Genomic DNA, 57399 nt, shown 5'->3' with positions numbered 1-57399 from the left:
GCGCGGGCCAACGCCGCCGCCGACGCGGTCCCGCCGCTGGACGCCGCCACCCTGGCCGCCGTCCGGGACGTCTACGACGAGCTCATCCGCCCGCAGGTCCACGACCGCTGGTAGGAGCATGCGTCAAGCGTCCCGCCCGGAACAGCAGAGGCACCGTCAACCGGCGGCAGGTCTGGTGACCTCATCGGCCACCGCCACCCATCTCGCTGTCCGGGCGGGACAACCCGCCGGAGAATCCACTCCGGGCGGTCCAGACGCTCATGCGCGGATGCGTACCTCCACCATCTGCCCCTGAACGTGCTCAGGCAAGGGCCCGGCGTCATCCAGGGCCCGTCGAGCCGGGCGGACACAGGTAGGCCCCCCGGATCTACCCATCCGAGGGGCCCGAGAACGACCGCCACATGTGAGTGCCGGCGGCTTTTAAGGGAACGGGTCAGCCCTTACGACGCGCGCTCTGCCATTGAGCCACCGCCGCATGGTGAGAGCGGCGGGCCGGATTCGAACCGGCACCTCAACATCCACAGCCCGTCCCGATCGATCCGGCACTCGACGATCAATGCTGAATCTAGAGCGAGAATCTGAAATTGAGACGGCCGCCTCTGCCAGTTGGGCTACCGGGGCGCGGATGCCCCGGGAAGGACTCGAACCTTCACTGTCACCGTCATGTCAGCCTCAGGCCTCAGCCTCAGCTTGCGCTCTTCGCGCACCCTCGCACGGGGCGAGGGAGTCCTCAGCGTAGTTCACCGGACGCCGGCGGCGAGCCGGCTCAGGCGAAGAGGTAGGCGAACACTCTCTCGCCGACCTTCCTGTCCACGACTTCGGCGCCGTTCGCCTCCTCACGGGCGTACTTCACCGCGTCCTGCAGCTTCTGCACGCGCACCAGCAGCTCGTTGACCCGCCGCTGCGGCAGCGCCCCAGAGAAGTTGACCTTCGTCCAGTAACCGACGACGACGTCCTCGTTGTAGACCTGCACCTGCGCGGGGTGCTTGTCGGTCGCCTCCGCCAGCACGTGGTTGCGCGGCACCTTCTTGGTGCGCGTGGTCTTGACGGGATCGGTCCGCCAGGTGTCGGTGGCCTCGTCCCGCGACCACGTCTCGGCCGGGTCCAGCGTGGGCAGCTTGGAGACCAGCGTGTAGACGTCGGTGAGCTGCTTCTCCAGGAAGAGCAGGTACGTCACCGGCACGTCCTCCAGCAGCACCGTGCCGTCGACGGCGACGCTGGCCTTTGCCTCGCAGTTGGCCCAGTCCTTCGTGGCGGTCACGTCGAACAGCCGCGCCAGCGCGGTTCCGACGCCCTTGAGCACCTCGTCGGCCTGCACCTGCACGCGCGTGGACTCGGGCGGCAGTTGCTCGCCCTCGTCGTCGATCGGCTGGTACGTCCGGGAGATGCCGGAGAGCAGGGGTGTCTTCTGGATCTGGTGGTAGGCGTCCGTCACCTTGCGCTGGACGTCCGACTTCACACCCTTCTCGACCGCGAGGATCTGGTTGAGCTTGGTCACGATCGAAACCCTAGAGCCAACCCGGACCACCTCACACCCGATTATTTCCCCCTTAGTTGATACAGGCGCGAAAGTAAAGCCTTGGCAAGCGCTTTCCCTGCCCGCTAAAAACGTTCTAATCTCGGATCACTCGGCAGGAGTACACCTGTGAGGCTCGCTCTCATCGCCGCCGCGCTCACGTTATCCATCACGGCTACCCCCGCCGTCGCAGCGCCGCCGGACCCGGCCACCGGGCTCAAGTTCGACTTCGGCTCCACCACCAGCCCCCTGGCCGACGGCTACACGCGCGTCGCGCACAACACCCTCTACACCGCCGACCTCGGCTACGGCCTGGACCGCGCCGTGGGCAACCGCGACCGCGGCACCGCCGACCCGGTGACGCGGGACTTCACGGTCGCCGCCTCCTACGGCTTCGCCGTGGACGTCCCGAACGGCGAGTACGAGCTGAAGGTGATCTCCGGCGACGCCATCGCCCCGAACACCACCACCCTCGCCGTCGAAGGCGAGGCCCGCGCCACGATCACCGCGAGCACCGGCGCGTACGGCGACTACACCGGCACCGCCCGCATCACCGACGGGCAGCTCAACCTGGGCTTCGGCCAGGACGGCCGGGTGAACGCGATCCTCATCGGCCCGGCCACCGCCCCCACCGGCCTCGCGGCCACCGCCATCCAGGCCACCGCCACTCCCGCGGTCACGCTCACCTGGAACGCCGCGGGCTCGTCCGGCTACGAGGTCCACCGGGCCGCGACGGCCACCGGCCCCTGGTCCAAGCTGGGCGACAGCACGGCGGCCACGTTCACCGACAGCACCCCCGAGCTGGGCCTGACCTACTCCTACGCGGTCAAGACCCCCGGCGGCACCCTCGGCGCGCCCCTCACCGTCACCGTCAAGGACGCCGCGAGCCCCGCCCCCGCCACCCCCGAGGGCCTGAGCCTCGTCACCGCCACCACCAAGAAGATCACCCTGCGCTGGCGGCCGGTCGAGAACGCCCTCCTGTACCACCTCTACCGCGACGACGAGCGGATCGGCGTCGTCACGGACGGCAGGACGTCCTACAGCGACGAGATCGTCCCCGGCGACCGGCACGCCTACCGCGTGGTGGCCGCGGGCCCCGGCGGCCTGTCGGCGCCGTCGGCCGCGCTCACCTCGCCGGTCACCGCGTACCCGCTGCGCCGGATGCCCGAGCTGGACCGGGGCCTGGTGGCCGTACCGACCGGGCAGGGCACGCTGGTGAGCTGGCGGATGCTCGGCACCGACCCGTCCGGCGTGCGCTTCAGGCTCTACCGGGACGGCAAGCCCCTCACCACCACCGACCGGACCAACCACCTGGACGCCGCCGGCACCGGCGCCTACACCGTCGCCGCGATCCTGGACGGCAGGGAAGGGCGCCGCTCGGCCCCCGCACGCCCGTGGACGGCCGCGTACCTGGACATCCCGCTCGACAAGCCCGCCGGCGGCGTCACCCCCGCCGGGAACGCCTACGACTACCGCGCCAACGACGCCGCCGCCGCCGACCTGGACGGTGACGGGCAGTACGAGATCGTGCTCAAGTGGGACCCGTCCAACAGCAAGGACAACTCCCAGGGCGGCTACACCGGCCCGGCCGTCTTCGACGCCTACGAGCTGGACGGCACCCGCCTGTGGCGCGTGGACCTGGGCCGCAACGTGCGCGCCGGCGCGCACTACAGCCCGTTCCTGGTGGACGACTTCGACGGGGACGGCCGCGCCGAGTTCGTGGTCAAGACCGCCGACGGGACGGTGGACGGCGCGGGCACGGTGATCGGCGACCCGGCCGCCGACCACAACACCGGCGGCCGCATCCTCAGCGGCCCCGAATACCTGACCGTGTTCGACGGCCGCACCGGCAAGGCCCTGGCCACCGTGGACTACGAGCCGGCCCGCGGCAACCTGGCCGACTGGGGCGACAGCAGCGCCAACCGCTCCGACCGCTTCCTGGCCGCCTCCGCCTACCTCGACGGCGCCCTGCCCAGCATCGTGATGACCCGCGGCTACTACGCCAAGAGCATGCTGGTCGCCTACGACTGGCGCGATGGCGAACTCACCAAGCGGTGGACGTTCTCCAGCTCCGGCAACCCGGGCTACGGCGGCCAGGGCAACCACAACCTGTCCGTCGCCGACGTGGACGGCGACGGCAGGGACGAGATCGCCTACGGCGCGATGACCCTGGACGACGACGGCACCGGCCTCTACACCACCAAGCTGGAGCACGGCGACGCCATGCACCTCGGCGACCTCGACCCGGCCCGCCCCGGCCTGGAGATCGTCGGCGTGCACGAGCACACGAACATGCCGTGCGGCCTGGAGATGCACGACGCCGCCACCGGCGAGATCCTCTGGTGCGTCAAGACCGGCCAGGACACCGGCCGCGGCCTCACCGGCGACATCGACCCCTCCCACCAGGGCGAGGAGGCCTGGGCCTCCAACGGCGCCGGCCTGCACACCGCCACCGGCGACCTCATCTCCGCCGACAGGACCCCGGCGATCAGCAACACCATCTGGTGGGACGGCGACCTGTCACGCGAGATCCTCGACCACGACTACTCCGCCGACAAACTGGCCGGCGTCCCCACCATCGGCAAATGGAACCCCTCCCCCCAGACCACCACCAACCTCCTCACCGCGACCGGCACCTACTCCAACAACACCACCAAGGGCAACCCCTCCCTCCAGGCGGACCTCCTCGGCGACTGGCGCGAAGAACTGCTCGTCCGCACCGAGGACTCCACCGCCCTGCGCCTGTACACCACGCCGTACGCGACGGAGCACCGCTTCCCGACGCTCACCCACGACCCCGTCTACCAGTCGGGCGTCACCTGGCAGAACGTCGGCTACAACCAGCCCCCGCACACCGGCTTCTTCCTCGGCACCGGCATGACCACCCCGCCCGCCCCGTACCTGACCACTGGCGCGCCGCTTCCTGCCCGCGTCCAGCTCCACAAGGACCAGCTCCAGGTGAAGGTCTCCGGGACGCGCGCTGACGTCCTGCCCACCACGGTACGGGCGGTCGCCGACGGCAAGATCGTTCCTTTGTCCGCCGTTCCGCTCCGTCACGATCGGTTCCGGATCGATGCCACCGGCGTCGAGCAGGCCCTCTCCGGCTACACCGGCACGGTCACCGTCACCGTCAGCGGCCATCTGTCCGACGGTCGCACGTTCACCGGTGAGGTGAAGCTCCGCACGTGATCGTCAGTGCTGGGCCCCGTTCGCTTGGACGGGGCCCTGCCTTGACGTCGTCAACGTCGGATGCTGAGCGTCAGGCGCGGCCCTGCTCCTGCGGGCAGCCGTCCTCACGAACCGCGTCCCCTCGTGATCATCGCATGTAGCTCCGCGATGTTGACGGTGATACTGTCCTCGCCCCGCCTCCGGACGATCCCGATGAAGGCACCTTCCACCTTGTCGCCCACGATGACACCGTTCACCAGAAACGGCTTCAGCTCGTCCTTCTGCGCCGGCACCTCGACGACCACCACAGACCCGCGCCCCCGCCGATCCTCCATCTCCAGATGGTGCACACGCAGCCCCGCGATCGGCGGGTAGACCACCGAATCCAGAATCTTCCTTCTCCGGTCCTCGCTGATGCCGTCGCGAATCAGGTGCAGGCCCTTGATCCGGGAGCCCTTGCCGTCCTTCTTCTCATCCACGCCGAGAACGAGCAGCCCGCCGTTCTCCGAGTTCGCGAACCGCGCCACGTCCTGCCCGAACTCGATGTCGCCTCTCGGCCCCGGCGAATAGTCCTGGCGCTTCACCTCGACCCACGAGTTCTCGTACTGGTACAAGGAGTCGATCTCCCCAGCCGCCAGCGCGGCCAGCACGAGTTCCGCGTCCGGATGCCCGACCTCCAGCCGGCGGACGGCGGTCAGGAAGTCGATGCCGAGCCGCCGCAGGCTTCCCACCGATAGAGCTCTGCACGAGGGGATGTCAAGCTCCGCGACCAGCCCGTCCACCTCGTCCGAGCCGAGAAAACCCAGCCGCGCCCCGCGACGAGCGGCCCATTCCCCCAGGATGGGCATGAACGAGCGGCTGCCGGCGTCCGCGGCGAAGAACATCTGCCCCAGAAGCACTTGCACCTGGAACAGGCCCGTCCGCATCAGCCGTAACCGCACCGGATCCATCGACACCTGTTCGAGGTCGGGATCCCGCTCCTCCTCCCACCGCAGGCGCACGAAGTCGACGGTGACCAGCCACGGCTGGAGCAGCGCTTTCGCCGCCGCCCATCCGGACCGCACCGGGCGGCGTTCTTCCCGTCGCCACTCCTCGATGTCGGCCTCGCCGACACCCAGCCCGCGCAGAAGCGCGTTTCTCAGCGAAGTCGCCGAGGCCTGCTCCGCCATCTCGTGCGGCAGGAGCAGAACACTCGGCGCAGGCCAGGGCACTCGCCCGGTGCCGGACACCGAGATGCCTCTCGGCCTGCTGCACAGCCGGACCCGGCGAAGCATTCCTCACGACTCCAACACTTGGTGCCCGTTCACCCGTGAGCCCGATGCGCAAGCACCTGTTCGGCGAAATCCGCCGCTAGCGCTCCTTGAGGCGCTGCGCCTCCTTGCGCGTCTCGGCCTGCACGGACCGCTCGTGCTCCAGCCACTCCGGATTCTCCGCCTTCAACGCCTCGATCTCGGCAGTGGTGAGCGGCTCGGTGACCCCGCCCCTGATCAGCCCGGAGACGGAAACCCTCAGCTTCGCGGCCACGACCTGCTTGGGGTGCGGCCCGTTGCGCCGCAGCTCGACCAGCCACGCGGGCGGCTTGGCCTGCAGCTCGTTCAGCTCGTCCCTGGAGACGACGCCCTCACGGAACTCGGCGGGAGTGGCCGACAGGAGCACACCCAGCTTCTTGGCCGCGGTCTCGGGCTTCATCGTCTGGACGGACTTCGGTTTGGACGAGCTCATGAGGCCAAGCGTAGTCAGTCGGAAGGGGTTTTCTGACATCGGTACCCTGAGGCGGTGACTGATGGTGAGACGTTCCGGCTGGCGTACGTGCCCGGGGTGACCCCCGCGAAATGGGCGGGCATCTGGGCCGAGAGGCTGCCCGACATACCGCTCACCCTGGTCACGGTGCCCGCCGCCGAGGTGGTGGACCTGCTGAGGGGCGGCGGCGCCGACGCCGCCTTCGTCCGGCTGCCGATCGACCGCGACGCGCTCAGCGTGATCCCCCTGTACGTGGAGACCACCGTCGTCGTGGTGCCCAAGGACCACGCAGTGGCCGCCGCCGACGAGATCGTCCTCGCCGACCTGGCCGACGACGAGGTGCTCCGCGCCCTGGACGACACCATCGAGTGGCCGGTCAGACCGGGGCTCCCCGCGTTCACCGACCCCGCCACCACGGCCGAGGCGGTCGAACTGGTGGCGTCCGGAGCGGGGCTGCTGGTGGTGCCGCAGTCACTGGCCCGCCTGCACCACCGCAAGGACCTCACCTACCGGCCGGTGACGGACGCGCCGCAGTCGCAGGTCGCGCTGGCCTGGCCCACGGACGCGACCACCGACCTGGTGGAGGACTTCATCGGCATCGTCCGCGGCCGGACCGTGAACAGCACCCGCGGCCGTAACGCCGCCCCTCCGCCCGCGGAGAAGCCGGCCCGCCGACAGGCTCAGAAACCGGCACAGAACAGCTCCGGCCGCCGAGCCACGCGCTCCACCAGCCGCCGGGGCAAGGGCCACCGGCCCCGGTAACTCCAGCCTGACGGCGAAGCGTGGCCCTTCGGCGCGTTCTATCTCCCGACCGCAGGAGGGGCACGTCGCCCAAGCGCTTCGCTCTCGCCGTCCTCACCACCGCCGCGGCGGAGCAGAAGACGCTGCCGGACGTGGCCGGCATGAACCTCCAAGAGGGCCAGGACACCGTACGCCAAGAAGATCGGCGAGTAGCGCGGGCCCCTTGGCCGGTCTACAGGTCCTTGCACCACATCCACTTGCCGTCGATGTAGCACTTGTGCCAGCCGTCGTCCGCGGGGTTCCACGCGTGGGCGGGACTGCTCGTCACCCCGATCGTCAGTACGGTGGTGATGGACAGCAGGACCAGAGCGATCGCCCGGCGCACGCCACGGGCCGCAATCAGGTTTCTCATGGCGCCATGCAACATGGCGCCACTTGGACCGCTCTTGGACCTGGCTGCAACCCACACCCGCCGCTGCTCAGCGTACGAACCCGTTGACGACGAGAGGCAGCGACGCGTCCAGACCGGCCACGTTCAGGACACCCTCGTCCTTCGGATCACCGATCGAGTACCCGGCGGCGGTCATCGCGGCGACGACGACCCGCGCGTCCGGGTTGACGGTGCGCCGGTAGGCGTCGAGCGCCTGCGTCGGATGCGACCGGCCGGCCCACGTCTCGTTGTCGGTGAAGACCACGATCCCGTCCACCTCCATCCGCTTCCTGCGCGCCCACGTGAACGGCAGCGACAGATCCGTGCCGCCGCCGGACGGCTGCCAGGAGGCGATCTCGCGCAGGTTCGTGCGCGGCGTCACCTTCGACGCGTGTACGGACGTGTCGACGTCGATGACGTGCACGTTGCCGCCCTCGATGCGGGCGAGCATGACGGCCATCGCGTTGCCGACCTCGTACGGCGAGCCGATCGGCGACCCGCCGACGCGAACGCCGCCGCCCCACGACATCGAACCGGACGAGTCCACCGCGACGAGCAGCCGCCTGCCCGAAGGCTCGACCGTGCCGAACGCGGCCTCGTACGTCTCCTCCAGCGCGTCCAGGATCGCCGGCACCGGATGCCACACCTGCCGGTCGGCGCGCGGGTTCGGCTGCGCCACGCCCGACTTGTAGACGCGCATGGCCAGCCACGCGTCCATCGGATGGATGCGGGCGCGCGCGATCGCCTCCCGGTTCGTGAGCCGCGACACCGCCCGCGAGGTCGCGTCCGCCATCGGCGTGAGGGTGCCCAGCCGGGTCATGCGCGCCAGGTTGCGGAGGAGAGCGGTCATGCCGATCGTCCCGATCAGCGCCTCCCACACGGACGGGTCCTTGAGCACCGAGTCCGGGAGGAACTCCCACGGCACCTTCGCCGTGGTCACCACATCGACGGCCTGCGCCGGCGTGGTGACGGCCTTCGCGGTCAGGAACCGGTCCACGGCGGGCAGGGCCTCGCGCGCCCTGTCGTCGCCGACGTTCCCGGCGATCCAGCCGAACAGGATCTTGCGCTGCTCGTCGTCCGCGGCCGGGTGGGCGATGCGCAGCACGTCCCGCAGGTCGAAGCTCTCGCCCTGCGGCGTCCTGCGCTGGCGGGCCTTGCACGCCTTGAACGCGACGTCGTCCGCCGTCCCGGTCAGGAACCACGACCCGAGCGCCGTACGCAGCGAACGGCCGGCCACAGGCGCGACGCCCCGGGCGGTCGGCTTGCCCCCGAGGTTCTTGTAGTAGCCGAAGAACTGGGCGAGATGATCCGTGGTGCGGGCGACCTTCGCGAGCGCCGCCTTCGCCGCCTGCCGGGTGTCTGCGTCACCCTTCGCGTACGCCGCCGCGAGCGCGAACAGGGCGGGCCGCTGCTTCGGCGCCCGCGGCGGGCGAGCCGTCGAGATCGCGGTCAGCAGCTCGACGACGCGCGGGCCGTCCTCGGCGATGGCCTGGAACAGCACGCCGGCGTTCTCCGCGGTCAGCTTGTCCTCGCCCACGTAGTAGGTGCCGCCCGTGGTGCCCAGGATGAGGAAGTCCTCCAGCTTGGCCCACACGTCCTTGGCGAACACGTAGCCGCCGGCGGCGTTCCTCACCTGGCCGGCGCGGCCGGGGAGCGGCTGGGACTGCGGGGTCGCGATCGCCGACACCGCGGCGAGAGGGTCACGTGCCATGGTGGCGCTCCTTCCGTTGGAGTCGAGCTCAGCCCACTCCCGTCCGGCGCTCGTCAGCCTTGCCAGTGGCACGGATGTGGCAGGCCCCTACCGGCGTAAAGGCGTCCTGGGCCGCTGGACTACGGGCCGACGTTCGGCCGGCCCGGCAGGATTCGAACCTGCGTCACCCGCTCCTGAGGCGATAACCGATAGAGATTCGACCCGTGCCCCTGGCAAAACTGACGAGCGATCAGGTCTGGAGCCGGCGCGGATATGGGGGCGCCCACCGGTGTTCAGGTGCTCTATCCAGCTGAGCTACCGAAGCCGAAGCTCCGGGCAGGACTCGAACCTGCGACCACCCCGTTATGAGCGGATAACCGACAGGACTTCGACCCGTGCCGACACCAGGCCTGACCAGCTCACTCGCCTCAGAGAAAGCGCGGATATGTGATGCGGGCACCGGATGATTCTTTGTTGCAGAAAGATAACCGACACCCATTCGACCCGCGCCTTTCCTGGTCTCGTTGAGCTGTCCTCAACGTTAGCGATCGACGCGACGCGTCACACCCCATTTTCGGCGGTTCCAGAAATGTCGACACATGACCGCGTGCGATGGACCGCTCGCTCACATGCCCTTCGGGGGATATGTCTCCGACCTGATCTTCTGGCCTGAAGAGGCTGGGCTCACGGCGGAACAAGTCGTTGATCAGGCGTTGGGTCGCCGTCCGATCGCGCTTTGGCGCAGAGCAGGCGATGGACCTTACGGAGTGCTCGCCCACGTGACCCGACGGCACGTTGATGGCACGACAGCGCCGCAGCATGATCGCTGCGGGCTTTCTGATGCAGGTGGGCGGTACTGGGTTCGAACCAGTGACCCCTCGCTTGTAAGGCGAGTGCTCTACCGCTGAGCTAACCGCCCCTGATCGGCACTACACCTTACGACACCAACGGCCCCGATCGCACATCCACCGCCCACCCGGGCCCCAGCTCAGGTCGCCCCGCCGCGCGCCAGCCCAGCAGGGACGCGCCGAGCATGCCGGCGTCCACGCCCAGGGCGGCCGGGACGAGCGGGGGTGCTTCGCGGAAGGCGAGGCGGTTGATGAGGCGGGTGCGTACGGGGTCGAAGAGGGCAGGGCCGGCTTCGGCGAGGCCGCCGCCGAGGACGATGACCGACGGGTCGAGCAGCAGTGTGTACGTGGCCAGGGCCAGCGAGAGCGCTTCCACGGCTTCGTCCCAGACCTCTATGGCGATGGGGTCGTCCGAGGCGACGACCTGCTCGGCCTTGACGCCCTCCACGCCGGCGCGCTGGCTGTAGCGGCGGCCCACCGAGGCGGCCGAGGCGTACGTCTCCAGGCAGCCGAACTGACCGCACGCGCACTGCTCGCCGTCCGGGAAGACCGGGGTATGGCCGATCTCGCCGGCCCAGCCCGAGGAGCCGCCGTACGGTTCGCCGCGGATGATGGAGGCGCCGGCGATGCCTGTGCCGATGGGGAGGAAGAGGAAGTCCGTGAGGCCGCGGCCGGCGCCGAGGGTGCTCTCCGCCAGGCCGCCCGTGCGGACGTCGTGGCCGAGCATGACCGGGATGTCCAGGGTGGTGAAGCTGGAGGCCGGGACGTCGCGCCAGCCGAGGTTCGCCGCGTAGACGGCGGCGCTGTCCGTCACCAGACCGGGGACGGCGAGGCCGACGCCGGCCGGGTTGCCGTCGCCTGAGGCGGCCAGGTGGCTGATGAAGTCGGAGATCGCCGCCACGACCGCTTCCGGGCCCTCGGCTCGGGGGGTCGGGCGCCGCTCGCTCAGCAGCACCGCGCCGGACTCGCTGACCAGGCCGCCCTTCATGGACGTGCCACCGACATCGAGCGCGACGACGAACGAACTCATAGCGGACACGGAAGGAGACGATAGCGCAGCTCAGTAAATGTGTGGAAAGGGGTGGGGACGTCTGGAGCGTGGGGATGGTGGGTGGCTGTGCCGCCTTGATGTGCCGTGTGTGGTGGTTGTGTGGGGTCGCATCGACGCCTGGACACCTGGGCGCTGAGAGCCGAGGGCTGGCCGCCTAGCCGCCTGGGCGCTGAGGGCCGGGGGTGCAGGCCGGGGGCTGAGGGCTGGGGGTGCAGGCCGGGGGCTGAGGGCTGGGGGTGCAGGCCGGGGGCTGAGGGCTGGGGGTGCAGGCCGGGGGCTGAGGGCTGGCCGCCTGGGCACCAAAGGCTGGGGGCCTGGGACTGGGCGCTGAGGGCGCGCTGGGGGGCTGGGTGCTGAGGGCTGGGAGCCTGGCCGCTTGGGCGCTGAGAGCTGGGGGCTGGTGCCTGGGGATCGCGCCCTCTCCCTGTGTTCCCGCGCCGGCGCTTCTCGATGCCCGTATCGGCGTCTCGTGGCACTGCCGTGAGTCGGCGTCTCGTGCGCCGCGTCGATCACGTCCCACGCCGTCTGCGACGGCTCGGGTCCAGACCTGCTGCAGGGCCGGTCCAGGCCCGCTCTCGACCAGATCCCGTACGGTCCAAGACTCGATCCAGATTCGGCGCACGACTGGTCCAGAGTCGGTGCACAGCCGGTCCAGAGTCGGCGCCCGGCAGGTCCAAATTCAGTCCGGATCCAGTCCAGGGCCGATCCAGGACAGGCATGAACGACGGCGCCCCAAGCGCTCACACGCCCCCAGACCCTCCGTGAGAACCCGGGGGCAGGGTGGAGACCCCGATGGAACCCACGAGCCCCGCCTCAGCCTCACAGAGCTACTCAGGCCCGTCCCAGCACCCGGTTGAGCGCTGCCTCGACCTCAGCCGACAGCCCCGGCGGCGGCGCCACCGGAGCCGGGTCCAGGGTCTCGGACGAGCGCGCCAGCCACACCGCCCCGCAGGACCGGCACTCCACCTCGCCCAGCCGGCAGATGAGCGCCGTGGACCCGCAGGTGGAGCAGGAGTCGAGGTCGAGGTCGTGCAGCCGTTGACAGTCCGGGCAGATCAGCACCTGGGATTCGTTGCGCACCCCGCGCTGCCACGGGCTGGCACCGCGCACCGGGTCCGTCTGCCGGGCCCCGCAGCGGTAGCAGGGCATCCTTCCCTCCGAAAGTCACGAAGCCACGAAGTCATGAAATATCGGCGAGCGCCTTGATGTAGTCGGCGACGTCGCGTGCGGAGGAGATCGGATTGACCACCGACCACCGGATCACGCCCTCGCCGTCGATGATGAAGGTCCCCCGCTGAGCGAGCCCCTTCGCCTCATCGAACACACCGTACGCCTGCGCGACCTGTCCGTGTGGCCAGAAGTCAGAGAGCAGGGAGAACGTGTAACCCTCGCGATCCGCCCACGCACGGTGCGTGAAGACGGAGTCGACGGAGACGGTCAGCAGCCGCGCGCCCTCGATCGGTTGATCGCGCAGGGCGGACAGCTCGCTGGAACAGGTCCCGCTGAACGCCAGCGGGTAGAAGACCAGCACGACCTTCTCGCCCCGGAGCCGTGACAGGCTCACCGGGGTGCCGTGCTGGTCCTGCAGCTCGAAATCCGGAGCCAGGGCGCCGACCTCGGCAGGATGTGCGTTCACAGCCATCATCCTGCCCTACGGCAGGCGCTCAGGCTCCCTACCTCTTGCCCTTCGGCGGGACGAGCCTGGTCCCGGACCAGTCGGGTGCGGCCGAGATGCTGCTCGTCTGCGAGAGGCCTGCCGTCGTGGAGTCCTCCCCGATGTCGCTCGGCTCCACGTGGCCCTCGCGCCCCGCTTTGGGAGTCAGCAGCCAGATCTGGCCGCCATCGGCGAGTGCTCGCATGGCGTTGGTGAGAGCGTCGAAGAGGTCCCCGTCGCCGTCGCGCCACCACAGCAGCACGACGTCCACGACGTCGTAACTGTCCTCGTCCAGCAGCTCGTTGCCGGTCAGGTCCTCGATGGACTCGCGAAGCTCGTCGTCGACGTCCTCGTCCCAACCGATCTCCTGCACCACCTGACCCGACTTGAGGCCGAGTCGTTCGGCCAGGCCGCGCTCGCCCTGCGCCTGACCCGCGGTCGCGCTCACGTTTATCCCTCCTGCTTGAGTGGCCCCGCTTATGCGGTTTATCGCTTCGGCACAGTCCACACGCTGTGACCCTCAGTCGTCAACGGTCGCCACGGGTACGGCCGTAGTCGGTCAGAATCAATCAGACAAAAACGACAGGCGAACCTGGCGTTGCCGGTTGTCGACGTTCAGATCGATCAACGCGACCGACTGCCACGTGCCCAGCGCCATTCGCCCGCCCAGTACGGGGATGGTCGCGTACGGCGGGATCAGCGCGGGCATCACGTGTGACCTGCCGTGCCCCTTCGATCCGTGGGCATGACGCCAGCGGTCGTCGGCCGGCAGCAGGTCGCCCAGAGCCGCCAGCAGGTCGTCGTCGCTGCCCGACCCCAGCTCGAGCAGCGCGATGCCCGCCGTCGCATGCGGCACGAAGACGTGCAGCAACCCGTCCTCACCCTGGGTGCGGACGAAATCGGCGCATTCGGCCGTGATGTCGTGCACCGTCTCTCGCGAACCCGTGGTCACGGAGATGATTTCAGATCTCACACGGAAATCCTACTTAGGCACGACCACGGCATCGGGGCCAGGAAACACCAGACCAGTGTGGCCGTCGTCGAACCGCACCACGTACGGAGGCCCGCCGTTCGTGCCCTGCACCTCCGTGATTACGCCGCCCCGGTCCCTTTCGCCAACGGTATTCCCGTGCATCAGGAGCCGGTCGCCAACCGTCGCATTCATACCTCCCACATTGGTACGCGGATAGCCGGACGAAAAGAGCGATTCCGAAGTTTTGCCGCGGGCGCTGGCGGAGCTCAAATGATGACCAGATCGTTACCCGACACGGAGGCGGGGACCCGCGCCGCAGCATCCCACAGGGACGCCCCGCCACCACGCGGCAACGCTGGGTGAGGGCGCGGCCCGGCGCTGAAGGGGGGACGCGACGTAACAAAGGAACGCGAGAACGATCAGTACACGAGGTGCGGGCTGACGTGTCATCGGTGACGTGTTACCCGACCGTCCGGGCCCCGCGACGCGCCCGCTCCAGGCCCGCACCACTCCCCCTCCACCCACGACGGCTAGACTCGCCCGCCGCGAGTGACACGCCTCCCTCCGGGGAGGCTAGGAGCTACAGAAGGAGGCATCCCGGGCGCATCATGGATTCGAGCGAAATTTCGTCCGTTTTCCTGTCTTGTTAAATTGCTCCCGCGATGTAACCTTTGGTACCGATTCGTCCTACCATCGGTGGTCTAGGCCATCGTAGATGGCCCTGCCAGCAGGGACACTCTGGTTACCGGCCAGTAGAGATGCGTTTTCTACGGCTAGCGACCAGGATGGAAGGCGACCCAGACCAGACATCAGTCCATCTCGGAAGGCGAGACCCAGTGGCTTCCGGACGCCAGCGATTCTCGATCATCAGCGACGGCCTACCCAGCCAGCTGCCTGATGTCGACCCCAGCGAGACCAACGAGTGGCTCGAGTCTCTCGACAACGTCGTCAAGACCGAAGGCCGCACCAGAGCCCGCTACCTCATGCTCCGCATGCTCGAGCGCGCCCGCGAGCACCAGGTCGGCGTGCCGGGCCTGCGCAGCACCGACTACATCAACACGATCCCGCCGGAGCGCGAGCCCTGGTTCCCGGGCGACGAGCACGTCGAGCGCCGCATCCGCGCCTATATCCGCTGGAACGCGGCCGTCATGGTGTCCAGGGCCAACGCCCGCACCAACGTGGGCGGTCACATCGCCACCTACGCCTCGGCCGCCTCCCTGTACGAGGTGGGATTCAACCACTTCTTCCGCGGCAAGGACCACGGCGAGTCGGGCGACCAGGTCTTCTTCCAGGGGCACGCGGCGCCGGGCATCTACGCCCGCGCCTTCCTCGAGGGCCGGCTCAACGAGGCGCAGCTCGACGCGTTCCGCCAGGAGCTGTCGCACGGCTTCCACGGCCTGCCCTCCTACCCGCACCCGCGCCTGATGCCGGACTTCTGGGAGTTCCCGACGGTCTCGATGGGCCTGGGCCCGATCGGCGCGATCTACCAGGCGCGGTTCAACCGCTACCTGCTCAACCGCGAGATCAAGGACACCAGCCGCAGCCACGTCTGGGCGTTCCTGGGCGACGGCGAGATGGACGAGCCCGAGTCGCTCGGCGCGATCGGCCTGGCCGCGCGCGAGGAGCTCGACAACCTCACGTTCGTGATCAACTGCAACCTGCAGCGGCTCGACGGTCCGGTACGCGGCAACGGCAAGATCATCCAGGAGCTGGAGTCGTACTTCCGCGGCGCCGGCTGGAACGTGATCAAGGTCGTCTGGGGCCGCGACTGGGACCCGCTGCTGGCGGCCGACGTCGACGGCGTGCTGGTCAACCAGATGAACACCACGCCCGACGGCCAGTTCCAGACCTACTCGGTCGAGTCCGGCGGCTACATCCGCGACAACTTCTTCGGCTCCGACCCGCGCCTGCGCAAGATGGTCGAGCACCTGAACGACGACGACATCCGCAAGCTGTCGCGCGGCGGCCACGACTACCGCAAGGTGTACGCGGCGTTCAAGGCGGCCCGCGAGCACGTCGGCCAGCCGACGGTGATCCTCGCCCAGACCATCAAGGGCTGGACGCTGGGCAAGGACTTCGAGGCGCGCAACGCCACCCACCAGATGAAGAAGCTCACCAAGGCCGAGCTGAAGGAGTTCAGGGACCGGCTCTACCTGCCGATCCCCGACTCGGCCCTGGAGGGCGACCTGCCCCCGTACTTCCACCCGGGCGAGAACGACCCCGAGATCCAGTACATGAAGGAGCGCCGCGCGGCGCTCGGCGGCGTGCTGCCCAAGCGCGTGGTGCGCGCCAAGCCGCTGCAGCTTCCGGGCGACGAGGTCTACAAGCAGTTCTCCAAGGGCTCGGGCAAGCAGCAGGTGGCCACCACCATGGCCTTCGTCCGGCTGCTGAAGGACCTCATGCGCGACAAGGAGATCGGCAAGCGGTTCGTGCCGATCATCCCCGACGAGGCCAGGACGTTCGGCATGGACGCCATGTTCCCGAGCGCGAAGATCTACTCGCCGCACGGCCAGACGTACGAGGCCGTCGACCGCGAGCTGCTGCTGTCGTACAAGGAGTCGACCGTCGGTCAGATCCTGCACGAGGGCATCAACGAGGCCGGGTCGATGGCCTCCACGACCGCGGCCGGCACGTCGTACGCCACGCACGGCGAGCACATGATCCCGATCTACATCTTCTACTCGATGTTCGGCTGGCAGCGCACCGGCGACCAGATGTGGCAGATGGCCGACCAGATGACGCGCGGCTTCCTGCTGGGCGCCACGGCCGGCCGCACCACGCTGAACGGCGAGGGCCTGCAGCACGAGGACGGCCACACGCCGCTCATCGCCTCGACGAACCCGGCCGCCGTCTCCTACGACCCGTCCTGGGCCTACGAGACCGCCTACATCGTCAAGGACGGCCTGCGCCGCATGTACGGCGAGGAGCAGGAGAACGTCTTCTACTACCTCACCGTCTACAACGAGCCCTACGTCCAGCCCGCCGAGCCGGCCAACCTCGACGTGCAGGGCCTGCTCAAGGGCCTGTACAAGTTCGCCGACGGCCCGCAGGCGCAGGGCCCGAAGGCCAACATCCTGTCCTCCGGCGTGGCGGGCCCGTGGGCGATCGAGGCGCAGCGGCTGCTGGCCGAAGACTGGGGCGTGTCGGCCGACGTGTGGTCGGCGACGTCGTGGTCGGAGCTGCGCCGCGACGCGCTGGCGTGCGAGGAGCACAACCTGCTCAACCCGGACGCCGAGCAGCGCGTCCCCTACGTCACCCAGGTCCTCTCGCAGGCCCAGGGCCCGTTCGTGGGCGTCAGCGACTACATGAAGGCCGTCCAGGACCAGATCGCGCAGTGGGTGCCGGGTGACTGGTCCTCGCTGGGCACCGACGGGTTCGGCCTGTCCGACACCCGCTCGGCGCTGCGCCGCCACTTCCACGTGGACGCCGCCTCGATCACGCTGGCCGTGCTGACCAGCCTGGTCAAGCGGGGCGAGCTCGACGGCGAGGTGCTGCGCGAGGCGATCGCCAGGTACCACCTGAAGAACGGCGTCACCGAGGCCGGCGGCGCGGAGAGCAACGACACCCAGTCCATGGGCGTCTGAGGCATCCAGCAAGGGCGCTCCCGCGAAGAAATATTCGCGGGAGCGCCGTCATATCCGGCCGTCCGCGCCGTTTGGCCTGGTGAGGCGGCACGTTCAGGAGGGGTACGTGCCGCCTCACCCTGGTTTGGTGCACGGTCACGTATTGTGGGCACTACTTCCCCCTGAGATATGTGAGGGGAAGTTCGTCATGCGTCGCGTCACAGCCGCCGCCCTGCTCCTGGTGGCCGCCGGTTGCTCCACAGTGCCCGCCGAGCCCGCTTCGGGGCCCTCGGCCGAGTCCACCGCCGCTTCCGACAAGATCGCCTGGGGTGCCTGCACGGACATCAAGCGCCCTGACGGCGAGCCGCCCGCCCGGCAGGACGCCTCGGTGCGGTGCGGCAAGCTCGCGGTGCCCCTCGACTACGCCAAGCCCGACGGCGGGAAACTGGACCTGGCGCTGATCAAGCTGCCCGCCACGGGCCAGAACAAGCTGGGCTCCGTGGTGTTCAACTTCGGCGGCCCAGGCGCGTCCGGCGTCGACACGCTCGACCAGGCCGCCAAGGCGCTCACCGCGCTGCGCGCCCGCTACGACCTGATCAGCTTCGACCCGCGCGGCGTCGAGCGCAGCTCCGGCGTGCGCTGCGGCGACGGCGCCCAGATGGACACGTTCGTCGCGCTGGACACGCTGCCGCCGGACGACGAGACGGACAGGCAGGTCGCGGCGGCCAACAAGCGCTTCGCCGCGCTCTGCCAGCAGAACTCCGGCAAGGTCCTGCCGTACGTCGGCACCGTGAACGCCGCCCGCGACATGGACCGCATCCGCGACGCCGTGGGCGACCCCAAGCTCAACTACGTCGGCATGTCGTACGGCACCCAGCTCGGCGGCGTCTACGCCACCCTGTTCCCCAAGAACGTGGGCCGCATGGTGCTCGACGCGCCGCTCGACCCGACGGTCACGTTCGAGCAGCGCACGCTGGCGCAGACCCGCGGCTTCCAGAAGGCGTACGAGAGCTTCCTGCGCGCCTGCGTGAAGGAGACCTGCGCGATCGGCAAGGACCAGGCCACCGCCAACACCAACGTCGAGAACCTGCTCAACCAGCTCACCGCGCAGCCGCTGAAGGTCGGCAACCGCCAGCTCACCCAGGGCCTGGCCTCCACGGGCGTGGCCGCCGCGCTGTACTCGGAGCTGACCTGGCCGTTCCTGGAGGAGGCGCTGGGCGCGGCGCTGAAGGGCGACGGCGAGGCGCTGCTGTACCTGGCCGACTCCTACACCGGGCGCAGCCCCGACGGCTCCTACTCCACGCAGATGACCAGCTTCCCGGCCATCACCTGCGTCGACACCGCCGAACGGCCCGACGAGGCGACGCTGCGGCGCACCGAGGAGGCCGCGCTGAAGATCTCGCCGCTGTTCGGCAGCGAGGGCTCGGGCGGGCTGTGCCGGGTGTGGCCGGCCAAGGGCAGCGACGAGGCGCGGCACGTGAACGCCACCGGCTCCGCGCCGATCGTGGTGGTGGGTGGCAAGGGCGACCCCGCCACGCCGTACGAGTGGGCGCCGAAGCTGACGGCCCAGCTCAAGACCGCGACGCTGGTCACCTACGAGGGTGAGGGGCACGGCGCGTACCTGTCGGGCAGCAAGTGCGTCCAGGGGCTCGTGGACGCCTACCTGCTCGACGGCAAGGTGCCCGGCAAGGGCGCGAGCTGCCCGGCGGCCTAGTCTGAGCCGGGTGACGGATTTCCAGGACTACCACTCGCGGATCGCTCAGATCGAGACGGAGGCCGCCCGGCTGGCGGCCCTGGCGGGCGACCTGTCCGTCCCGGTGCCGACGTGCCCGGGATGGACGCTCGCCGAGCTGATCACCCACGTCGGCCGGACGCACCGATGGACCACGCACATGCTGCGCAACCGCGTCCAGGAGCGCGTCTGGTCGCGGCAGGTGCCCGACGGGCTGGCCGAGGGGCGCAGCGGCGACGTGGCCTGGCTGGCGGCGGGGGCCGCCGAGATGGCCGAGGTGCTGCGGGCGACCGACCCGTCCATGCAGGTGTGGACGTGGGGCCCCGACAGGCGGGCGGCGTGGTGGCCGCGCCGGATGCTCTTCGAGCTGGTGGTGCACCGGGCCGACGCCGAGCTCGCGCTCGGCGCCGGCCCGGAGATCCCGGCGGAGACCGCGATCGACGGGGTCGAGGAGTTCCTGCACAACCTGCCGTCGGCCGTGTGGGTCACCAGGTCCCTGGCCGAGCTCGGCGCGGAGGGGGCCACGATCCACCTCCACGCCACCGACGCCGATGGCGAGTGGACCATCACGCAGGGTCCCGCCGGGAGGATCGAGTGGGCGCGCGGGCACGCCAAGGGCGACGTCGCGGTGCGCGGGCCGGTGAGCGACCTGCTGCTCCTGCTGTACGGGCGGCGCTCGCCCGACACCTTCGCCGTGTTCGGCGACCGGGCGCTGCTGGAGCGCTGGCTGCCCGCCGCCGCCTTCTGAAAGAGAACGCGCCTTCCGGAAGAGGGCCCGGCGCGCTTGCGAGAAAGGCCCTGGACGCGCCGCCGCTCGGCGATCGGCGGCGTGTCCAGGGCGAGGGGTGAACCGCTCCCGGAGGGGGACGCGGTCCGCTCGCTGCCGGGTCGTCGCGGGGAAGGCGCGCCCCCGGCGGCAGAGCGGATCATCACCTGCGGTGGAAGACTCCGAAGACGCTGCCCGAGGTGTCACGCAGATAGGCGAAGTCGGTGCCGGCGCCGTCGTCGATCACCTTCATGACCACCTTGCCGCCCAGCGACTCGCTCTTGGCGCAGGTCTCCTCGACGTCGGCCACCTGCACGTGGAAGACGGCGTGGGCGGGGAACTCGCCCTTGGTGCCGAACAGCCCGCCCGCCGGCTGCCCGCCGCCCGGAAATCCGATCATCCGGTAGTCGATCGGGCCCTCTCCGGCGCTGAACGCCCACCCGAACAGCCCGCCGTAGAACCGTTCGGCGCCTTCCGGGTCGTCGGTCGCGACCTCGAACCAGGTCACCGTGTTATCCATCGCCATCTCCTCTGTTTCTCGAACAAGACAACGATCTAACGTGTTGGCGACAACCCTATGTCGGTGTTTTCTATTGACTAATCGAGCAGAGTGCCGTGCACGACCATCTCGGGCACGTCGGTGGCGAAGCCTTCGAGCGGCCGGTCGGGACAGCGCTCGGCGGTGACGGTGGCGGCGGCGATGCGGTCGAGGCGGAAGACGCGCACGTCGTCGCGGAGCCGGCACCACGCGACGAGATACCAGAACCCGCCGCGCCCGCCCAAGAAGACCCCGGGCTCCACGTCGCGTGAGGTGATGGCGCCCTTGGCGTCGGCGTACTCGAGGCGCAGCACGCGCCGCCGCAGCAGCGCCTCCTCGATGGCCCTGGAGATGCCCTCGGCGCCGAGCGGCTGGATCTCGCCCTGCTCGGGCGGCAGGTGGACGAGCTGCACCCGCCGCGCCAGCTCTCTGGCCAGGTCGCCCTCGGGCCCCGGCATGGCCGCCACCACCTTGCGTAAGGCGCTGCGCGCCTGGCGCCCGAACGGCTGGTCGCCGGCCTGGCTGAGCGCCACGGCGATGGCCACGGCCTCGGCCGGGGTGAAGTTGAGCGGGGGCAGCGACATCTTCTTGTCGATGGCGTAACCGCCCTTGCGGCCCGGCTCCGCGTAGATCGGCACGCCCGACTCCTGCAACGCGGTGATGTCGCGCTCGATCGTGCGCACGCTCACCTCGAACCGCTGGGACAGCTCACGGGCGGAGCGGCAGCGGGGGGCGATGGCGCGCAGGTCCTCGACGAGCGCGTAGAGCCGGTCGGTACGGTTCACAGCCGGAACGCTACGCCCCGCCACCGACAATCGCGGGACGCTCGGCAGCCCCGGGCACACTCCCATAACCGCCGGGCCACAGGAGTCTCACGCCTGGGCCACTGCCCCAGGCCTCTCTCCGCGAGAGTACGCCCGAACCGGGTTTCCCGCCACGCAACGACCCGCCGATTTTTCCTCCCCCGCACGGGTCCAGGCCATCACCCCGCACGGGTCCAGGCCATCACGCCTCGCGGGTCCAGGCCGTCACGCCTCGCGGGTCCAGGCGATCAGCCGGTCGAGCGGCCAGGTGTTGACGATCCGCTCCGCCTCGATCCCGCACCGGGCGGCGCGCTCGCACCCGTACCGCTGCCAGTCGAGCTGCCCCGGCGCATGCGCGTCGGAGTCGATCGAGAACACGCACCCCATCTCGTACGCCAGCCGCATCAGCCGCTTCGGCGGGTCGAGCCGATCGGGCCTGGAGTTGATCTCGACCGCGACCCCGAACCGGCGGCACGCCTCGAAGACCAGCTCCGCCTCGAACTCCGACTCGGGCCGCTTCACCCCGCGCTTCCCGCCGGCCTGCACGACGCGCCCCGTGCAGTGGCCGAGCACGTCCACGAGCGGGTTGGCGATGGCGGTGACCATGCGGCGGGTCATCTCCTCGCCGCCCATCCGCAGCTTGGAGTGCACGCTGGCGACCACCACGTCGAGCCGTTCCAGCAGCTCGGGCTCCTGGTCGAGCGAGCCGTCGAGGTTCACGTCCACCTCGATGCCGGTCAGGATCCTGAACGGCGCCAGCCGCTCGTTCAGCTTGGCCACCACGTCGAGCTGCCGCTCCAGCCGCTCGGCCGACAGCCCCTTGGCCACGGTCAGGCGCGGCGAGTGGTCGGTCAGCGCCCAGTACTCGTGCCCGAGCGCGACGGCCGCCTCGGCCATCTCCTCGATCGGCGAGCCGCCGTCGGACCAGTCGGAGTGGCTGTGCAGGTCGCCCTTGAGCGCGTTGCGCAGCTCGGCCGTCTCGTCGTCGAGCTCGATCCCGGCGGTCGCCCGCATCCTGCGCAAGTAGGTCGGAACCTGCCCATCGAGGCTTTCGTTTATCACGAGGGCGGTGACTTTCCCAATTCCGGGCAAGTCGCCGAGCGCACCGCTGTGGGCCAGGTGGGCGAGCTGATCGGGGGACAGCTCGTCCACGACCGCGGCGGCGCGGCGGAAGGCACGCACGCGGTACGTGGGCTCGCCCGCGCGCTCCAGATGAAAGGCGATCTCGCGCAGGGCCTCGACCGGATCCATGGGTGCATTCATACCCAAGTGAACGACAAGCACAGGGCACTACACGTTGTACGGGGACAAGGGCCGCCGCTAGGCTGATCGGCCCAGGAAAGCAGGAGTTTGATGGCAACACCGCAGGCGCCCAAGACACCGCCGCGTAAATCGTCCAAGGTCGTTCCCTTAGTGGTTCTCGGCGTTCTGTCGGTGATGGTGGTCGGCTACTGCGCCGCCGTCGCGGACGACGACGAGGTCACCGCCGACTGCGTCGTCCAACTGGAGGACGGCACCTACGAGGTGGTGGACGACGACTACTGCGACGACGACGGCGGCAGTGGGGGAAGTCACTACTACGCGGGCTCGCGCGGGGCTTACCTGTGGTACTACGGCGGGCGCAGAGTGGGCAACCGGGTCCAGGGCGGCACCACGCTCAAGCCCGTCGACGTGACGATCACCAGCCGCAACGGCAAGGAGATCCAGCGCGGCGGCTTCGGCCGGAGCTGGACGGGCGGAAGCTGACGATGCGCCGAGAGCACGCCGCTCCCAGGGACGGCTGGGAGAAGACGATCGAGGGCCATGGCCTGGCCTACCACCGCGCCGCTCATCCGTCCGGGCTGAGCAGGCCGTACTGGGACGAGTCCGTGCACTACGTCTTCTCGATGGACGAGGTCGAGGAGCTGGAGCGGCAGGTCGAGGAGCTGCACGAGATGTGCCTGCGGGCCGTCGACCACGTGGTCGAGGCCGGCCGCTTCGCCGACTTCGCCATCCCCGAGTGGGCCTGGGAGGAGGTCGCGCGCTCGTGGGAGCGCCGCGACGCCTACATCTACGCCCGCTTCGACCTGCGCTACGACGGCACGGGCCCGGCCAGGCTGCTGGAGTACAACGCCGACACGCCCACCTCGCTGGTGGAGTCGTCGGTGGTGCAGTGGTTCTGGCTGCAGGACGTCTTCCCCGGCGACGACCAGTGGAACTCCATCCACGAGCGGCTCATCGAGCGCTGGCGGGGGCTGCGGCTGCCGCCAGGCCCGACGCACTTCGCGTTCACCAACGCCGACGAGACGGGCGAGGAGGCCATGACCGTGGCCTACTTGCAGGAGACCGCCGACCAGGCGGGCCTGCACACGGTCGCCGTCGCCATGGAGGACATCGGCTGGGACGCGCTCAACCGCCGCTTCGTGGACGTCGAGGACCGCGTGATCCGCTCGGCCTTCAAGCTCTACCCGTGGGAGTGGATGCTGGCCGACGACTTCGGCAGGCACGCCGTGAGGCACGCCACCTGGTTCGAGCCGCTGTGGAAGACGCTGCTGTCGAACAAGGCGCTGCTGGCGGTGCTGTGGGAGCTCAACCCCGGCCATCCGAACCTGCTGCCCGCCTACCTCGACGGCCCCCGCGACCTGACCTCCTACATCGCCAAGCCGCTGCTCGGCAGGGAGGGCGCCTCGATGCGGATCGTCACGCCCGAGGGCACCCAGGAGACGCCGGGGAGCTACGGCCGCGAGGGGTACGTCTTCCAGGGCTTCGAGGCCCTGCCCGTCTTCGAGGGGCAGCGGCCGGTGCTCGGCGCCTGGATGGTCGCCGACGAGTCCGCCGGCCTGGGCATCAGGGAGACGACGGGTCTCATCACCGACGACACCTCCTCGTTCGTCCCGCACCGCATCGCGCTTTGATCCCTACACCCCTGCACGAATGGAACTTAAGTGACCCTTCTCGAAACCCTCGCCCGCGGCGCGGGAGCCATCGCCGCCTACGCCGCCGTCGGCGTGATCCTGATGATCGTCGGCTTCTACGTGATCGACTGGGCCACCCCCGGCAAGCTGAGCGAGATCATCCGCAGCGAGCGGAACCCGAACGCCACCCTGCTGACCACCTCCGCCCTGGCCGCCGTCGGCCTGATCGTGGCCGCCTCCATCTGGGCCTCCGGCGGCCGGCTCGCCGAAGGGCTGGCGGGCACGGCGGTGTTCGGGCTGGTGGGCATCGTGGTGCAGACGGTGGCGATGCTGGTGTTCGACCGGGTCGTCGGGATCTCCGTACGGGATCTGGTCAAGGAGCAGGAGTTGCAGCCCGGCGCGCGGCTGCTCTCGGTGACGCACCTGGCCATCGGCCTGATCACCGCCGTGGCGGTGATCTAGCACAGGCACGAACCACCGTTCCGGACATCCGGAGGGACCTGGCACTCTAGGAGACGTGACAGACCGGACCCGGGAGGACACCACACGCAGGCTCGAGCGGGCCATGGGCTCGCTCGGCACCGCGGCCATGGCGCGGATGGACGAGCAACTCCCGTGGTTCAGGGCGCTCAGCGCCGAGGACCGGTCGTGGGTCGGGCTCGTCGCCCAGGCCGGCATCGCCGCGTTCGTGGAGTGGTTCCAGCACGCGGGCGAGGACCGTCCCACCCCCAGCATCGAGTTCTTCGGCACCGCGCCGCGCGAGCTCAAGCGCTCCATCTCGCTGCAGCAGACCGTGGACATCGTCCGCGTCGTGGTCGAGGTGGTCGAGGCGCAGACGCACGAGCTGGCCGCGCCCGGCGGCGAGGACCAGCTCCAGCAGGCCATGCTGCGCTACACGCGCGACGTGGCGTTCGCCGCCGCCCACGTCTACGCCCGCGAGGCCGAGGCCAGGGGCTCGTGGGACGCGCGGCTGGAGGCCCTGATCGTGGACGCCCTGGTGCGCGGCGAGGTGGACGACGGCCTGCACTCCTGGGCCGCCGCGCTCGGCTGGACCTCCTCCCCCGTGGTCGTCATCGCCGGCCACGCCCCCGACGACGACCCGCGCGCCGTCATCGACGGGCTGCGCGAGAAGGGCCGCCGCATCGGCATGGACCTGCTCGCCGGGGTGCAGGCCGACCGGCTGATCGTGATCGTCGGCGGCGCCGGCAGCGTGCACGACGCCGCCAAGCAGGTCGTGGCCCGCTTCGGGATGGGCCCCATCGTCATCGGCCCCGAGGTGCCCGACCTGCACGCCGCCGCCAGGTCCGCGCGGGCGGCGCTGGCCGGGCTGAAGGCGTCCTACGGCTGGCCGGACGCGCCCCGGCCTGTGCACGCCGAGGATCTGCTGGCCGAGCGGGCGCTCGACGGCGACGCCGACGCCAGGGAGCAGCTCATCGAGCACGTGTACCTGCCGCTCGCGGGCACCCCGCTGCTCGACACGCTCGCGACGTACCTGGAGCAGGGCACGTCGCTGGAGGCGACGGCGCGGCTGCTGTTCGTGCACCCCAACACCGTGCGCTACCGGCTGAAGAAGATCACGGAGCTGACCGGCTACCAGCCCACCGAGGGCAGGTCCGCGTTCACGCTCCAGGTGGGCCTGATCCTGGGCAGGCTCTCGGAGAGCGCCGTAACGTGGCGGGCCCTAACGTAATGGTGCCGAAATCCCCACTGTAGGGTTCCTACAAATCACCCAGGACAAAGTTCGTACGGATCTCCATCCGCGTGTCGAAGTTCTACAGGGCAAGGTGGTTTTTGTGCTTGTACTCGTCGCCCCGGGCCAAGGTGCCCAAACTCCGGGCTTCCTGACTCCATGGCTTGAGCTGCCCGGTCTGGCCGACAGGCTGGGCTCCTGGTCGGAGGTCGTCGGGATCGACCTGGTCGCCTACGGCACCACCGCCGGCGCCGACGAGATCCGCGACACCGCCGTCGCGCAGCCCTTGCTCGTAGCCGCCGCGCTGGCCGCCGCCGAGGCGCTCGGCGTGGCTCCCGACCTGCTCGCCGGCCACAGCGTCGGCGAGTTCGCCGCCGCCGCGCTGGCCGGGGTGCTCACCCCCGAGCAGGCGCTCCACCTGGTACGTGAGCGCGCCCAGGCCATGGCCAAGGCCGCCGCCGTCACCGAGACCGGCATGACCGCCGTGCTCGGCGGCGTGGCGGAAGAGGTGCTGGCCGGCATCGAGAAGCACGGCCTGACCCCCGCCAACATCAACGGCGCCGGCCAGATCGTGGCCGGCGGCACGCTGGAGCAGCTGGCCGCGTTCAAGGAGGACGCGCCGGCCCGCGCCCGCCTGATCTCCCTCTCCGTCGCGGGCGCCTTCCACACGCACCACATGGCCCCCGCCGCCGAGAGCCTGCGCGAAGCCGCCTGGAACGTCGTCCCGTCGGACCCCAGGATCACCCTGCTGTCCAACGCCGACGGGCAGGCGGTCGCCAGCGGCGCCGAGTTCCTCCAGAGACTGGTCAACCAGGTCAGCAACCCCGTCAGGTGGGACGCCTGCATGGAGACCATGGCCGGGCTCGGCGTCACCAAGATGATCGAGTTGCTGCCCGGCGGCACGCTGACCGGCCTCGCCAAGCGCGGCCTGCGCGGCGTCCAGACCGTGGCGCTGAAGACCCCAGACGACCTCGACGCGGCCAGGGAGCTGAACACGTGAGGATTCCCGACATCGCCCCAGGCGGCAGGGTGCTGGCCCTCGGCCACTACCAGCCGTCGAACGTCGTCACCAATGACGACCTGGCCAAGACCATGGAGACCAACGACGAGTGGATCCAGTCCCGGGTCGGCATCAAGGAGCGCCGGGTCGCCCCGGCCACGGAGTCGCTCGAGGACATGGCCACCATCGCCGGCGGCAAGGCGCTGGCGGCCGGCGGCCTGTCCCCCGACGACGTCGACCTGGTGATCGTGGCCACCTGCACGCTCGAGACCCAGATCCCCAACGCCTCCGCCGTCGTGGCGCACCGCCTCGGCATCGACTCGCCCGGCGCGTTCGACGTCAACGCCGCCTGCGCCGGCTTCTGCTACGCGCTGGCCACCGCCGACTCCGCCGTACGCTCGGGAACGGCCAGGAACGTGCTGGTCATCGGCGCGGAGAAGCTGTCGCAGTGGGTCGACTGGACCGACAGGTCCACCGCTGTGATCTTCGCCGACGGCGCCGGCGCCGCCGTGGTCGGCCCGTCCGACACGCCCGGCATCGGCCCCGTGGTGTGGGGCAGCGCCGGCGACAAGTCCGAGGCCATCCAGATCAAGGACCGCGACGACTCCCTCCACCAGGAGGGCCAGACGGTCTTCCGCTGGGCCACCACCGCCCTGCACCCCGTGGCGCTGGAGGCCTGCTCCCGCGCGGGCGTCGACCCGGCTGAGCTGTCCGCGTTCGTGCCGCACCAGGCCAACCTGCGCATCATCGAGGCCATCGCCCGTAAGCTGGGCGCCGAGAAGGCCGTCGTCGCCCGCGACATCGTCAACGCCGGCAACACCTCCGCCGCCTCGATCCCGCTGGCGCTCTCGCGCATGCTGGAGCGCGGCGAGGTCCAGTCGGGCGGCCTGGCGCTGGTGCTCGGCTTCGGCGCGGGTTTGACGTACGCGGGTCAGGTCATCGAGATCCCCTAAGACTTCGATCGGTCCTGGTGGTGGCCCCGCGGCGGGAACGCGGCGGGAACACCGTAGGATCCGATCGTCCTACAGGCTTGTGCGGCACCGTTCGCACAGAAACCCGGAAACACAAAGGAGAAATAGCGACATGGCTGCCACCGAGCAGGACATCCTCGCGGGCCTCGGCAAGATCATCAACGAGATCACGGGCATCCCGGCGTCCGAGGTCACCCCCGAGAAGAGCTTCGTGGACGACCTCGACATCGACTCCCTGTCCATGGTCGAGATCGCCGTGGCCGCCCAGGACGAGTTCGGCGTCGAGATCCCCGACGACCAGCTCAAGAACCTGAAGACGGTCAAGGACGTCCTCACCTTCATCCAGAACTGAAGGCAAGACATCACACCCGCACTGATCAGTAGGGAGCGAGAAACGTGAGTGCGAACCGGGTACGTGTCGTCGTCACCGGGCTCGGCGCGACGACGCCCGTCGGTGGAGACGTCACCTCGACCTGGACGGCGCTCCTCGCCGGTCAGTCGGGTGTCGAGACTCTCACGACCGACTGGATCGACGCCGTCCCCGTGAAGTTCGCGGGGACGGCCGCGGTCGATCCCACCGAGGTCCTGCCTCGGCCAGAGTCCCGCCGCCTCGACCGCAGCGAGCAGTTCGCTCTGGTCGCGGCCAGGGAGGCCTGGCAGGACGCGGGCACTCCCGAGGTGGCGCCCGAGCGGCTCGGCGTGGTGGTCTCCAGCGGCATCGGCGGCATCTCGACGACGCTGAGCGCGTACGACACGTGGAAGGAGCGCGGCTGGAACCGGCTGTCGCCCTTCACCGTGCCGATGCTCATGCCCAACGGGCCCGCCGCCTGGATCGGCCTCGATCTGAAGGCGCAGGCGGGCGTGCACGCCACGGTGTCGGCGTGCGCGTCGGGCGCCGAGGCCATCGGGTACGCGATGGACATGATCAGGGCCGGCCGCGCCGACGTCGTCGTGGCCGGTGGCACCGAGGCCGCGATCCACGGCCTCAACATGGCCGCCTTCGCGGCCGCGCGTGCCATGTCCCAGCGCAACGACGACCCGCAGGGCGCCTCCCGTCCCTGGGACCGCGACCGCGACGGGTTCGTGCTCGGCGAGGGCGCCGGCATCGTGGTGCTGGAGTCGGAGGAGCACGCCAAGGCGCGCGGCGCGCGGATCTACGCGTACTGCGCCGGCATCGGCTACTCCGCCGACGCCCACCACATCACCCAGCCCGAGCCCGAGGGCCGCGGCCAGATCATGGCGATGACGCAGGCGCTCACCGACGCCGGCATCACCGGTCTCGACGTCAAGCACGTCAACGCGCACGCCACCTCGACCCCGTCGGGTGACGTCGGCGAGGTCGCGGCGGTGGCCAAGGCCATCGGCACCCACCCGCTGGTGACCTCGACCAAGTCCATGACCGGCCACCTGCTCGGCGGCGCGGGCGGCATCGAGTCCGTCTTCGCCATCAAGGCCCTGCAGGAGCGGATCGTGCCCGCCACGATCAACCTCGACAACCTCGACGACGGCATCGAGGTGGACATCGTCCACGGCAAGAACCGCGAGCTGCCGCAGGGCGACATCGCCGCGGTGAACAACTCGTTCGGCTTCGGCGGACACAACGTGACGGTCGTGTTCAAGGGAGCGTGACGGCGGCCTCCCGGCCGCCACGGGCCGCGTCGCCCTCACCTGCGACGTGGCCGTCCGAATACGGGTGCCTGGTCATCGGGATCCGGCACTCCGGTGGTGCGCGACTCGCCAACGGCGTCGAGTCGCCCACGCCACCGCATGGTCAGCAGGCTTGCGACCGTCTCGGCGCCACGTTCGCCGAAAAGCCGAAAGCCGAAAGCGTCCACTTCGTACGCATGTGTGACGCTTTCGGCGTGCCGTTGGTTGTCCCTCAATGCGCGCCCGCACCCCGCCCGAGCCACTCCCGGGCACCGGTGACGGGCTCTTCGTGATTTTGAGCATCCTTTACGCAGGTAAACGACCGTTCCAGCGCTAGACGGCCGCGTGCAGCCACCGCACCGGCGCACCGTCCCCGGCGTACCTGAACGGCTCCAGCTCCTCGTCCCACGGCTTGCCGAGCATCTTGTCCAGCTCGTCCTCCAAGACGCACCGCCCCTGGGCGGCCATCATCATCGCGGCCCGCAGCCGGTCCTCGGGGATCATGATGTCGCCGGCGGCGCCGATGACCGCCGTGTAGGCGCCGAGCGTCGGCGTGTAGGCATGCCGGGAGCCGTCAACGCCGGGTGAGGCGTCCTCGGTGATCTCGAACCTCAGGCGCTGCCAGCCCATGAGCGAGGAGGCGATGGCCGCCGCGATGCCCGCGCGGCCCTCCCATTCCGCCTGTGCGCGCACGACGTTGGGCGCGGCGGGTTGCGGAGTCCACGTCAGGTCTACGGGCACGCCAAGGACACCCGCGACTGCCCATTCGATGTGAGGGCACAGCGCGGGCTGAGCCGAGTGGACGTAAAGGACGCCACGAGCAGACACCGGACCTCCCGTTTCGGTACGAGGTGCGCCTTCCCCAACGGCCTCGACCCGGGATGATCACAAGTGACTAGGGAGAGACTACCGTCGGTCGCTACCCCGCACCAGAGGGGGGCCATACCAAGTTGGTGCGGGAGTGGCGGGTGACAGCAGTCCCATGCAGGAAACATACCCGCCCATGGAAATTCAATCTGTCGGCGAGGCGTTCATCCGGCCAGGTCAGGTGCTGACCGACCGGACCGCGCTCGCCGCCGCGTCGCGCTGGACCCAGGCGGTCTCGGAGGCCGACGGCGTCTGCGTCGTGCACCTGGCGCCCGGCGTCGACCCCTGCGAGATCACCGCCGAGCTGCGCGAGCGCGGCCTGCGGGCCTCGCCCAACCACCTGCTGCGCGGCCAGCCGCCGTTCTTCGGCGGCCCCGCGTCCAGGCCCTTCCCCACCCCGCCCGTCCCTCACAGGACCGGCCGGGCCCGCTCCGGCGTGGTGGTGGGCCTGCTCGACACCGGCGTCGCCAAGCACCCCTGGTGGTCCGGCAGCGACTGGTACGCGAGCCTCGGCCCGGACGAGGCGGACGCCGCCGAGGGCTCGCAGGCGGGGCACGGCACGTTCATCGCGGGCCTGCTGACGCGCCGGGCGCCCGGCGTACGGCTGCGCGTGCGGCGGGTGCTCGACGGAGACGGCATCGCGGACGAGGCCTCCGTCGTCCGCGCGCTGTACCGCCTGCGGGACCGGCCCCCGCAGGTGCTCAACCTGTCGTTCGGCTGCCACACCTTCGACGACAGGCCGCCTCCCCTGCTGTCGGACGCCATCGGCGCGCTCAGCGAGACCGTGACCGTGGCCTGCGCCGGCAACACCGGCTCCGACCGGCCGTTCTGGCCCGCCGCGCTGCCCGGCGTGGTCGGCGTGGCCGCGGTGGACTCCACCCAGCAGCGCAGGGCCCCCTACTCCGGCTACGGCACCTGGGTCGACGCGTGCGCCAAGGGCGACTGGCTGACCAGCAGCTACCTCGACGCGGGCGAGTACGGCGGGTACGCCGCGTGGAGCGGCACGTCGTTCGCCACGGCGCTGGTCGCGGGCGCCATCGCCGACGCGGCCAGGCACGAGCCGGCCAAGGAGTGGATCAGGGCCCTCCTTGACTCCGAGGAGACCCCGCAAATTCCCGATCTGGGGGTTCTCTTCCCGGTGAGTCTGTAGAGTTTACGCTCAGTCCCCGGACAATCACGTGGAGGAATGATCTCCTCTTCCGTGCCGGCGAAAGGAGGCCGTATGCGGGATCCGGCGGAGTTGCTCGCCGCCGCCGACGACGGCGACCGGTCGGCCTGGGACGAGCTCGAATCGCGGTTCGGGCCGCGCATGTGGGCCGTGGCCCGCGCGTGCGGCCTGAGCTCCGCCGACGCGGCCGACGCCGTCCAGGGCACCTGGCTGCGTCTGCTGCAACACCTCCGGAGCATCAGGGATCCGGCCGCGGTGGGGGGCTGGCTCATGACCACCGTGCGCCGCGAGGCCCTGCTGCTGACGCGCCGCGACCTGCCGGTGGTCTCCTCCACGGAGGCGGACACCGACCCCGACCCCGCGGCGGTCGTCCTGGAGGCCGACGACCGGCATCTGCTCTGGAAGACGGTCTCCACCTTGAAAGAGCCCTGCCGCACGCTGCTCCAGCTGGTCGCGAACGATCTTGGGAACCAGCAGGTTGCGTCACGGCTGGGCATGCCAGCGGGCAGCGTCGGCCCCACCAAGGCGCGCTGTCTGGAAAAACTGCGCACTCTGATCTCGCTACAGGAGACAGCGCAATGATCAACGACGAGTACTTCCTGGCGGCCCTCCGGCTGGCCTCCGGGAACGATCCGATCCCCAGTCAGGTGTCCGCCGCCGCGCGTGACGCCTGGCGGTTGCGGATCCCCCAAGCGGTGACCGCCGCCCACGAGGCCGCCACGATCCGGAGCATGCGGGCCGACGACAGCTCGCACCTGGTGCGTTTCGTCTCGGCAGGCCTCACCTTCGACCTGGAGGTGACCGAGGGCGACGGGCTCATCGATGTCGCAGGACACATTTCCCCCTATCCAGGAGAGGGCGCCCTCGTCGATGTGAGATCCCCGCACCTGACCCTCACCAGGCGCATCGCCCACACCGGCCACTTCGTCGCCACCGGCCTGCCGCCGGGCTGGCTCAGCGTGGTGTGCCACCGGCCCGGCCACGCACCCATCCAGACCACCTGGGTGCGCATCCGCCCCTGACCCGCCACTGACCCGGCCGGGAGGGCCCCGCCCTGCTCCCGGCCGTCTGCGAACGAGGCCGGCCATGAGCGCAAGACCTGACGGGCAGCGCCCGTCAGAGGACCTCAGCCCGCTCCTCAGAGCGGCCGAGGCCGCCCTGATGCGTGCCCTGGTCGATCCCGACCAGGCCATGCGCGCGGGCCACCTGATCATCCAGTCCGCCCGCCGTAACCGCTGCCCGGAGGCCGAGGTCATGGGGTTGCGGACGCTGGCGCTCGCGGCGCGCGAGCTGGGCGACCTCCAGCAGGCCGAGTTCCACCTCCGTGAGGCTCTCGCCGTGCGTGGCGCCCCGCCGGAGCGGGCCGCCCAGGTGCGTCTCTCCCTCGTCACCGTGCGCACGGAACGCGGCCATCCCCTCCAGGCGCTGCGCCTGGCCGCCCTGGCCTGGGCGTACCTGTGCCCGCTCGACCGCGCCAAGCTGGACACGCAACGGGCGGTCGCCCTGGCCCACCTCGGCCGCCACCAGGAGGCCATCGCCTCCTGCGACCGCGCGCTGCTCGCCCTGGTGACGGCGCCAGGCAGCATCGACGACCGCAGGTTCCTGGCGGGTGGCCTGCTCAACCGGGGCCTCATCCACGCCTACCGGGGCGACTGGGACGCCTCCATGCGCGACCTGACCGCGTGCCTGCAGATCTCCCAGTACGCCGGGCTGTGGCACCTGGCCCGCCTGGCCGCCGCCAACCTGCCCTTCCTCGCCGTGCGCAGGGGCGACATCGCCGGGGCGTTCCGGCACTACCGGGACGCCGAGGAGACCCTGTTCGGCTTCCCCGAGCGGCTGGCCGCGATGCGGGCCGACTTCGCCGGGGCCCTGCTGGCCGCGCACCTGCCCGGCGAGGCGGGGACGATGCTGCGGATGGCCGTACCCGATCTGGAGGCGTCGGCGGCGCACACCGCGCTCGCCGAGGCCCGGCTCAAGCTGGCCCAGGTGGAGCTGCTGACCGGCAACCCGCACCGCGCCAGGAAGGTGGCGGAGCAGGCCGCGGCCGAGCTGGCCGCGCAGGACAGGACGTCCTGGCTGCCGCTGGCCAGGGAGGTCGTGCTGCGCTCGCGGCTGGCGCTCGAACCCGTAACCCCCGGGCTGGTCACCGAGCTGATCGCGTGCGCCGACGAGCTGGAGGACGGGTTCGCGCACCGGGCGGGAGCGGCGGCGCTGCGGCTGGCGGCGGCCGAGGCGGCGCTGGTCGTGGACGACCACCCGACCGCCTCCGCCCAGCTCGCCAGGCTCACCCGGCACGCCGAGCGGCGCGAGCGGTGGATGCCCGCCGGCACCCGGCTGACCTCGCTGGCCTCGGAACCGCAGGCCAGGCAGCTCGCGCAGGCGTCCCAGATCCCGGTGCCGGTCCGCCAGCACGCGCTCGCCCTCCAGGCGGCGCTGCAGGAGGACGTGCCCGCGGCCTTCCGCGCCGTGCGCGACGGGCTGGCGGAGATCAGCGGCCGGGTGGAGGCGTTCGAGGACCCGTCGCTGCGCGCCCACGCGGCCAGGGCCGGGGAGCGGCTGGCGGCCTACGGGCTGGAGCTGGCGGTGCGCGACGGGTGCCCGAGGGAGGTGTTCGAGTGGGCGGAGCGGTGGCGGGCCGTGGCGGCTCCCGCGCACGCGTGCGCGCTGGTCGACCCCGAGCGCGTCCGCGCCGAGCTGGGGCGGGGCGCGATGATCGAGTACGTCGCCGACGGTGACTCGCTGCTGGCCGTGCTGCTGAGCGAGGACCGGGTGCTGCTGCGGCGGCTGGGCGGCCTGCGTCAGGTCATGGACACCATCGTGCGCCTGCGGTACGCGCTGCGCCGGGCCGGCCGCCGCCACGACGTCGAGGCCGCCGCCGCCGAGCTGGAACGGCTGGTGCTGCGGCCCCTGGCCGGCGGGCTGGGAGATCGGCCGCTGGTCGTGGTGCCGGTGGGGGCGCTGCACACGGTGCCGTGGGGCGCGCTGCCGTCCCTGCGGGAGCGGCCGGTCAGCGTCGCGGCCGGCGCCGCCGCGTGGCTGCGCGCCCGAACGTCCCACAGGCCGCGCTCCAGCGGCAGGCCGCGCGTGGTCGCGGCGGCCGGGCCCTCGCTGTCGCACGGGCACGCGGAGGTCGCGCACGTGCTGGCCTGCCATCCCGGCGGGGAGCAGGTGCCCGGCCGCGTCGAGCCGGTGCTGGAGGCGCTCGGCACGGCCGACGTCGTGCACCTGGCCGCGCACGGCGTCTTCCACGCGCGCAGCCCGCTGGTGTCCGGGATCAAGCTGGAGGACGGCCAGCTCATGGCCTACGACCTGCTGGACGTCTCCCGCTCGGCCGGGCTCGTGGTGCTGTCGGCGTGCAATTCGGGGATGTCGCGGACGCCGATGGAGGGGGCGCCGCTGGGGCTGCCGGGCACGTTCCTGGCCAAGGGGTCGGCGTGCGTGGTGGCGGGGATGGTGCCGGTTCGGGACGAGACGGCGCGGGCGGTGATGAGCACGTTCCACGAGCTGCTGGCGGCGGGGCAGCCGCCGGACGCGGCGCTCGCCTTCGCCGCCGCCAAGACGGACGAGATGGGGTTCGTCTGCTTCGGCGCGGGCGACCGGCCGTTCTGCTGAGGTGATTCACGCACCCGTCGCGACGGGACGGGACGGGTCGGACACCCAGTCCGACCAGGAGCCCACGTACAGGGACGCGGGCAGGCCCGCCACCTCCAGCGCCAGCACCTCGTGCGCGGCCGTCACCCCCGAGCCGCAGTAGGCGCCCGTCGCGACCCCGTCGCGCACGCCCAGCCCGGCGAACCGGGCACGCAACGCCGCGGGGGCGAGGAAACGGCCGTCCGGGCCGACGTTGCCGGTCGTGGGCGCGCTGAGCGCGCCGGGCACGTGCCCGGCCACTGGATCGACCGGCTCCACCTCACCCCGGTAACGCTCCCCCGCCCGGGCGTCGAGCAGCACACCCCGCGTGGCCAGCTCCGCCGCCTCGTCGGCGGTCAGCGCCGGCATGCCGCCGGGCCGCGCGGTGAAGTCGCCCTCCTCCGGCCGCGGGACCTCCTTGGTGATCGGCAGGCCCGCCTCGATCCAGGCGGGCAGGCCGCCGTCGAGCACGCGCACGTCCTGGTGGCCGAAGTAACGCAGCGCCCACCAGGCCCTGGCCGCGACCGTGGCGGCGGCGTCGTCGTAGACGACCACCGGCCGCCCGTCACGGACGCCCAGCCGCCGCATGGCGGCCTGGAACGCCGCCGCGTCCGGCAGCGGGTGCCGGCCGCCCGCGCCGGGCGGGGCGGCGAGGTCGGTGTCGAGGTCGCAGTAGACGGCGCCCTCGACGTGGCCCTCGCGGTAGAAGTCGATCCCGGGCGGGCCGCCGAGCCGCCAGCGCACGTCGAGCACGGTCGCGCCGTCGAGGGCGGACAGCTCGGCAGGGGTGATCAACGGGCTGGTCACGACTGAACCTCCAGGAGCGGGACGTGCTGTTCGGCCGCCGTGAGCGAGCCGTGGTAACCGGTGAACAGCGCCTCGATGCGGTGCTTCGTCGGGGCGGTGATGGCCAGGTCGGCGTGCGGCACGGCCACGACGTCGCCGATGCGCGGCAGCCACGCGTCACGCACGTGCGGGCCGAACCAGCCCGACTCCACCGCCTCCTGCCTGGACACCACCCACGCCTTGCCGCGCAGAGTCTCGCGCCAGGCCTCCAGCACCTGCTTCGCGGCCCCCTCGCGGGCGTAGACGTGCCTGGCCCTGGCCTCGCCGCCGAGCAGCGCCACCCCCTCGGTCAGCTCGGGCACGCTCTCCGCGTCGAGCTTCTCGGTGGCGTTGACCATGCCGTGGTCGGCGGTGACGTACAGGGCGGAGCCGGGCGGCAGCCCCTCGGCCAGCCGCTGCGCCATGTCGTCGACGATGCTGAGCTGCCGCAGCCACTCCGGGCTGCCCCAGCCCACCATGTGGCCGGTGGCGTCGAGGTCGCCGTAGTAGACGGTGACGTAGGCGGGCCGCCGCTCGCGCAGCGCCTCGTGGACGCGGGCCACCCGGTCGTCGATGGAGTCGGCCGCCACGTAGCGGACGCCTCTGTAGACGGCCCTGGTCAAGCCGGTGCCCTCGAACTCCGCCGGCGCCACGTAGACGGGCTCGACCCCGGCCTCGGCGGCGCGCTGGTAGACGGTCGCGGCGGGCTGCCACTCGTCGGGGTCCATCGTCAGGCCGTCGGGCAGCGTCCAGCGCAGGCAGTTGAACAGGTGGCCGGTGCCCGGCACGGCCAGCATCAGGCCGACCATGCCGTGCTCGCCCGGGGTCAGCCCCGTGCCCAGCGTGCACAGGCTCGTGACCGTGGTGGCGGGGAAGCCGGCGGTGAGCGTCCTGGCGGTCATGGCGGAGAGGAACGGCGCCGCGTCCGGGTGGGCGCGCAGCAGCTCCGCGCCGAGGCCGTCCACCACGAACAGGCAGACGCGGTCCGATCGGGGCAGGCCCAGCGCGTTGGGCTCGCGCAGGCCCAGGGCGGCCAGCAGCGATCGCGGCACGTCGGCCAGCGACTCGCCGCCGTATCCCGGCACCAGCATGCCCTCAGTGTAGTCGCGGGGTGATCTCGGCCGCTGTGCTCCTTCCCGCCGTGTCAAAGCCGTGTCAGAGCCGTGTCTGTGACGCGTCTGCCGCCTGTCCATGCCGTGTCAGCGGCGCACGACATCGTTCCTGTCATGAACAACACCACGAAGACGAACCCCCGCCCCCGCCTCGTCACCATCGCCGCCGCCCTGCAGCTCGCGTTCGCCGCGGGCTTCCTCATCGCCCCGTTCGCGGGTCTCGCCTACGGCGCCGACGTCCAGGCCGCCGCCGAGGCGGAGCTGATCAGGCAGGGGATGTCACCCGGCATCCTGGCCGCCAACAACGTGCACTTCGACGAGGGCGGTTACGCGCTCGTCCTGCCCGTCACCACCGCCGTGACCGCCGCGCTCCTCGCGCTGCTGAACCTGGGCGGCAGACGGGCGGGCCGGATCCTGACCCTCGTCATCCAGCCGATCTTCCTCTTGCTGGACGTCTTCATCTTCACCAGCCAGGCGTCGAAGACCCAGTACCTGCAGAACATCCTCGGCCCAGGCGCCGACGCGCAGGCCGTCCTGGACGCGAGCGAGAGCGTCTACCCGGGCTGGCTGCTGGCCGCCACCGACGTCCGCATGCTCACCACGCCGCTGATCTCGCTGGCCGTCATCGTCCTGCTCCTGCTGCCCGCGGCCCGCGCCTACTTCCGCAAGCGCCCGGCGAGCACGCCCTCGATCGCGATGGCGAACGCCTGAAGCGAGCCACCGCCCCGTCCGCGGCCATCCGGCCACGGACGGGGCTTCGTGAGGTTTGAGAGACTTGAGGGGTGCGAATTGTGCTGCTTGGCCCGGTTGAGGTCTTCGCCGGTGACGGTGTACCGGTGAACATCCCAGGCGTCCGGCTCCGCATGCTGCTGACCAGGCTCGCCCTGGCGGCCGGCCGGCCGGTGAGCGCGGACGCGCTCGTGACCGACCTGTGGGGCGACGAGCCGCCGGCGGGCGCCACGGGTGCCCTGCAGGGCCTGGTGTCCCGGCTGCGCAGGGCGCTGAAGGGCGTCGGGGCGGTCGAGCTGGTGGCGGGCGGCTACCGGCTGCCCGTGAGCGGCGAGGACGTGGACGCGCACCGGTTCGAGGAACTGGTCGCCCGGGGGCGGCGCGAGCTGGCCGAGGGCAGGCCCGCGGAGGCCGCCGCCCTGCTGCGGGCCGCGCTCGAACTGTGGCGGGGGCCCGCGCTGGCGGACGTGCAGGAGGCCCCGTTCGCCCACGGCAACGCCACGAGACTGCACGACGTGCGGGCCGCGGCGGCCGAGGACCGCTTCGACGCCGAGTTACGGCTCGGCCGGCACACCGAGGTGCTGGCCGACCTCGGCGCGGCGGCGGCCGAGCATCCGCTGAGCGAACGCCTGGCCGAGCTGCGCATGCGCGCGCTGTCGGCGGCCGGACGCCAGGCGGACGCGCTGGCGGTCTACGAGGAGATCCGCGCCAGGCTGGGCGACGAGCTGGGCGTGGACCCGTCCCAAGGGCTGCGCGAGGTCCACCTCGCGCTGCTGCGCGGGGAGCTGGACCGGCCGCCGGCCCGGGAGGAGCCCGGCCTGAACCGCCTGCCCGCCCGGCTGACCACGTTCTTCGGCCGGGAGGCCGAGCTGCGGCAACTGTCCGGGCTGCTGCGCTCCGGCCGGTTGGTCACCATCGTCGGCCCCGGCGGCGCGGGCAAGACCAGGCTGTCGCTGGAGGCGGCGGCGCGCCTGGACCAGCGCGTGTGGTTCGTGCCGCTGGCCGGCGTGAGCGAGCCCGGCCGGCTCGCCGACGCCGTGCTCGGCGTGCTCAGCTCGTCCGACAGCCGCCTGTACGACAGCGGGCAGCTCCAGCAGGCCACCCCCGTGGATCGCATCGCGAGCCTGCTCGACGTCGGCGACGGCGTGCTCCTGCTCGACAACTGCGAGCACCTGATCGAGGCCGCGGCCGAGCTGTCCGAGCAGCTCCTGCTGCGGCTGCCGCGACTGCGGATCCTGGCCACCAGCAGGGAGGCGCTCGCGATCAACGGGGAGACGCTGTGCCCCCTGGGCTCGCTCGACCTGCCGCCGGGCGACCCCGAACCGGCCGAGGCCGGACAGGCGGCCGCGGTGCGCCTCTTCGTCGACCGCGCCGCCGGCGTCCGGCCGGGCTTCACGCTCGACGAGAGCACGGTGGACGACGTCGTGGAGATCTGCCGGCGGCTCGACGGCATCCCGCTGGCACTCGAACTGGCCGCCGCGAAACTGCGCGCGATGAGCGCCAGGGAGGTCGTCCGGCGCCTGCACGACCGGTTCAGGCTGCTGAACTCGGGCAGCAGGACCGCGCTACCCCGCCAGCGCACCCTGCTCGCGATGGTCGAGTGGAGCTGGGACCTGCTGGACGAGCAGGAGCGGGTGCTGGCGCGCAGGCTGTCGGCGCTGCCGGGCGGAGGCAGCCTGCCGGCGCTGGAGGCCATCTGCGCCGACGAGTCGCTGCCCGCCGACGACGTGCTCGGCGTCGTCGGCTCGCTGGTGGACAAGTCCCTCGTCCAGGAGAGCGCGGACCGCTACCGCATGCTGGAGACCGTACGCGCGTACGCGGCCGACCGGCTCGCCGAGTCGGGCGACGACATCACCACCCGCCTGTCCCGATATTTCCTGATGTTCGCCGAAGAGCACGAGCCGCTCCTGCGAACCAGGGACCAGCTCCACGCGATCGCCGCCTTCGACGCCGAGCACGACAACCTCATCTACGCGCTGCGCTCGGCCGTCGCCGCCCGCGACGTGACCACGGCGTCCAGGTTCGTGCGCTCACTGTTCTGGTATTGGGGCATCAGGGGCATGAGCCACCTGTTCGAGACGTCCCTCTCCGAGGTGCTCGCGTTCGGCGACGAACTGCCCGCGGACGTGCGAGCCGCCTTCCAGGTGGTCCAGGGGGTCGCTGCCGGGGCGCGGACCGAGCTGCAACCGCCCAGCCTGGACAGGCGGGCGCTGAGCTTCCATCCGGCCGTGCCCCTGTTCCGGCTGTCCCAGCTCGCCACCGCCTCCGAGAGCTCCGGTCCCAACCAGGACGAGCTGGAGCACGCGCTGAACTCCGCCGACCCCTGGGTACGGGCCAGCGCCCTGTGGGCCCAGGACTTCGTCCGCACCCAGCAAGGCGACATGACCACCGGGGCGCAGGCGCGGCGCGAGGCGCTGCAGGCGTTCGAGCAGGCCGGCGACCGGTGGGGCATGGTGATGGCGCTGCTGGCCATCAGCATGGACGACGACGTACGCGGCAACCACCAGGAGGCTGTCTCCGCCGCCGAGCGAGCCGTCGCCATCAGCTCCGAACTCGGCACCGAAGAGCACCTGGCCTGGTCCAAGGGGCGGCTCGCGGCGGCGCGGGCCCGCAGCGGCGACCTGTCCGGCGCCCTGCGCGACCTCGACGCCGGGCAGCGCCAGGCCAGAGAACGCGGGCTGCGGCGCCTGGAGACCACTCTCCTCAACCATCGGGCGGCGGTCCTGCGCCGGTCGGGCGAGTACCGGCAGGCCCATGAGGCGCTGGACCGGCTGGAGACGCTCGTGCACCGGGTGCCCATGCCTGAGGACGTCGTCCGGGGGCTGATCGCCGGTGAGCGGGTCTCGCTGCTGCTCGCTGAGGGGGACGCCGTGCGGGCGCGGGCGTTGTTCCCCCATGCCATGTGGGGGGCGTTCGCCTACGGGAACCCTGGGCATCTCGCCAGCGCGTGTGAGTGGCTGGGGCGGTTGCTCGCGCTGGAGGGGGATTTCGAGGGGGCGGCCTTCTCGCTGGGGATGAGCGAGAGGATCAAGGGGGTGCTTGATCAGGGGGATCCGGAGATTCGGGCGTTGATTCGGGAGCTGGTCGGGGGCTTGGGGGAGGATGGGTACCGGGCGGCGTATCGGGAGGGGGCCGGAATGCCCAGGCAGCAGGCGATCGATCGGCTGGCGGGGATGGCGGGGCGGCCGGGGGTGGCCTGAGCGCGAGGGGCCTCCGTGGCTCCGCGCACACGCCGCCGTGCGCGCCACGCCGCTGCACATGCCGCGCCGCCGCGCTGCCATGCGCGCCCTACCGCCGTGCGCGCCCTACCGCCGTGCGCGCCCTACCGCCGTGCGCGCCTTGCCGCCGCGTGCGCCGCGCTGCCGTGCGCGCCTTGCCGCCGCGTACGCGGCGCTGCCATGCGCGCCCTACCGCCATGCGCGCCCTACCGCCTGCGCGGTGGCGACATGCGGTGTGCGGCGTCTGGCCGTGCCACTGCGCCGCTGTGTGCGCCCGCGCAGTGGCGCGTCGTCATGCGTGCCGCGGGGCCGTGCCGCGGGGCCGTGCCGCGGGGCCGTGGCTTGGCGACCGTGCTGGCCCAGGCCCCGGGCGTGGGCTGGGCGACGGGTGGGTCAGGCGGTGGCGCGGGCCGTCGCCTCGGAGAGGGCCTTGGCGAAGGCGAGGACGTGGGTGACCGCCTCAGGCCCGTCGGCGGCCTCGCTGACCCGCAGCGACAGGTCGTCGGCCGTGATGGCCCCCGTGTAGCCGTGGTCGGCCTCGCAGTTCTCGTCGCCGCACGTCGCCGGCTCCAGGTCCACGTGGGAGATGGCGCCCCAGCCGATCGTGAGGGTGACCTCCGTGGGAGGGACGCCCGGCACGTACGAGGCGGGGTCGGGCACGACGCGGGTGACGGCCACGGACTGGACGCGGCTCAGCCGGACCGCCTCGGTGGTGGTGGAGGCGTGGGACGCCGAGACGCCCTCGACCGCCGGGTGCTCGTCGGTGTGGCAGACGAGCAGCCGCGTCGCCGACAGCACCAGGACGGTGACGTGCCGGCGAACCTCCATGGCGGGATCGAAGGTCGCCTCGTGGTGGACCACGAACGCGGTCACGGCCTCCTTGCCCAGCGCGGATTCGACCGCATCGGTGACGAGGTCGGGGTAGTAGCCGCTGCGCTCGATCGCTTCACGCAGGCCCGCGGCTGAGACTCGGGTTTCCCTCATGGCTCCATCCTGCCAGGGCCGGGCAGTGCACTCACCCGCCGGATATAACGCTCTATAACGTCTTTTGTCTGGGCAGCGGCGGGCACTCGGGTCACGGCATTCGCTGTGGGCGGATCTGCTGAGGGCCACCCCTGAGCAGGGTTTTCCCGCCTCACGACAGGCGGCGGGGGCCGACGTCGAGGCGGGGGCCCGCCGGGGTGCGCAGGATGGCCCTGGCGCCCAGGATGATGGCGTCCGACTCCCCCACGAGCACCTGGTCGAGGTCGAGGCGGGCCACCTCCGGCAGGTCGTGGGCCAGGCGGCCGACGCGTACCAGCAGCTCCTCCAGGGCGTCCACCGCCACGGGCGGGTAGCCGTACTCGCCGAACAGCAGCGGCGCCGCCCGTACGGACCGGACGAGGGCGGAGGCGTCCTCGCGGGTCAGCGGCGCCAGGCGGAAACCCTGGTCCTGCAGCAGGCGCGCGGTCACCTCGCCCAGCCCGAACGACACGACAGGCCCGAACGCCGGGTCCTCGATGACGCCGGCGACCGTCGGCACGGCGGGTTGCGGCGCCATCCGCTGGACGGCCAGCTCCACCCCCTCGCCGAACAGCTCGGCGAACTCGGTGTACGCGTGGCGCACCATCTCGGGCCCGGTCAGCCCCAGCCGCACGGTGCCGGCGCGGCGCGAGGCGCCCGGGTCGGCCACCTTGACCACCACGGGCCAGCCGAGGCTTTCTGCGGCGGCCACGGCCGCCTCGGACGAGCGCACGATCTCGGCGGGCCAGACGGTCAGGCCGTAGCAGGACAGCAGCTCGGCGGCGTCGATCTCGACCGGCGGCCCCGCCTGGGCGAACCCGGCGGGCGAGGCCTCGGCGTCGGGCGCGCTGCCCGACAGCGTCTCGTGGACGAGGTCTCTGGCGCGCACGGTGTCGACGCCTTCGAGCTCGTGCGGCGGCGTCGAGGGCTGCGCCCGCCAGGCGGCGTAGCGGGCCACCAGGGCCAGGGCGCGCACGGCCTCCTCGGGCGCCGCGTAGGAGGGGATGGAGCCGCGCGACGGCGCGGAGGGACCGGGCACGCGCAGGGCGGGGTGCATGCCCAGGTGCCCGCGGAACGTCGCCACCACCGGCTTGCCGGAGTCCTTCGACACCCGGAGCAGCTCGTCGGCCACCTCCTCGGTGCGACCTGGGATGGGCGGCATGTAGATCACGACGGCGGAGTCGACGTCCGGCGAGGCCAGCTCGCCCGCGAGGGCGCGGCCGTACTCGGCGGCGCCGGCGGCGGGGCCCAGGTTGACCGGGGCGCGCGGCTCCAGGCCGGCGGCCCGGCAGGCGTGCGCGGCCAGCAGGCCGAGCGCGTCGGAGTTGGTCACGAGCGCGACCCGCGGGCCCGCGGGCAGCGGCTGGTAGGCGAGGAGCTGCCCCACGTCGAAGAGCTGGATGAGGTCGTCGACCCTGATCAGCCCGGCCTGCTCGAACAGCGAGCTGATCGCCGAGTCGGGCAGCCCCAGCTCCTCGGCCGAGTGCCCGGAGGGGGTGCCGCCGCTCTTGACCACCACGACGGGCTTGCTGCGCGCGATGCGCCTGGCCAGCCGGGTGAACTTGCGCGGGTTTCCGAGCGACTCCAGGTAGAGCAGGATGACCTCGGTGGAGTCGTCCTCCTCCCAGTACTGCAGCAGGTCGTTGCCCGAGACGTCGGCCCTGTTGCCCGCGGAGACGAACGACGAGATGCCCATGCCGCGCTGCGCCACCCGCTGCAACAGGGCGGTGCCGAGCGCGCCGGACTGGCTGAAGAATCCCACCTTCCCCCTGCCGGGCACGGTGGCGGCGAGGGTGGCGTTGAGCTTGACGGCCGGGTCGGTGTTGGCGATGCCGAGGCAGTTGGGGCCGACGACGCGCAGGCCGTAGGAGCGGGCGATGCGGGCCAGCTCGTCCTGCCTGGCCCGGCCCTGGTCGCCCGTCTCGCCGAACCCGGAGGAGACCACGACCAGCCCGTGCACGCCCTTCTCCGCGCACTCCTTGACCACGTCGAGCACGCCCTCGGCCGGGACGGCCACCACGGCGAGGTCGACGTCGCCGTCGATCTCGCTCACGCTCGGGTACGCCCGCACGCCCGCCACCGCCCGCACCTCGCGGTGCACGGGGTAGACGGGGCCGGTGAAGTCGGCGGCCAGAAGGTTGCGCAGCACGGTCTGGCCCACACCGCCCGGCTCGCGCGAGGCGCCGATGACGGCGACGGAGCCGGGGGTGAGGAGCCTGGCAATGGAGCGGGACTCTGCCCGGTGCTCGCGGGCGATCGTCACCTCGGTGGAGGTGTCGGTCGGGGTGAGGTCGAGCGTCATCCGTACGACGCCGTCCTCGAACTGGCTCTGTGCGGTGTAACCGGCCTGCCGCAGCAGCCCCGTCATGCGCATGTTGGCGGGCAGCACGTCGGCGACGAACCGCTCGATGCCGCGCTCGCGGGCCGTGGCCGCCAGGTGCTCCAGCAGCACCGAGGCCACGCCCCTGCCCTGGTGGGCGTCCTCGACGAGGAAGGCGACCTCGGCCTCACCGGGGCCTGTGCGGTCGTAGCGGATGACGGCCACCATCTCGGCGCCGATGGTGGCGATCAGTGCGACGCGGCTGACGTAGTCGACGTTCGTGAACCGCTCGACCTCTCTGTCGGAGAGGCGGGGCCGGGGCCCGAAGAAGCGGAAGTAGATCGACTCGTCGGACAGCCGCGAGTAGAAGGAACGGAGGCGGTCGGCGTCGGCCGGGCGGATCGGGCGGACGTGCGCGGTGCCGCCGTCGGCCAGGACGACATCGGCCTCCCAGTGAGCCGGATATTGTGCCTCCACAGTCTCGACTGTAAACCCGCATCCCATATGCCAAGACCAGGGGCCCTGTTGGGCAACGCTTGTGCATCGACTCCTGCCCGGTCTCCGGGGTACGCCCCACGGGCAGCCCGCAACCTGTTACTTTTGCCGTGGCGTTTAGCCGTGGTCAAGCTCGTTCTGAAGGCAGCAAGGTGGTGACATCATGACGCGGGTCGTCGTGGTGGGCGATCTCATGACCGACGCGGTCGCTCGCGCCCGTTATGCGCTCGCCCGGGCGAGCGACACCCCGGCGATCGTCACCATGCACGGCGGCGGCTCAGGGGCCAACATCTCCTCCTGGCTGGCCGTCGAGGGCGCCGAGGTGGCCTTCATCGGCCGCAGGGGCGCCGACATCACGGGGCGCAACCGCGACATGGAGCTGATGGGCTACGGCGTGGACGCCCGGCTCGTCATGGACCCTGAGCGGCCGACCGGCACCTGTGTCGTGCTGGTGACGCACAAGGGCGAGCGCACCATGCTCTCCGATCCCGGCGCCAACGCCGCCCTGTCCCCCGAGGACCTGCCGCGCGACCTGTTCACCCAGGGCGCGCACCTGCACCTGTCGGGCTACACGCTGATCAACGAGGGCTCGCGCGACGCGGGGCTGGCGGCGCTCGACATGGCCAGGCGCGCGAACATGTCGATCTCGGTCGACTGCGCGTCCTCCGCGCCGCTGGAGCGTACCGGGGCCGAGCCGTTCCTGGAGTGGACGAACGGCGCCAAGCTGCTGTTCGCCAACATCGACCAGGCAAAGGTGCTGACCGGCCGCGACGAGGCCGAGGCCGCCGCCAAGGTGCTGACCGCGTGGTTCCCGCAGGTCGTCATCAAGATGAACGCCGAGGGCGCGCTGTGGTTCAGCAACGGCCGTCCCGACCCTGTGCGGGTGGCCGCCGACCCGGTCGACAAGATCGTTGACGGTACGGGCGCGGGCGACGCGTTCTGCGCCGGCTTCCTGCCCGCGTGGCTGGAGGGCAAGCCGCCGGCCGAGGCGCTGTCCTCGGGCTGCCGGCTGGCCGCCAAGGCGATCATGCACCTGGGTGCGCGACCGCCTTTCTAGGCACGGCGTGCGCCCGCCGCGTTCGAGTGATCCGCCCTCGCCTCGGCTCGTGCCGGAGCAGGTGCTGCGGGCAGCCGAACGGCTTCCGCACCACGTACGTCCACCGCGAGCTGCCCGGCGAGGAGACGGTGCTGATCCCGGCGACGTGGCGCCGCACGTCGCGACTGCGCGGCGCCAAGGCGGCCAACCTGCACGTCAGCCCGATACTGGGCGACTAACCACGAGGGTCAGCTCGTGACCGCCAGGGCCAGGGGCAGGACGGCGGGGGCGCCCGCGTGGCGGACCTGGGCGGCGGCGAGCGTCATCGTCCAGCCGGTGTCGACCCGGTCGTCCACGAGCAGCACGGGCCCGCCGCACTGGGCGATCGCGGCGCCGAGCTCCTTGGGCATGGCCAGGGTGCCCCTGATGGCCTGCACCCGCTTGGCGCTGTTGAACTGCTTGCCCGGCGTACCGGCGCGGTAGCCCAGCTCCCCCAGATACGTCAGCCGCCCCACCTGGGCCAGCCGTTCGGCGAACCCGCGCACCAGCGCGGGCCTGGACGCGGACGGCACGTTGACCACGGCGACGGGCCGCTCGCGCCAGTCCCAGGCGGACAGCACCTTGATGACGGCCGCGAACATGTCGTCCGGCATCGGCCCGTCCTCCGCCGCGAACAGCTCCCGCAGCCGGTTGCCCCATCCGATGTCGGTCAGCCGCCCGAGCGCCCTGCCGGGCTCGGCGCCCAGCTCGGGCTTGATCCGGCCGGACAGGTCGGGCATGCCGGTGGGCCACTGCTTGCGGGCCTCGATCTCGACGCCGGGCCTGCTCAGCCGCTCGCGGGCGTTCTCGACGGCCTGCGCGCCGATCTCCGGCGAGCGGTGCCGGCCCGTGCAGTTGTCGCAGCGCCCGCACGGCGTGGCGGTGTCGTCGTCGAGGCGCCTGCGCAGGAACTGTTCGCGGCACTCGGTCGTGGTCAGGTAGGCGAGCATGGCCTCCTGTTCGGCCCGGCGTTCGGCGGCGATGCGCTGGTAGCGCTCGGCGTCGTAGGACCACTCCGCGCCGGTGGCCTCCCAGCCGCCCTTGACGCGACGGACGGCGCCGTCCACGTCGAGGACCTTGAGCATCATCTCCAGGCGGCTGCGGCTCAGGTCGACGGCGGTCTCCAGGGCGGGGGTGGACATGACGCCCCGCTCCTCCAGCGTCCGCAGCGTGGTGCGGACGACGGGCTCCGGCGGGAAGGCCAGCGAGGCGAAGTACGCCCAGATGTCGCGGTCCTCGGTGCCGGGCAGCAGGATGACCTCGGCCCGCTCGACGCCCCGCCCGGCCCGTCCGACCTGCTGGTAGTAGGCGACGGGCGACTGCGGCGCACCCACGTGCACCACGAACCCGAGGTCCGGCTTGTCGAACCCCATGCCGAGCGCGCTCGTCGCCACCAGCGCCTTGATCTTGTTGTTGAGCAGCGCCTCCTCGGCCGCCAGCCGCTCGGCCGGCTCGGTCTGGCCGGAGTAGGCGGCCACCTCCAGCCCCTGCTCGCGCAGGTAGCCGGCGATCTCGTGGGCGGCGGCGACGGTGAGGGTGTAGACGATGCCGGAGCCGGGCAGCTCGCGCAGGGTCTGGGCGAGCCAGGCCAGCCGCTGCTCGGCGCTGGGCAGGCGGACGACGCTCAGGTGCAGGCTCTCGCGCTCCAGCGGGCCGCGCAGGACCAGCGTGTCCTGCCCTTCTGGCTGCAGCTCGGCGGGCAGGCGCATCTGCTCGGCCACGTCGCGGGTGACGCGCGCGTTGGCGGTGGCGGTGGTGGCCAGCACGGGGATGCCCGGCGGCAGCTCCGCGAACAGCGTGGACAGCCTGCGGTAGTCGGGCCTGAAGTCGTGACCCCAGTCGGAGATGCAGTGGGCCTCGTCGACCACCACGAGCCCGGCGCTCTCGGCCAGCTCGGGCAGCACGTTGTCGCGGAAGTCGGGGTTGTTCAGGCGCTCGGGGCTGACCAGCAGCACGTCCACCATGCCCTCGGCGACCTGGCCGTAGACCTCCTCCCACGCCTCGGGGTTGGCGGAGTTGATGGTGACGGCCCTGATGCCCGCGCGCTCGGCGGCGGCGATCTGGTTGCGCATGAGCGCGAGCAGCGGCGAGACGATGACGGTGGGGCCTTCGCCGAGCTCACGCAGGAGGGCGGTGGCCACGAAGTAGACGGCCGACTTGCCCCATCCGGTGCGCTGCACGACGAGGACCCTGCGCCGGTCGAGCACCAGCGCCTCGATGGCGGCCCACTGGTCGTCGCGGAGCCTGGCGTGCTCGCCGGCGAGCGCCTGGAGGCGCTCTTCCGCCTCTTCCCGCAGCATCGCGGCATCGGGGGCATCAATCATGCTCCCCTTGTTACCAGACTCTCTCCTCCTTTACGGCACAGCCGCACTCACCCCGCCCACCGCACGGGGCCGGCCCCTGTCCAGGGAGACGCTCCTCCGGTTCACGGGGCCGGCCGCCGTGACGCGCGCATCGTGGGCCGTCCGCGTGGTCAAGCAGTGGCTATTTGTCCGCGTGCTCGGGGAAGGCGTTGATCGTGACCCGGTGCATCCGCCGGCGTTCCGTGTAGTCGGCGACGGCGTAGTGCTGGGTCGGCCGGTTGTCCCAGAAGGCGAGGGTGCCGGGTCGCCAGCGGAGCCGGAGCTGGAACTCGGGCGAGCGGATGTGGTCGATCAGGAACGGCAGCAGCGCCTCGTTCTCCCGGTCGTTCAGCTCCACGAGCCGCGTGGTGGAGGCCCGGTTGACGAACAGCGCCTTGCGTCCCGTCTCGGCGTGCACGCGGACCACGGGCCGGGTCCTCGGAGGCCACTTGGCCTGGATCTCCGCCAGGTCGAACGGGTGCCCCTTGGAGATGGCCTTCTTCATCGACATGGTGATGTCGTGCTCGGCCGTCAGCTCGTCGCACAGCCGCTGGATGGGCTTGGACAGCGTCTCGTAGGCCAGGTAGGTGTTCGCCCAGCAGGTGTCGCCGCCCACGCTGGGCAGTTGCATGCAGCGCAGCAGCGAGCCCATGGGCGGTGTCGGCTCGAAGGTGTTGTCGCTGTGCCACTCGTCGCCGCCCTCGCCCTTGGGTGAGGTCTGGTCGAGGACGTGGATGGGGCTGGTGGAGTCTTTCTTGAAGGCGGGGTGGTTGAGCGTGCCGAAGTTCAGGGCGAACTGCAGGTGCTGGTCGTCGTCGATGTGCTGGTCGCGGAAGAACAGCACGAGGTGCTTGAGCCACCCCGTCCGCAGGGTCGCGACCTCGTCCTCCGACAGCGGCTTGCGCAGATCGACCCCGGTGACCTCGGCGCCGATGTGCTTGGTCACGGGATGGAACTCGATCATGACGCCTCCGGTGAACAGGTGGGATCCCCTTGGATGCACGGTAAGACCCAAGCAATTGCTTGGTCAAGGCGAGAGAACGGCCTCGGGCTCGCCGCTCGAACACATCTGCGATAAATCGAGTAGGATGCCGCTGAAGACGTTCTCCTCGCACCTGTCGACCGCATGCGGAAAGATCGTTACCGTGGCGTCAGCGTCGCCCTGGATATGCCATGCAAGACCCCGCTCATGTCATCATCTCCAGGGGCACACACGTCGGATCCCCGCGACGGGGGCAGGTTACGTCGACGCCTCGCACGCCGATCTGACGCTTCGCAAGCGAGCTGACGGCTACGGTTACAGCACGAGAACAGAAGGAGGATGCGCTTCCCCTCGGCGCGACGGCCGAGGCAGCCGCGCAGCACAAGATGGCCCGACGCACGACTGCACCCCCGCCTGAGGACTTCGAGGAGCGGATCGTCGACATCGACGTCTCCGCCGAGATGCGCGCGAGCTACCTCGAGTACGCCTACTCAGTGATCTATCAGCGCGCCCTGCCCGACGCGCGCGACGGCCTCAAGCCCGTGCAGCGGCGCATCCTGTACTCGATGAGCGAGATGGGCCTGCGCCCCGAGCGCGGCCACGTCAAGTCGTCCCGCGTCGTCGGCGACGTCATGGGCAAGCTCCACCCCCATGGCGACAGCGCCATCTACGACGCGCTGGTCCGCCTGGCGCAGCCGTTCTCCATGCGGCTGCCGCTGGTCGACGGCCACGGCAACTTCGGCTCACCCGACGACATGCCCGCCGCCATGCGGTACACCGAGGCCAGGCTGGCCGCCGCGGCCATGCTCATGGTCGAGTCGCTCGACGAGGACACCGTCGACTTCAAGCCCAACTACGACGGCCAGGAGACCGAGCCCACGGTCATGCCGTCGGCCTTCCCCAACCTCCTGGTCAACGGCACCAGCGGCATCGCGGTCGGCATGGCCACCAATATGGCGCCGCACAACCTCGTCGAGGTCGTGGCCGCCGCCCGGCACCTGATCAAGAAGCCCGACGCGACGCTCGACGACCTGATGAAGTTCGTGCCCGGGCCCGACCTGCCGACCGGCGGCTCGATCATCGGGCTGCAGGGCGTGCGCGACGCGTACGAGACGGGTCGCGGCACGTTCCGGATGCGGGCCAGGTGCGCGGTCGAGCAGATCACGCCGCGCCGCAAGGGCATCATCGTCACCGAGCTGCCCTACAACGTCGGCCCCGAGCGCGTGGTCACCAAGATCAAGGAGCTGGTGACCAGCAAGAAGCTCCAGGGCATCGCCGACCTGAAGGACCTCACCGACCGGCACAAGGGCCTGCGGCTGGTCATCGAGATCAAGAACGGCTTCATCCCCGAGGCCGTGCTGGAGGAGCTCTACCGGCTGACGCCGATGGAGGAGACTTTCGGCATCAACAACGTCGCCCTGGTCGACGGCGAGCCGCGCACCCTCGGGCTGCGCGAGATGCTGCAGGTCTACGTCGACCACCGCCTGGAGGTCGTGCGCCGCAGGTCGGAGTTCAGGCGCCGCAAGCGCGAGGAGCGCCTGCACCTGGTCGACGGCCTGATCATCGCGCTGCTCAACATCGACGAGGTCATCCAGGTCATCCGTTCCTCCGACGACTCCGCCCAGGCGCGCGCCCGCCTGATGGAGGTCTTCGACCTGACCGACATCCAGGCCGCCTACATCCTCGACACGCCGCTGCGCCGCCTGACCCGCTTCGACAAGCTGGAGCTCGACCGCGAGAAGGAGACGCTGAGCGAGGAGATCGCCCAGCTCACCGAGATCCTCTCCTCCGAGACCAAGCTGCGCCAGGTCGTCTCCGGCGAGCTGGCCGAGGTGGCCAAGAAGTACGGCACTCCGCGCCGCACGGTGCTGCTGGAGGCGCCGGGCGTCACCCGCACCCCCGTCGTCGACCTCCAGGTGGCCGACGACCCGTGCCTGGCCATGCTCTCCTCCACCGGCCTGCTGGCCCGCACCCCCGACGCCACGCCGCTGCCCGGCGAGGGCGAACGCGCGGCGCACGACGTGCTGCTCAGCGTCGTACGCACCTCCGTGCGCGGCGAGGTCGGCGTGGTCACCTCGCTGGGCCGGCTGATCCGCGTCCAGGTCGTCGACCTGCCCACGCTGCCACCATCGGCCAACCCGCCGTCGCTGTCGGGCGGGCACCCGGTCTCGGAGTACGTGTCGCTGCAGCCCGACGAGAAGGTGGTCGGCCTCGGCTCCCTCGACCCCGACGGCCCCGGCCTGGCGCTGGGCACGGCGCAGGGCGTGGTCAAGCGGGTGGTGCCCGACTACCCGGCCAACCGCGACGACTTCGAAGTGATCACCCTGAAGGACGGCGACACCGTGGTGGGCGCGGTCGAGCTGGAGTCCGAGTCCCACGACCTGGTGTTCATCTCCTCCGACGCCCAGCTCCTGCGTTACTCCGCCTCCCTCGTGCGGCCCCAGGGGCGCCCGGCGGGCGGCATGGCGGGCATCCGGCTCGACGGCGGGGCGAGGGTGATCTGGTTCGGGGTGGTCGATCCCGAGCGTCCCGCGCACGTCGTCACCGTCGCCGGCTCCTCCACCGCGCTGCCCGGCACGCAGGTGGGCGGCGGCAAGCTGTCCGACTACGCCGAGTTCCCGGCCAAGGGGCGGGCCACCGGCGGGGTGCGCGCCCAGCGGTTCCTGAAGGGTGAGGACGAGCTGCTGCTGGCCTGGGCCGGCCCGGCGCCCGCCAAGGCGGTGTCGGCGGTGGGCAAGCCCGTGCCGCTGCCGGAGGAGGTCGGGCGCAGGGACGGGTCCGGGGTGCGGCTGACGCACACGATCGGCGCGGTGGGCGGTGCCCTCGGCGCCGGATCCGACACCGAGGGCGACGGCGAGGCCGCCACCTCGGACGAGTAGCCGTCCGGGCGGCCGACGCCGCTGGGCGACCTACCGGAGCCGCCCCTTGAGCACAACCCCGTTGCGGCGCCCCGCCCCAGGAGCAGTCCCCTATCGCCCGGGCCCGGGCCGCCGCAACGGGAGCCTCACTCGTCCCGGCACAGGCAGAACGGATGCCCCGCCGGATCGAGGTACACCCGGAAGTCGTCTTCCTCACTGGGCTGATGATCGTGCTTGGTGGCGCCGATCTTCAGCACCTGCCGCTCGGCCTCGTCCATGTCCGTGACGGTGACGTCGAGGTGGAACTGCTGCGGCCGGTCGGGGCTCGGCCACACGGGCGGCTGGTAGTCCGGCGCGAGCTGGAAGGCCAGCCGCTTGGGCGCGCCCCCGTCGCTCACCACCACCCAGTCGTCCTCGACCGAGGTGACCGGCCAGCCCAGCAACTGGGAGTAGAACTCCGCCAGGCGCTGGGGATCCGGGCAGTCCAGCACGACAGTCCTGAACTCGGCGATGCCGCCCATCGATATCCGCCTCTCTCACGCGACAATGGATGTCATGGCTGCCAACTCGTTCATGGTTCCGCTCGGCACACCCGCGCCCTCGTTCGACCTGACCGCCATCAACGGCGGCAGCGTATCGCTGGAAGATCTCAAGGACTCTCCCGCCACTCTCGTGGTCTTCCTCTCGAACCACTGCCCGTACGTGCGGCACATCGAATCCGGTCTCGCCACCCTGGCGAAGGACTACGGCGCGCGCTTGTCGATCGTCGCCATCTGCAGCAACGACAGCGTGAACTACCCCGACGACGACCCCACACACCTCGCGGAGCAGGCCGCCAGGGCCGGGTTCAGCTTCCCGTACCTGCTGGACGACACCCAGGACGTCGCCAAGGCCTATCGCGCCGCCTGCACGCCCGACTTCTTCCTGTACGACTCGCAGTTCCAGCTCGTCTACCGGGGCGAGTTCGACGGTGCGCGGCCGGGCAACGACGTGCCGGTGACCGGCTCGTCGCTGCGTCCCGCCATCGACGCCCTGCTGGACGGCGGGCCGGTGCCCGAGCAGCAGAACCCGTCGCTCGGGTGCGGCATCAAGTGGAAGCCGGGCCAGGAGCCCGTCTGACGATCCATGGTCTCCCTTCGCCGCGTGGCTCTATGATCACCAGCAGTCCCGGGCGAGTCGCCGACGACGCGAATGGAGACCTCGATGGTCGCACCACGGACTGCCTTACCGGCCCTGGCACTGGTGGCCCTGCTCGCCGCCGGCTGCGTCAACCCGGCTGAGCAACGGGGCGGCAGCGCCACCACCGCCCCGGCCACCGCCTCCGGAGGGGCCAAACGCATCGGCTTCTTCGGCTTCGCCAAGGCCAACTCCTTCTCGGCGGCCACGTTCGCCGGGGTCGAGGAGCACGCGAGGGCCAACGGCGCCACGGCCGAGTTCCTCGACCCGAACTTCGACGCTCAGGCCCAGGTGCAGCAGTTACAGGACGCGGTGACGGCCGAACGCTTCGACGTGTTCGTGGTGCAGGCCAACGACGGGGCGGCCGTGGTGCCCGCCATCCAGTCGGCCGTGCGGGCGGGGATCTCCGTCGTCGTGCAGTTCACCCCCGTGGGCACCCGGTACGACACCGCCGAGCCGCAGGTGGACGGCACGATCACGCTCATCGACGTGCCGACGCTGAACGGCGAGGGCCTCGGCAGGCTGGCGATCCAGGCCTGCCAGAGCAGGAAGCTGAGCCCGTGCGAGGTCGCCTACCTTGAGGGTCTCAAGGCGCTCCCCCTCGACAACGCCCGCACTCAGGCGGCCGTCCGCGTGCTGGAGTCCGCGCCGGGCGTGCGGGTCAAGGCCCAGGTCGAGGGCGGCTACACGCAGGAGAGCGGGCGCAAGGCCATGCAGGACATCCTGCAGAAGGACCCCGGCATCGACGTGGTCATCGGCTCCTCCCAAGCGGTGCTCGGCGCGGAGGCCGTGGCCAAGGGCAAGGACATCCTGTACGTCGCCAACGGCGCCTCCCGCCAGACCGTCGAGGCGGTTCAGCGGGGCCGCTGGTTCGGCGCGTACTACCTGCCGGTCAAGACCCTCGGCGCCAGGGCCGCCGAGCTGGGCCTGGCCAAGGCGCTCGGCAGGAGCGTGCCCGCCACGAACGTGATGACGGACGTCCCGCCCGCCACCAGCATGGGCACCAAGGACGCGCTGGCCCGGGTGAGCGGCGAATACGACGAATGACCCGCGACCACGGCATCCTCGCCGGGGTCGCGGCCCTGGTGGTGCTGCTCTCGCTGGCCACGGACACGTTCCTGACGCCGGGGAACCTGGTCAACCTCCTCGACCAGGCGGTGGTGGTGGGGCTGCTGGCGTGCGGGATGACGCTGTGCGTGATCTGCGGCGTGTTCGATCTGTCGGCGGGCGCGGTGCTCGCCGTGAGCGCCATCGTCGCCGTGGTCGTCACCGAGCACGCCGGCGTCCCCGCCGGGTACGCGGCGGCCGTGGCCACCGGAGCCCTGCTCGGCGCGGTCAACGGCGTGGTCGTGGTGCTGTCGCGGGTGCACTCGTTCATCGTCACGCTCGCGCTCGGCCTGGTGCACCGGGGCGTGGCGCTGGTCATCACGGGCGGCGCGATCGTCTACCCCGGCACCGAGCGCCTGGCGGCCTTCCAGTCGCTGAGCTGGCCGACCGTGCTGGGCGGCGTCACGGCGGCCTCGCTGCTGCTGGTCGCGGTGGCCGTCGTCACTTCCGTGCTGCTGTCGCGCACCACGTTCGGCCGCCGGGTGTACGCGGTCGGCGGCAACCCCACGGCGGCCTGGCTGTCCGGCATCGGCGTGCGTTCCGTCCGCGTGGGGGTGTTCGTGATCAGCGGCGTCTGCGCGGCCCTGGCCGGGCTGGTGCTCGCCGCGCGGGGCGGCTCGGCGCAGCCGGACATGGGGACGCTGCTGGAGCTGACGGCCATCGCGGCGACCGTGATCGGCGGGACGAGCATCCTCGGCGGGCAGGGCGCGGTCTGGCGCGGCCTGGTGGGCGTGCTGATCCTGACCCTCATCGGGAACGGCTTCAACCTGCTCGGCTGGAACACCACCTACCGCCCCATCGTCGAAGGGCTGCTGATCCTGGGGGCGGTGAGCCTTGATCACTCGCTCAGGCGGCGGCGCTTTTGACAGGAATGATCCACAAAGTTGTCACGACGGCGTTACGATCTGTTCCAACCGTTTCGCGGATCCCGAAGGGCCCAGATGACCAACCCCCCGCGCGTACCGAAGGGCATCAATCCCCGCATCCCGAACGCCGCGCGCATGTACGACTACTACCTCGGCGGCAAGGACAACTTCGCGGCCGACCGCGAGGCCGCCGAGAAGATCATGGCCCTGGGGCCCAGCCGGGAGATCTGCCTGGCCAACCGGCGGTTCCTGGGCAGGGCCGTCCGCCACGTCGCCGGCCTCGGCATCGACCAGTTCATCGACCTCGGCACCGGCCTGCCCAACCAGAACAACGTGCACGAGGTCGCCCGCGAGATCCACCCGGACGCGCACGTCGTCTACGTCGACTACGACCCCGTGGTGATCGTTCACGCCCGCGCCCTCCTCGCGGGCACCGACACGAACATCACGATCGTGCACGCCGACATCCGCGAGCCCGCCTCCATCCTCGACGCCCCGGAGACCACGAAGCTGATCGACTTCAGCCGGCCCGTGGGCGTGGTGTTCCTCGGCGTGCTGCACTGCCTGACCGACGCCGACGATCCGTGGGGGGTGGTGGCCGCCTTCCGCGAACGGCTCGCGCCCGGCAGCGCGCTCGTCGTCTCCCACCTCACCGACGACGCCCACCCGGAGGTGGGCAAGGCGGCACGCGAGGTGTACGACGACGCGGACGCGCCCCTGATCCACCGGGGGCACGCGGCGGTCGCCCGGATGTTGTCGGGGTTCGAGGTGCTGGAGCCCGGCGTCACGCACGTGGATGCCTGGCGGCCGGAGGAGGCTTGGGAGAGGGAGTTGGCGGGTGGCGAGTGGTGGTACGTGGGCGTCGGGCTCAAACCCTGACACCCGCCGCCCGCCGTGCCCGCTCACACCACGTCAATCCACACCCCAGCCCGCGCCCTCAGGCCACAACCCAGCCCAGCATGCCCTCAGGCCACAACCCAGCCCACGCCCTCGGGCCGAGGCCCAGCCCAGCATGCCCTCAGACCGCAACCCAGCCCGCGCCCTCGGGTCGCAACCCAGCCCAGCATGCCCACAGGCCACACCCCAGCCCACACCCTCAGGCCACGACCCAGCCCGCGTTCCCGGTTGCGGCCCGGCTCGCGTATGGCGTCGCGGCCCCGAGCACGGCCTGGGTCTGAGGTCTGAGGTCTTGTCTCAGGTCGCGGCGGCGATGGCGGCGGGCAGGGCGAGCAGCAGCTCATGCGGCTCCCCGCCCTCCCACTGCCGGATCAGCTTGTTGCCCGCCTCCCCCGGATCGAACCCCTCACACCCCAGCGGCCCGAAACACCCCGCCTGATCCAGCGTGAGGATCAACGGGTCGTCCTCGGGAAGACCACCCGCATAGGCGGCGGCATCGAGCAGAGCCAGGGCGGACCTGGCGTTACGGCCGTCATCCCTGGTCTCCACGCGATCGAGGCGGCGGCGGGCCTGGGCGCGGAGGTACACGGCGAGCGATTCTGACCTACTCACGACAAACCTTCTTGGGTCACGTACGTACGGCTACGACATCATCACTCAAAGTGAAGGCCATGCGTGGGAGGTTTGCCAACTCCAGCCTGTCGCCACCCCGCCATCGCAAGAATTGCGGCATGAGAGAAGATTTGTGACATGAGTGCGTTCGACGACCTGTATGCCGCCAACGCGAAGTTCGCCGAGACGTTCGGCGACTCCGGCCTAACGGGCCGGGCCGCGCGTGGCCTCGCCGTTGTGACCTGCATGGACTCCCGTATCGACCCGCTGGGACTCCTCGGGCTGAAGCCCGGCGACGCCAAGATCCTGCGCAACGCCGGCGCCCGTGTGACGGACGACGTGCTCCGCACGCTCGTGCTGGCCGTCGTTCTGCTGGGCGTGGACCGGGTCCTGGTCATGCCCCACACCGACTGCGGCATGGCCAAGGCCACGGACGCGGACGTGCACGCGCTGGCGGGTGAGCGCGGCATCGACACGCGCAGCCTGGAGTTCCACACGGTCCCGGATCAGGACGAGGCGCTCAAGCACGATCTGACCAGGATCAGGACGTTCCCGTTCCTGCCGCAGGGGATGCCGGTGAGCGGGGCCATCTACGACGTCCGCTCGGGCAGGTTGTCCCCTTCCGACCACTGAGGCTCGCCGTTCCGTCCCGATGCCCTGGCCGCGCGTGCCGGGGCATCGGCGCGTTCTGGGCTGGGACGCT

The 57399-nt window shown here is 71.2% G+C and carries 51 protein-coding genes and 1 tRNA gene (1 of these 52 only partly in view); 28 read left to right on the top strand and 24 right to left on the bottom strand.

Going from position 1 to position 57399, the window contains the following annotated elements:
• Nucleotides 1–114 carry the 3' portion of an aldo/keto reductase gene (locus FXF51_RS52370; protein WP_148442342.1) on the top strand. Its footprint begins 864 nt before the window's first position, so only the last 114 of its 978 coding nucleotides appear in the window; the start codon falls outside the window, past its left edge; it ends in the stop codon at nt 112–114.
• 652 nt (nt 115–766) lie between these two features.
• Here the strand turns inward: FXF51_RS52370 and FXF51_RS52365 are convergent.
• The gene (locus tag FXF51_RS52365; RefSeq protein ID WP_148442341.1) at nt 767–1498 is read right to left on the bottom strand and encodes a hypothetical protein; all 732 of its coding nucleotides are present in this window, start codon (nt 1496–1498) and stop codon (nt 767–769) included.
• Between the two features lie 147 nt (nt 1499–1645).
• On the opposite strand from FXF51_RS52365, the gene FXF51_RS63595 reads away from it, so the two are divergent.
• On the top strand, nt 1646–4705 hold the full coding sequence (locus FXF51_RS63595; RefSeq protein WP_148442340.1) for a hypothetical protein: 3060 nt from the start codon (nt 1646–1648) through the stop codon (nt 4703–4705).
• A gap of 104 nt (nt 4706–4809) precedes the next feature.
• Here the strand turns inward: FXF51_RS63595 and FXF51_RS52355 are convergent, their stop codons facing one another.
• The gene (locus tag FXF51_RS52355; protein WP_187415040.1) at nt 4810–5853 is read right to left on the bottom strand and encodes a helix-turn-helix domain-containing protein; all 1044 of its coding nucleotides are present in this window, start codon (nt 5851–5853) and stop codon (nt 4810–4812) included.
• Nucleotides 5854–6034: 181 nt separating this feature from the next.
• A complete protein-coding gene (locus FXF51_RS52350; protein WP_148442338.1) occupies nt 6035–6406 on the bottom strand; it encodes a DUF5997 family protein in 372 nt (123 codons plus the stop codon).
• Nucleotides 6407–6460: 54 nt separating this feature from the next.
• On the opposite strand from FXF51_RS52350, the gene FXF51_RS52345 reads away from it, so the two are divergent.
• The gene (locus FXF51_RS52345) at nt 6461–7186 is read left to right on the top strand and encodes a LysR family substrate-binding domain-containing protein (protein ID WP_262380457.1); all 726 of its coding nucleotides are present in this window, start codon (nt 6461–6463) and stop codon (nt 7184–7186) included.
• A gap of 211 nt (nt 7187–7397) precedes the next feature.
• Here the strand turns inward: FXF51_RS52345 and FXF51_RS52340 are convergent, their stop codons facing one another.
• The 9 genes from FXF51_RS52340 to FXF51_RS52290 form a co-directional block, all read right to left on the bottom strand.
• Nucleotides 7398–7577, bottom strand: a complete 180-nt coding sequence (locus FXF51_RS52340; protein ID WP_148442337.1) for a hypothetical protein — start codon at nt 7575–7577, stop codon at nt 7398–7400.
• A 67-nt stretch (nt 7578–7644) separates the two neighbouring features.
• Complete coding sequence (locus FXF51_RS52335; protein ID WP_148442336.1) at nt 7645–9306, bottom strand: TROVE domain-containing protein; 1662 nt, start codon at nt 9304–9306, stop codon at nt 7645–7647.
• 826 nt (nt 9307–10132) lie between these two features.
• Nucleotides 10133–10204 (bottom strand) — tRNA-Val (locus FXF51_RS52325).
• 17 nt (nt 10205–10221) lie between these two features.
• Nucleotides 10222–11163 (bottom strand): ROK family protein, encoded by a 942-nt coding sequence (locus FXF51_RS52320; RefSeq protein WP_148442335.1) that lies wholly within the window; start codon nt 11161–11163, stop codon nt 10222–10224.
• A gap of 852 nt (nt 11164–12015) precedes the next feature.
• Nucleotides 12016–12333: a hypothetical protein gene (locus FXF51_RS52310; protein WP_148442334.1), complete on the bottom strand. Its 318-nt coding sequence runs from the start codon at nt 12331–12333 to the stop codon at nt 12016–12018.
• Between the two features lie 31 nt (nt 12334–12364).
• Nucleotides 12365–12826, bottom strand: coding sequence for a peroxiredoxin (locus tag FXF51_RS52305; protein ID WP_148442357.1), 462 nt, complete (start codon nt 12824–12826; stop codon nt 12365–12367).
• 31 nt (nt 12827–12857) lie between these two features.
• Nucleotides 12858–13286: a DUF3052 domain-containing protein gene (locus FXF51_RS52300; protein ID WP_148442333.1), complete on the bottom strand. Its 429-nt coding sequence runs from the start codon at nt 13284–13286 to the stop codon at nt 12858–12860.
• Between the two features lie 117 nt (nt 13287–13403).
• Complete coding sequence (locus tag FXF51_RS52295; RefSeq protein ID WP_148442332.1) at nt 13404–13811, bottom strand: secondary thiamine-phosphate synthase enzyme YjbQ; 408 nt, start codon at nt 13809–13811, stop codon at nt 13404–13406.
• Nucleotides 13812–13820: 9 nt separating this feature from the next.
• Nucleotides 13821–14003, bottom strand: coding sequence for a DUF1918 domain-containing protein (locus FXF51_RS52290; protein WP_148442331.1), 183 nt, complete (start codon nt 14001–14003; stop codon nt 13821–13823).
• A gap of 644 nt (nt 14004–14647) precedes the next feature.
• Between FXF51_RS52290 and aceE the strand changes: the two genes are divergently transcribed.
• From aceE to FXF51_RS52275, 3 genes are all read left to right on the top strand, one after another.
• Complete coding sequence (gene aceE, locus FXF51_RS52285) at nt 14648–17395, top strand: pyruvate dehydrogenase (acetyl-transferring), homodimeric type (protein ID WP_148442330.1); 2748 nt, start codon at nt 14648–14650, stop codon at nt 17393–17395.
• A 187-nt stretch (nt 17396–17582) separates the two neighbouring features.
• On the top strand, nt 17583–19088 hold the full coding sequence (locus tag FXF51_RS52280) for an alpha/beta hydrolase (RefSeq protein ID WP_148442329.1): 1506 nt from the start codon (nt 17583–17585) through the stop codon (nt 19086–19088).
• Nucleotides 19089–19098: 10 nt separating this feature from the next.
• Nucleotides 19099–19854 (top strand): maleylpyruvate isomerase family mycothiol-dependent enzyme, encoded by a 756-nt coding sequence (locus FXF51_RS52275; RefSeq protein WP_187415039.1) that lies wholly within the window; start codon nt 19099–19101, stop codon nt 19852–19854.
• A gap of 181 nt (nt 19855–20035) precedes the next feature.
• Here FXF51_RS52275 and FXF51_RS52270 read toward each other — a convergent pair whose 3' ends face one another.
• From FXF51_RS52270 to FXF51_RS52260, 3 genes are all read right to left on the bottom strand, one after another.
• Nucleotides 20036–20392, bottom strand: a complete 357-nt coding sequence (locus FXF51_RS52270; protein ID WP_148442327.1) for a VOC family protein — start codon at nt 20390–20392, stop codon at nt 20036–20038.
• Nucleotides 20393–20469: 77 nt separating this feature from the next.
• Entirely contained in the window at nt 20470–21195 is a 726-nt protein-coding gene (locus tag FXF51_RS52265; RefSeq protein WP_148442326.1) for a helix-turn-helix transcriptional regulator, read from the bottom strand.
• Nucleotides 21196–21438: 243 nt separating this feature from the next.
• Entirely contained in the window at nt 21439–22464 is a 1026-nt protein-coding gene (locus FXF51_RS52260) for a PHP domain-containing protein (protein ID WP_148442325.1), read from the bottom strand.
• Nucleotides 22465–22626: 162 nt separating this feature from the next.
• On the opposite strand from FXF51_RS52260, the gene FXF51_RS52255 reads away from it, so the two are divergent.
• The 8 genes from FXF51_RS52255 to fabF all read left to right on the top strand — a co-directional run bounded on the left by FXF51_RS52255 (nt 22627) and on the right by fabF (nt 29397).
• A complete protein-coding gene (locus FXF51_RS52255) occupies nt 22627–22959 on the top strand; it encodes a hypothetical protein (RefSeq protein ID WP_148442324.1) in 333 nt (110 codons plus the stop codon).
• A 2-nt stretch (nt 22960–22961) separates the two neighbouring features.
• Entirely contained in the window at nt 22962–24107 is a 1146-nt protein-coding gene (locus FXF51_RS52250) for a glutathionylspermidine synthase family protein (RefSeq protein ID WP_148442323.1), read from the top strand.
• Between the two features lie 30 nt (nt 24108–24137).
• Nucleotides 24138–24569 (top strand): DUF350 domain-containing protein, encoded by a 432-nt coding sequence (locus FXF51_RS52245; protein WP_148442322.1) that lies wholly within the window; start codon nt 24138–24140, stop codon nt 24567–24569.
• 103 nt (nt 24570–24672) lie between these two features.
• Nucleotides 24673–25797: a PucR family transcriptional regulator gene (locus FXF51_RS52240; RefSeq protein ID WP_148442356.1), complete on the top strand. Its 1125-nt coding sequence runs from the start codon at nt 24673–24675 to the stop codon at nt 25795–25797.
• 103 nt (nt 25798–25900) lie between these two features.
• Nucleotides 25901–26797, top strand: coding sequence for an ACP S-malonyltransferase (locus FXF51_RS52235; protein ID WP_148442321.1), 897 nt, complete (start codon nt 25901–25903; stop codon nt 26795–26797).
• Complete coding sequence (locus tag FXF51_RS52230) at nt 26794–27750, top strand: beta-ketoacyl-ACP synthase III (protein ID WP_148442320.1); 957 nt, start codon at nt 26794–26796, stop codon at nt 27748–27750. The genes FXF51_RS52235 and FXF51_RS52230 overlap by 4 nt, the downstream gene beginning before the upstream one ends.
• A gap of 130 nt (nt 27751–27880) precedes the next feature.
• On the top strand, nt 27881–28120 hold the full coding sequence (locus tag FXF51_RS52225; protein ID WP_148442319.1) for an acyl carrier protein: 240 nt from the start codon (nt 27881–27883) through the stop codon (nt 28118–28120).
• A 44-nt stretch (nt 28121–28164) separates the two neighbouring features.
• Nucleotides 28165–29397, top strand: coding sequence for a beta-ketoacyl-ACP synthase II (gene fabF, locus FXF51_RS52220; RefSeq protein ID WP_148442318.1), 1233 nt, complete (start codon nt 28165–28167; stop codon nt 29395–29397).
• Between the two features lie 351 nt (nt 29398–29748).
• Here the strand turns inward: fabF and FXF51_RS52215 are convergent, their stop codons facing one another.
• Nucleotides 29749–30243 carry a DUF3145 domain-containing protein gene (locus FXF51_RS52215; RefSeq protein WP_148442317.1) on the bottom strand — a complete coding sequence of 165 codons (495 nt, stop codon included), beginning with the start codon at nt 30241–30243 and terminating at the stop codon, nt 29749–29751.
• Between the two features lie 175 nt (nt 30244–30418).
• Between FXF51_RS52215 and FXF51_RS52210 the strand changes: the two genes are divergently transcribed.
• The 4 genes from FXF51_RS52210 to FXF51_RS52195 all read left to right on the top strand — a co-directional run bounded on the left by FXF51_RS52210 (nt 30419) and on the right by FXF51_RS52195 (nt 35062).
• A complete protein-coding gene (locus FXF51_RS52210) occupies nt 30419–31432 on the top strand; it encodes a S8 family peptidase (protein ID WP_148442316.1) in 1014 nt (337 codons plus the stop codon).
• Nucleotides 31433–31504: 72 nt separating this feature from the next.
• Nucleotides 31505–32032, top strand: coding sequence for an RNA polymerase sigma factor (locus FXF51_RS52205; protein ID WP_148442315.1), 528 nt, complete (start codon nt 31505–31507; stop codon nt 32030–32032).
• Nucleotides 32029–32472, top strand: coding sequence for a hypothetical protein (locus tag FXF51_RS52200; protein ID WP_148442314.1), 444 nt, complete (start codon nt 32029–32031; stop codon nt 32470–32472). Before FXF51_RS52205 ends, FXF51_RS52200 begins: the two co-directional genes overlap by 4 nt.
• Nucleotides 32473–32536: 64 nt before the next feature.
• The gene (locus FXF51_RS52195; protein ID WP_148442313.1) at nt 32537–35062 is read left to right on the top strand and encodes a CHAT domain-containing protein; all 2526 of its coding nucleotides are present in this window, start codon (nt 32537–32539) and stop codon (nt 35060–35062) included.
• A gap of 6 nt (nt 35063–35068) precedes the next feature.
• On the opposite strand, the gene FXF51_RS52190 is transcribed toward FXF51_RS52195, so the two are convergent.
• Both FXF51_RS52190 and FXF51_RS52185 read right to left on the bottom strand, forming a co-directional pair.
• Complete coding sequence (locus FXF51_RS52190; protein WP_148442312.1) at nt 35069–35887, bottom strand: sulfurtransferase; 819 nt, start codon at nt 35885–35887, stop codon at nt 35069–35071.
• Complete coding sequence (locus FXF51_RS52185) at nt 35884–36996, bottom strand: alkaline phosphatase family protein (RefSeq protein WP_148442311.1); 1113 nt, start codon at nt 36994–36996, stop codon at nt 35884–35886. The genes FXF51_RS52190 and FXF51_RS52185 overlap by 4 nt, the downstream gene beginning before the upstream one ends.
• Nucleotides 36997–37131: 135 nt before the next feature.
• Between FXF51_RS52185 and FXF51_RS52180 the strand changes: the two genes are divergently transcribed.
• Both FXF51_RS52180 and FXF51_RS52175 read left to right on the top strand, forming a co-directional pair.
• A complete protein-coding gene (locus FXF51_RS52180; protein WP_148442310.1) occupies nt 37132–37728 on the top strand; it encodes a hypothetical protein in 597 nt (198 codons plus the stop codon).
• A 125-nt stretch (nt 37729–37853) separates the two neighbouring features.
• A complete protein-coding gene (locus FXF51_RS52175; protein WP_262380456.1) occupies nt 37854–40946 on the top strand; it encodes a BTAD domain-containing putative transcriptional regulator in 3093 nt (1030 codons plus the stop codon).
• A 411-nt stretch (nt 40947–41357) separates the two neighbouring features.
• Here FXF51_RS52175 and FXF51_RS52170 read toward each other — a convergent pair whose 3' ends face one another.
• Nucleotides 41358–41948, bottom strand: coding sequence for a DUF5998 family protein (locus tag FXF51_RS52170; RefSeq protein ID WP_052422317.1), 591 nt, complete (start codon nt 41946–41948; stop codon nt 41358–41360).
• A 151-nt stretch (nt 41949–42099) separates the two neighbouring features.
• The gene (locus FXF51_RS52165; protein ID WP_148442308.1) at nt 42100–44790 is read right to left on the bottom strand and encodes a bifunctional GNAT family N-acetyltransferase/acetate--CoA ligase family protein; all 2691 of its coding nucleotides are present in this window, start codon (nt 44788–44790) and stop codon (nt 42100–42102) included.
• Nucleotides 44791–44944: 154 nt separating this feature from the next.
• Here FXF51_RS52165 and FXF51_RS52160 point away from each other — a divergent pair, with 154 nt between their 5' ends.
• On the top strand, nt 44945–45838 hold the full coding sequence (locus FXF51_RS52160; protein WP_148442307.1) for a carbohydrate kinase family protein: 894 nt from the start codon (nt 44945–44947) through the stop codon (nt 45836–45838).
• A gap of 26 nt (nt 45839–45864) precedes the next feature.
• On the top strand, nt 45865–46056 hold the full coding sequence (locus FXF51_RS52155; RefSeq protein ID WP_148442306.1) for a hypothetical protein: 192 nt from the start codon (nt 45865–45867) through the stop codon (nt 46054–46056).
• A gap of 9 nt (nt 46057–46065) precedes the next feature.
• On the opposite strand, the gene FXF51_RS52150 is transcribed toward FXF51_RS52155, so the two are convergent.
• Nucleotides 46066–48180, bottom strand: a complete 2115-nt coding sequence (locus FXF51_RS52150; protein ID WP_262380454.1) for a RecQ family ATP-dependent DNA helicase — start codon at nt 48178–48180, stop codon at nt 46066–46068.
• A 160-nt stretch (nt 48181–48340) separates the two neighbouring features.
• Nucleotides 48341–49162 (bottom strand): TauD/TfdA dioxygenase family protein, encoded by an 822-nt coding sequence (locus tag FXF51_RS52145; RefSeq protein ID WP_148442305.1) that lies wholly within the window; start codon nt 49160–49162, stop codon nt 48341–48343.
• 404 nt (nt 49163–49566) lie between these two features.
• On the opposite strand from FXF51_RS52145, the gene FXF51_RS52140 reads away from it, so the two are divergent.
• Entirely contained in the window at nt 49567–52059 is a 2493-nt protein-coding gene (locus FXF51_RS52140) for a DNA topoisomerase (ATP-hydrolyzing) subunit A (RefSeq protein ID WP_148442304.1), read from the top strand.
• 125 nt (nt 52060–52184) lie between these two features.
• On the opposite strand, the gene FXF51_RS52135 is transcribed toward FXF51_RS52140, so the two are convergent.
• On the bottom strand, nt 52185–52559 hold the full coding sequence (locus FXF51_RS52135) for a VOC family protein (protein WP_148442303.1): 375 nt from the start codon (nt 52557–52559) through the stop codon (nt 52185–52187).
• A gap of 34 nt (nt 52560–52593) precedes the next feature.
• Between FXF51_RS52135 and FXF51_RS52130 the strand changes: the two genes are divergently transcribed.
• The 4 genes from FXF51_RS52130 (at nt 52594) to FXF51_RS52115 (ending at nt 56066) form a co-directional block, all read left to right on the top strand.
• A complete protein-coding gene (locus FXF51_RS52130) occupies nt 52594–53157 on the top strand; it encodes a thioredoxin family protein (RefSeq protein ID WP_148442302.1) in 564 nt (187 codons plus the stop codon).
• 84 nt (nt 53158–53241) lie between these two features.
• A complete protein-coding gene (locus tag FXF51_RS52125) occupies nt 53242–54261 on the top strand; it encodes a sugar ABC transporter substrate-binding protein (RefSeq protein WP_148442301.1) in 1020 nt (339 codons plus the stop codon).
• Nucleotides 54258–55187, top strand: coding sequence for an ABC transporter permease (locus FXF51_RS52120; protein ID WP_148442300.1), 930 nt, complete (start codon nt 54258–54260; stop codon nt 55185–55187). Before FXF51_RS52125 ends, FXF51_RS52120 begins: the two co-directional genes overlap by 4 nt.
• Before the next feature lie 75 nt (nt 55188–55262).
• Complete coding sequence (locus FXF51_RS52115; protein ID WP_148442299.1) at nt 55263–56066, top strand: SAM-dependent methyltransferase; 804 nt, start codon at nt 55263–55265, stop codon at nt 56064–56066.
• Nucleotides 56067–56381: 315 nt separating this feature from the next.
• On the opposite strand, the gene FXF51_RS52110 is transcribed toward FXF51_RS52115, so the two are convergent.
• Nucleotides 56382–56696 carry a hypothetical protein gene (locus FXF51_RS52110; protein ID WP_148442298.1) on the bottom strand — a complete coding sequence of 105 codons (315 nt, stop codon included), beginning with the start codon at nt 56694–56696 and terminating at the stop codon, nt 56382–56384.
• 138 nt (nt 56697–56834) lie between these two features.
• On the opposite strand from FXF51_RS52110, the gene FXF51_RS52105 reads away from it, so the two are divergent.
• Nucleotides 56835–57329 (top strand): beta-class carbonic anhydrase, encoded by a 495-nt coding sequence (locus tag FXF51_RS52105; protein WP_148442297.1) that lies wholly within the window; start codon nt 56835–56837, stop codon nt 57327–57329.
• Nucleotides 57330–57399: the final 70 nt, after the last annotated feature.

The sequence above is a fragment of the Nonomuraea sp. PA05 genome (genome assembly GCF_008086045.1).
Lineage (GTDB): Bacteria > Actinomycetota > Actinomycetes > Streptosporangiales > Streptosporangiaceae > Nonomuraea > Nonomuraea monospora.
The sequence above is the reverse complement of the archived record's forward strand: the minus strand, read 5'-3'. Positions and strand labels throughout refer to the sequence as shown.

Excerpts from the sequence above, each read along its gene's own strand:
- FXF51_RS52355 (WP_187415040.1), bottom strand. The coding sequence starts at position 5,853 with ATGGCGGAGCAGGCCTCGGCGACTTCGCTGAGAAACGCGCTTCTGCGC.
- FXF51_RS52350 (WP_148442338.1), bottom strand. The coding sequence starts at position 6,406 with ATGAGCTCGTCCAAACCGAAGTCCGTCCAGACGATGAAGCCCGAGACC.
- FXF51_RS52340 (WP_148442337.1), bottom strand. The coding sequence starts at position 7,577 with ATGAGAAACCTGATTGCGGCCCGTGGCGTGCGCCGGGCGATCGCTCTG.
- FXF51_RS52335 (WP_148442336.1), bottom strand. The coding sequence starts at position 9,306 with ATGGCACGTGACCCTCTCGCCGCGGTGTCGGCGATCGCGACCCCGCAG.
- FXF51_RS52320 (WP_148442335.1), bottom strand. The coding sequence starts at position 11,163 with ATGAGTTCGTTCGTCGTCGCGCTCGATGTCGGTGGCACGTCCATGAAG.
- FXF51_RS52310 (WP_148442334.1), bottom strand. The coding sequence starts at position 12,333 with ATGCCCTGCTACCGCTGCGGGGCCCGGCAGACGGACCCGGTGCGCGGT.
- FXF51_RS52305 (WP_148442357.1), bottom strand. The coding sequence starts at position 12,826 with ATGGCTGTGAACGCACATCCTGCCGAGGTCGGCGCCCTGGCTCCGGAT.
- FXF51_RS52290 (WP_148442331.1), bottom strand. The coding sequence starts at position 14,003 with ATGAATGCGACGGTTGGCGACCGGCTCCTGATGCACGGGAATACCGTT.
- FXF51_RS52280 (WP_148442329.1), top strand. The coding sequence starts at position 17,583 with ATGCGTCGCGTCACAGCCGCCGCCCTGCTCCTGGTGGCCGCCGGTTGC.
- FXF51_RS52270 (WP_148442327.1), bottom strand. The coding sequence starts at position 20,392 with ATGGATAACACGGTGACCTGGTTCGAGGTCGCGACCGACGACCCGGAA.
- FXF51_RS52260 (WP_148442325.1), bottom strand. The coding sequence starts at position 22,464 with ATGGATCCGGTCGAGGCCCTGCGCGAGATCGCCTTTCATCTGGAGCGC.
- FXF51_RS52250 (WP_148442323.1), top strand. The coding sequence starts at position 22,962 with ATGCGCCGAGAGCACGCCGCTCCCAGGGACGGCTGGGAGAAGACGATC.
- FXF51_RS52240 (WP_148442356.1), top strand. The coding sequence starts at position 24,673 with ATGGGCTCGCTCGGCACCGCGGCCATGGCGCGGATGGACGAGCAACTC.
- FXF51_RS52225 (WP_148442319.1), top strand. The coding sequence starts at position 27,881 with ATGGCTGCCACCGAGCAGGACATCCTCGCGGGCCTCGGCAAGATCATC.
- FXF51_RS52210 (WP_148442316.1), top strand. The coding sequence starts at position 30,419 with ATGGAAATTCAATCTGTCGGCGAGGCGTTCATCCGGCCAGGTCAGGTG.
- FXF51_RS52205 (WP_148442315.1), top strand. The coding sequence starts at position 31,505 with ATGCGGGATCCGGCGGAGTTGCTCGCCGCCGCCGACGACGGCGACCGG.
- FXF51_RS52200 (WP_148442314.1), top strand. The coding sequence starts at position 32,029 with ATGATCAACGACGAGTACTTCCTGGCGGCCCTCCGGCTGGCCTCCGGG.
- FXF51_RS52195 (WP_148442313.1), top strand. The coding sequence starts at position 32,537 with ATGAGCGCAAGACCTGACGGGCAGCGCCCGTCAGAGGACCTCAGCCCG.
- FXF51_RS52185 (WP_148442311.1), bottom strand. The coding sequence starts at position 36,996 with ATGCTGGTGCCGGGATACGGCGGCGAGTCGCTGGCCGACGTGCCGCGA.
- FXF51_RS52180 (WP_148442310.1), top strand. The coding sequence starts at position 37,132 with ATGAACAACACCACGAAGACGAACCCCCGCCCCCGCCTCGTCACCATC.
- FXF51_RS52170 (WP_052422317.1), bottom strand. The coding sequence starts at position 41,948 with ATGAGGGAAACCCGAGTCTCAGCCGCGGGCCTGCGTGAAGCGATCGAG.
- FXF51_RS52165 (WP_148442308.1), bottom strand. The coding sequence starts at position 44,790 with ATGGGATGCGGGTTTACAGTCGAGACTGTGGAGGCACAATATCCGGCT.
- FXF51_RS52160 (WP_148442307.1), top strand. The coding sequence starts at position 44,945 with ATGACGCGGGTCGTCGTGGTGGGCGATCTCATGACCGACGCGGTCGCT.
- FXF51_RS52150 (WP_262380454.1), bottom strand. The coding sequence starts at position 48,180 with ATGATTGATGCCCCCGATGCCGCGATGCTGCGGGAAGAGGCGGAAGAG.
- FXF51_RS52145 (WP_148442305.1), bottom strand. The coding sequence starts at position 49,162 with ATGATCGAGTTCCATCCCGTGACCAAGCACATCGGCGCCGAGGTCACC.
- FXF51_RS52140 (WP_148442304.1), top strand. The coding sequence starts at position 49,567 with ATGGCCCGACGCACGACTGCACCCCCGCCTGAGGACTTCGAGGAGCGG.
- FXF51_RS52135 (WP_148442303.1), bottom strand. The coding sequence starts at position 52,559 with ATGGGCGGCATCGCCGAGTTCAGGACTGTCGTGCTGGACTGCCCGGAT.
- FXF51_RS52130 (WP_148442302.1), top strand. The coding sequence starts at position 52,594 with ATGGCTGCCAACTCGTTCATGGTTCCGCTCGGCACACCCGCGCCCTCG.
- FXF51_RS52125 (WP_148442301.1), top strand. The coding sequence starts at position 53,242 with ATGGTCGCACCACGGACTGCCTTACCGGCCCTGGCACTGGTGGCCCTG.
- FXF51_RS52120 (WP_148442300.1), top strand. The coding sequence starts at position 54,258 with ATGACCCGCGACCACGGCATCCTCGCCGGGGTCGCGGCCCTGGTGGTG.
- FXF51_RS52115 (WP_148442299.1), top strand. The coding sequence starts at position 55,263 with ATGACCAACCCCCCGCGCGTACCGAAGGGCATCAATCCCCGCATCCCG.
- FXF51_RS52105 (WP_148442297.1), top strand. The coding sequence starts at position 56,835 with ATGAGTGCGTTCGACGACCTGTATGCCGCCAACGCGAAGTTCGCCGAG.